This window comes from Nocardia sp. NPDC050413, from assembly GCF_040655475.1.
Taxonomy (GTDB): Bacteria; Actinomycetota; Actinomycetes; order Mycobacteriales; family Mycobacteriaceae; genus Nocardia; species Nocardia coubleae.
Genome location: NZ_JBFAJZ010000001.1, coordinates 508,023 through 565,693 on the forward strand (window position 1 = coordinate 508,023; position 57,671 = coordinate 565,693).

Below are 57,671 nucleotides of genomic sequence, written 5' to 3' on the forward strand. Positions count from 1 at the left end.
GACGGCGACCTGCGGGTCTCGGCCAGACCGTCGGACTCGGTGGCCATCGCGTTGCGCGTGGGATGCCCGATCTTCGCCGAGGAGCCGGTGCTCGCCGAGGCCGGGCTGGTGATGCCCGACGAGCGCGAGGACGAGGTCGAGAAGTTCAAGGAGTTCCTCGACTCGGTGTCTCCCGACGATTTCAAGGCGACCGACAGCTAGGGCCGGACTATTTTCTGACCCTGAAGTAGAGGTCGAGGGAATCGCCGCTCACGGTGCTTGGTCTGATGACCGTATGGGTCCGACAATGACAGGAGTAACCTCGAAAGTCGGGCAACATCCGTCGTGACTCCGGTACTCGAGAACGTCGGCAGAGCAAGGAGCGGTCAGTGGAAGAGCAAACGCAGGATGTAGTGCAGCCTGGCTTGTTCCCGGACGACTCGGTTCCGGATGATCTGGTCGGTTACCGGGTGCCGAGCGCGTGTCAGGTCGCGGGAATCACCTACCGTCAGCTCGACTACTGGGCGCGGACCGGGTTGGTCGTCCCGTCGATCCGGGGCGCGGCGGGATCGGGGAGCCAGCGGCTGTACTCGTTCAAGGACATCCTTGTCCTCAAGATCGTGAAGCGCCTGCTGGACGCGGGCATCTCTTTACAGAACATCCGGATCGCCGTCGATCACCTGCGCAGTCGTGGCGTGGGCGATCTGGCCGGGATCACCCTGTTCTCCGACGGCACCTCGGTGTACGAATGCACCTCACCCGAGGAAGTCGTCGATTTACTGCAGGGCGGGCAGGGCGTCTTCGGAATCGCGGTCAGCGGCGCCATGCGGGAACTGACCGGCGCCATCGCGGACTTCCCCGCCGAACGAGCCACCGCCATCACCGACCGCCCGGAGGACGAACTGTCCTACCGGCGCAAGGCCAGGGAAAACCGCAAGACGGGCTAGCTCGCGCTGCCCTGTCGGCGCCACGACGCCGAGCTCGTCATCTGGCCCGCCTACCGAATGTTCGACAGGCCGGCGGCCTGGTGTGCGGCCGCCAGTACGATTGTGCGGCCGCGACGACGAGAAAGGGGGCGCGAGATGGCACGTACCTTGGTCTCCGACCAAGCCGGCCGCGAGACTCGCACACGGATCCTGAAGGCAGCGCTCGAGCAGTTCTCCGAACGGGGCTATGCGGGAACCTCGATCACCGCTGTCGCGAAGGCGGCCGGACTGTCCGCACCCGGTGTCCTGCACCATTTTCCGGACAAGCAGACATTGCTGACCGCGGTGTTGGAAGACCGAGGAAGACTCGTAGCAGACGAGCAGGAGATCAGTTACGAGGATCTCAGCCTGGCCGACGCGCTCGAACTCATGGTGCACACCGTCGAGGAGAACGTGCACGATCGCGCGGTCATCCGTTTGGAGCACCTGTGCGCGCTCGCTCCCGGCGACGGTTCGGAGTTGGCGGCGAAATGGTCGCGCCTGCGACTGGATCGATTGCGTGCCGCTGCGGAGGTGGTGGCCGACCGCGCTCTGGGTGACGGTGAGGTGTCGGCCGTCGAGCGGGACGACATCACCGACATGGCTGATCTGATCATCGCCACCCTCGTCGGGTTGGAACATCTGTGGCTGCTGGACGACACCTTCGACATGGTCGCGGGAATGCGGACGTTCACCCGCATGCTCGCCAACCAATTCGGGATTTCGGTCCCGGGAGCCTGAACTACGAGCTTACTTAACGCTTTGTAAGCCAGCTTTGCTTTTCGATCACCGCCTGTGCCACACTCGTCCGATCTTGTTGTGAGCACGAGGCGGGAATGGCACGTGAAATTCGAGTGGATTCATTTTACGAGGGCGCTGACCGCGGTCGCGGTGTTGGCTTTGTCCGCTATGGCGGCCCCGGGAGTTGCGAACACTGCATCCGGCGACGTCAGCATCACCCCGGTGTGGTTCGACATCGCCACCGGTCCCGACGGCGCCGAAAAGTGCGTGATCGAGGGTGACCTGTACCGTCCGTCCAGCGCCTCGTCGGCACAGCCGGTCCCGGCCGTTCTTTCGACCAACGGCTTCGGACTGTCCAAGGAGGGCCTGTCGGGAACCGGCACGATGCTCGCCGAGCAAGGCTATGCCGCTCTGATGTATTCAGGTCTGGGATTCGGAGAGTCGACCTGTACGGTCGGTCTCGACAATCCCGAATGGGATGGCCGTGCCGCGCAGCAATTGGTGAGTTTCCTAGGCGGCGCGACGGGAATCGCGTATACCGATCCCGCATTGAAAAAGCCGGCAGCCGCTGTCGACTTCATCCGAACCGACCGGCAGAGCACCTCCGGTGAAACGCTCGCCCACGACCCACGGGTCGGAATGCTGGGCGGATCCTACGGTGGCGCAGTGCAATTCGCCGCCGCGGCGACCGACCCGCGCATCGACACCATCGTGCCGATGATCACCTGGAACGATCTGAGTTACTCCCTGTCGCCCGACGGTGCTGTCGGCCCCGCCGCCCGCGGCAAAGGAGGAACCGGCGCAACCAAATCCGCATGGGTGGTCGGCCTCGCGGCCATCGGGGTGTTGTCTCCCGGACTCGAGGGTTACCTCGCAGATCCGTCGCGGATACTCCCGTGCCCCAATTTCGCCGACCCGGTGTGCGCCGCACTGGGTGTCTCGCTCGCCCAGGGTTATGCCGGGGTCGAGGAAACCGAGTATTTGCAGTCGACCTCGGTCGCCCGGTACATCGACAAGGTGCGGGTGCCGGTGCTGCTGATGCAGGCACAACAGGATTCCTTGTTCGACCTGCAGGAGGCCACCGCCACTTACCGCGGGTTGAAGCAGCGCGGGGTCGAAGTGAACATGATCTGGCACTTCCGCGGACACGGCGCCGAGGCGATTCCCGGCGAGCTGGACGAACTGGCACCGAACCGCGACACCGACTACCTGGTTTCGCGCTACATGGATTGGTTCGACCGCCACCTCGAAGACGAGCAGTCGGCGCCGGCGCCGGAATTCTCCTGGTTCCGCGACTGGGTCTCCTACGAGGGCAACGCCGAACCGGCGTACGCCACCGCGCCCAGCCTCGATCAGGCGGCTGCTCTCACCGACCTTCCGCTCGGCGGCGGTGTTCTACCCCTCCGTTCGGGCCCGGGTGCCACCCCCGAGGCGGCGGCCTCCTGGACCAGTGAGCCGCTCACCGACACCCTCGTGCAGGTAGGGGCGCCGCGAGTGGCCCTGACGGTGTCCGGGGCCGCGTCGGCGACCGCTGCGGAGGCTCCGGTGCTGTTCGTGACCGTGTACGACCTCGCCCCCGACGGCACCGCGACACGCGTCGGCAACACCGTCCCCACGCGCGTCGGCACCGACGCCTCCGTCGAGGTCACGGTGCCCGCTGCCGTGCACCGTTTCGAGCCGGGTCACCGCGTCCGGGTCGAGGCGGCGGGGACGGCCCAGGGTTTCCGCCATGGACTCGCGCCACGCGATATCTCGGTCGCCGTCACCAGCCTCGGCCTGCCGCTCGCTGCGGGGGAATAGCGGCTGGTGACGTCGCCCACTGTCCGCGGCGCCGGTCGAGCAGTCAGAAGGTGCCGTGGGCGGGCGGCAGACTGTTGTGGAGGAGGGCGCGGCCGAGATGGTGGTACTTCCAGCGAACCGGGTCGTGCAGGGTATGGGTTCTGGCATTGCGCCAGAAATGGTGCAGGTTGAGATCCGCTGCGGCACTGCGGGTTCCGCTCACCTCGAACAGTGCGCTCGACACGTCCACGGCCGCGCGGTCGGCGACGATCTTGGCCGTCGCGACGGCGAGGGACGCCTGACCGGCCGCGGTCTGTTCGTCGGTGCCCGAGAGCGGTGCTCGGATCGCCGAATCGACGGCGGTCGCCGCAGCGGTCAGGGTCGCTTCGGCCGTCGCCACCGTCACCACCAACTCACCGAATCGCTGGATCAGCAACGGGTCGTCGATGGCACGGTCGACGCCGGCCTCGAACCACGGCCGAGCGTGTTCACGCACGAATTCCGTTGCGGCGGTGAGAGCTCCGCGTGCGATACCCGTATCTATCGCGGCGTGCAGGAGCTGGGCGTACGCGCCGTAGGCGGTGGGTCCGGCGAGGGCTTTCGCCCGGGGGACGAGCTGCTCGGCGCGCACCCGTACATCGTCCAATTCGACGGTGCCGCTGCCGGTGGTGCGCTGGCCGAGGCCGTTCCAGTCGTCCACGATCCGGACGCCCGGCGTTCGGGCCGGTAGGTAGGCGATGTATTCGCCCGCGGGCAGGCCGCTGCGCGCGTCCGGGTCGTCGAGCCGGGTCAGCACGGCGAGCAGATCCGCGAACAACGAGCCGGTGCAATAGTATTTCGTGCCGTCGATCCGGAATTCGTCGTCCACCGGACGCAGCGTGGTCGAGATATCGGTGATGGTCCGGCCACCGCGCTCGGACTGGGCATTGGCGATGCGCGTACCGTCGAGCACCGCTCGAAAGTATTCGCGTCGCTGTCCCTCCGTGCCGGCCAGTCGCAACAGATTCAGATAGACGAAATGACTGTGTGGGATCTGCGCGATGTTCGGATCGGCCACCGCCAACAGCCGCACCACTTCCGTGACCACGCTCGGCGCCAGATCGGCCCCACCGAATTCGGCGGGAACCGTGATCGCGAGCAGACCCGAGGACGCTAGCCGATCCAGCTGCGCGTAGGGCAACTCGCGGTCGCGATCACGGGCGGCGGCGCCGGGCGCGAACTCGCGGGCGAGTTCGGCCGCGACGGTCACGGCCTGGTCGGCGGAGGTGATGAGCTGGGCGGTGGCCGCGGTCATCAGCCGACCACCGTCGCGGGAACCCGGGCCGCCTCGAGTTCACGAACCAACGGCAGCACCTTCGCACCGAAGTACTCGATGTCCTCCTGGAAATGCAGGAATCCGCCGAGAATCAGGTCCACCCCGAGGTCGCGATAGGCGACGATCCGTTCGGCCACCTGCTCGGGTGTGCCGATCAGCTGCGTGCGGAATCCGTCGTTGTACTGCACGAGATCCTCGAACGACGAATCCGCCCACATACCCTTGCGGTCGCTGGTTGACGCACCCGCCTGCTGCACCGCGTCGCGGAAACCCTCGACCGCGGGCTTGTTCGCCTTCTCGATGATCTCGCGCAACGTATCGCGCGCTTCCTTCTCGGTGTCGCGGGCGATGATGAACCCGTTGAGCCCGAATTTCACCTCACGATCGTTCTCCCGGGCGACGGCTCGTAGGTCGTCGAGCTGTTCGGTGACGCCGTCGAAATCCTTGCCGTTGGAGAAATACCAGTCGGCATAGCGGCCGCCGTTGCGCCGGGCAGCCGTCGAATTACCGCCCTGGAACAGTTCGGGATTGGGCCGCTCCGGGGTGTTCAGCGGTTTCGGCTTCAAGGTGAAATCGCGAATGCGGTAGAAGTCGCCGCCGTAGTTCACCTCGTCCTCGGTCCAGATCTTGCGGATCACCTCGAGGAATTCGCCGCTGCGCCGGTACCGTTCGTCGTGCTCGAGCCACGGCTCGCCGAGCGCCTGGAATTCGCCCGCGAACCACCCTGACACCACATTGATCGCGAACCGGCCGTTCGAGAGGTGATCGGCGGTCGCGCCGAATTTCGCGAGCACCGCCGGATGCCACAGCCCGGGGTGAATGGCGGCGATCACCTTCAGCCGTTCGGTGGCCAGCAACAGTGCCAGGCTGAAGGAGGTGGATTCGTGCTGGAATTCGGCACCGTAGGAGGCGGTGTAGCGCACCTGCGAGAGGGCGTAGTCGAAGCCGTTGCGTTCGGCGGTCTGCGCGAGCTTCTTGTTGTACTCGTAATCCCAGCTGGTGCGCTGTTCGATATCGCTGGTGACGAGGCCACCGCTCACATTCGGCACCCAGTAGGCGAACTGGATCTGATCGGTGATCCGCTCGGTTGTCATAGCTGCTCCAGAGGTCGTGGGGAATGGGTCTATCCGACGGCGACCGGTGCGAACGTCGACCGTGCGAAGCGGCCCGCCGGTGCGAACTTCGCCAGCAACTCGCCCGCGTCCACACCGGTGACTTGGGTGATGTAGGCGGCGGCGTCCTCGGGGGTGTCGATGGCGAGGAACGGCTGCGGTCGGTGCAGCAGCCCGACCAGCGCCGAGGCGAAGCGCGGGTCGACGGCGGCGGTGGCGAAGAACTGACCGCCGATGTCGGCGAACTCGGGGTCGCTGAGGAACAGCCGGGTCACCTTGGCGGCGGCATCGCTGCGGGCGGCCAGGTACGCGGCGTACTGCTCGCCGATCCACTGTTCGTCGAAGGGCCCGTCGTGCACCGCGGCGGCCGCGACGAGGCGCTGTGCCTGGATCAGTCCGCTTTGCGCGCCCTGCCCGGCGACCGGGTCGTAGGCGACCGCGGTATCGCCGAGGGCGGCGACCGGGTGACCACCCTCCGTGCGTCCCACACCCGCCCGCACGACCGGACGCACCGCGCCTTTGAGCCAGGAGTGCGGGTCTTCGGCAATCACCTGGGTGGCCTCGACCTCCGGCAGATCCCAGTCGATGTAGTCGCGGTAGAGGTCCTTCACGATGCGCAACGCCGACTCGGCGGAATCGGCCGCGGCGAATCGGGTCTCCCAGTCGCTACCGGGACGCGCCCAACCGAGGAACGCCCAGCTCGGACCCACATCCTTGTGCAGGTACGGCCCCCACCACGCTTCGCCCTGCTCGGCCAGGATGGAGAACAGGCTGTGCGCACCACCGGCCGGGCCGCGGTGGGCGAACACGCCGGAGTCGTAGCCGAGACCGGTCACGGTGACAGTGAGCAGCGAGCGTTGCGGCTTGTCGTAGACGGTGCGGGTGGTGTCGATCGGGAAGAGGTCGGACAATCCGCCGCGACCGGTGGCGACCAGGGTGAGGTCGTTGGCGGCGGCGATCGCGTCCAGTGACTGCGGGGTGACGTTGTCGACGACGAACTCGCCGCCGCGCGCACGGAAGGCGGTGAGTCGTTCGTCGGCCTTGAGGCGGGTGTCGACCGCGACCCCGACGTACCCGTCGAAGGTGCCGTCGAACGCGATCAGTTCGGCGTTCTCCGGTCCCGCGATGCGGACACTGAGTCCGGTGTGGCGGGGTGCGCGGCCGGTGTAGCTGTCGAGCCCGAGCGCGGCTTCGGCCTGTTGGGTTTCGCCGAATTCGAGGGCGGTGCCGGTGGCGGGCACCTCGTCGCGCAGTGCGCGTTGATCTCGGTCGCTGTAGAGGGTGACGGTGAAACCGGCGTCGAGTAGTCCTAGCGCCGCAGTGACGCCGGTTTGGCCGGCGCCGATTACCGCGGCCGAACGAGTGGAGCGGGAAGCGGGAGTCTGCGATGTCATACCGGAATACTGCGCTGACCTGCACCCGATGAAGAGTGTTGCGATCAGCGCGAATTCATTTCTACGCGCCCGCCGGGGCGTTCACCGACCCCGGCCGTGACACCGCGTGCGGCAGCACGGTGGATCGCGGACCACCGACGCGATACCTGGCACCCCGATGGTGGGTGGGCAGCCGATCTCCGGCCCCGAAGAGGGCGTTGCGCAAGGTCCCCGGCTCGTATTCGGTGCGGTACACGCCGCGTTGGGTCAGCACCGGAACGACATGGTTCACGATGTCCTCGAACGTGCCGGGGGTGATGGCGTAGGCGAAGTTGAACCCGTCGAGATCGGTGTCGGCGACCCACTCCTGCAGCAGGTCGGCGACCGTTTCGCCGGAACCGGTGAACACCGGCCCCATGCCGCCGATACCCGCCCAGCGCCCGATGTCGCGCACGGTCCATTCGCGGCCGTCGTCGTCGAATTCCTGGAATGCCGCCACCGCGGACTGGATAGCGTTGCTGTGCACTTCGCCGATCGGGTCGTCCAGGTCGTATCGCGACAGGTCGATTCCCATCCAGCCGGACATGAACACCAGCCCGCCCTCGACGCTCGCGTAGGACAGGTATTCCTCGTGTATGGCCCGTGCAGCCTCGTCCGTCTCATCGGTGATGATGGTGGCCAGCGCGTAGATCCTGGCCTCGTACCGCCCACGTCCCGCCGCCTCCAACGCGTCGCGAACTCGCGAAACGGTCTGGGCCAGTACGCGTTTGGAGGGACCTGCGATGAAGATCGCCTCGGCGTTCTCGGCCGCGAACTGTACCCCGCGCGGTGAGGCGCCCGCCTGATAGATCACCGGTGTGCGCTGCGGTGACGGCTCCGACACGTGGATTCCGGGCACGGTGTAGTGCTTGCCGTAGTGACCGATGTGGTGCACCTTAGCCGGGTCGGTGTAGATGCCGCGATCGGCATCGCGGATCACCGCTTCGTCCTCCCACGAGCCCTCCCAGAGCTTGTAGAGCACCTCGAGGTACTCGTCGGCCCGGTCGTAGCGTTCGTCGTGATCGAGCTGATCGGCGTCACCGAAATTCCTTGCCGCCGAGGGCAGATAGCCCGTCACCACATTCCAGCCGAGGCGCCCGCGCGTGAGGTGGTCGAGGGTCGACATGCGGCGCGCGAACGGGAACGGATGCTCGAACCCGGTGCCGGTGGTGATGCCGAAGCCCAAATGCTCGGTCACCGCCGCCATCGCCGACACCAGCAGCAGCGGATCGGCGACCGGGGTCTGCGCACCCTGGCGCAGCGCGGCGGTGTCGTCGCCGCCGTACACGTCGTAGGTGCCGAGGACATCGGCGATGAAGATGCCGTCGAACCGCCCGCGTTCCAGGAGTTTCGCCAGCTCGGTCCAGTACCCGATATCGGTGTAGCGGTGGGACTGGTCCTGCGGATGACGCCACAGTCCCGGTGACTGGTGGGCCACGCAGTTCATGTCGAACGCGTTGAAGCGGATCGGCCTGCTCATCGCGTCACCTCCGTGCGGCGCTCGCCAGCGCTCCAACCGAACGGCAACTCGGTGCCGTTGAGCAGGTGGTCACCGACCGCGCGGGCTTTGAAGATCGCCGGATTGTGCACGGAGACGGTGCGCGCGTTGCGCCAGTGCCGGTCCAGGCGCAGTTGTTCGGACACGATGGACGCGCCACCGAGCTCGAACAGCTGGGTCGTGGCGGCCAGGACGATATCGATCACCCCGAGTTGTGCTTGCGCGGCGGCCAATTCGGCGGCGGCGAGGTCACCGTGATCCTTCGCCCCGGCGTCGAGGACCCGGTCGAGGATGTCCGCGACGGCCAGCACGGTCGCGCGCGCGGTAAACGCCGCCGCCGACAATTTGCCGATCACCTGCTGGACGAGGGGGTCCTCGCGCGGCAGATCCGCCGAGGCGTGCGTGTAGGTGCGGGTGCGCGCGCTCACCCATTCCCTCGCATCGCGCTCGGCGCGAGCGGCGATCCCGGCGAGCACCGCGAGCTGCACCAATTGCAGGTAGGCAGTGCCGTACGTGGGGCCCGCGACACCGTAGCCGGGCCCGAGGACGCGATCGGGTGCCACCTCGACATCGGTGAACTCGGTGGTGCCGCTGGCGGTGAGCCGCTGCCCGAAACCGTCCCAGTCGTCGTGCTGCACCACCCCCTCGGCGTTCGCGTCGACCAGCACACCGAGGCGCTCACCGTCACGATCGGCGGCGACCAGGATGTGATCGGCGAACAGCGAACCGGTGCTGTAGTACTTCAACCCGTTCAGGAGCAGCCGGTCGCCGTCCTCGGTCAGCCGGGTGCGATACCGGTCGACGGCGCCCACCCCGGGTTCGGTGATCGCGTTACCGACCAGCGTCCCTGCGGCCACCGCCCGCAACCATCGCTCCCGCTGCGGGCCGGGCTCGGCCAGCCGCTGATCCTCCACGAACGACCAGTGCACCCGCAGCGCCTGCGGCAGGTTCGACTCGGCGGCCGCAAGGTCGATGAGCAGCCGGAACAGCTGACGCACGCTCGCACCGTAGCCACCGAACTCGACCGGTACCCGCAGGGCACCGAACCGGGCCTCCTTCAGCCAGCCGACCTCGTCGAACGGCAATCGCCGGTCGATCTCTCTCGCCACCGCACCGGCGGCGATCCGGTCGAAGATCGGGGCGAAGACGGCATCGAGCTCGGAATCTGTGATCGCGGATGCGGTGGTGGAAGTCATGCCGACACGATCGCGCAGCGGGCCGCCGGATTCACCGGTTGCGCGCAGGGGGATCGAAACGTCTCCCCGATGGTGGGGGAGTGACGAGCACTACACCCCCGGCGGGCCCCTGGTGGCGCGACCGGGGGTTTGCTGCCTCTAGACTCGGAGGTGCGTCGCCGTCGTGCGGGAGAGTCCTGGGATCGCAAGAGTCCGGGCGCCGAAGGAGCAGCACCTCCCCGTCAATCTCTCAGGCAACAGGGACCGCGCGGTGATTCGACGCCTCTGGAAAGCGGTGGCATCCGGCTGCCCGCCCACGGGGAAAGGGGCACGGTTCCGACCGGCTACCGAATCTCTCAGGCGCACAGACAGAGGGGGAGGGCTGGTACCCGTCGGCCACGAGGCCGACCCGCCCGACCTGGAGCTGCCGTGACCCGTTCGTTCGCCGACCGCCACATCGGACCCGATTCCGACGAACTCGCCCGGATCCTCGCGACCATCGGTGTCGAGTCCGTCGACGCGCTCGCGACCACGGCGTTGCCCGCCACCATCCTCGACGAGTCCGGGCTCGCCGCGCTGCCCGCGCCCGCGAGCGAACACGAGGTACTCGCCGAGCTGGCCGGCCTGGCCCAGGCCAACACCGTCGCCACCTCGATGATCGGGCTCGGCTACTACGACACGCTCACCCCGCCCGTGCTGGTGCGCAACCTGCTCGAGAACCCCGCCTGGTACACCGCCTACACCCCGTACCAGCCCGAGATCAGCCAGGGCAGGCTCGAGGCGCTGCTCAACTTCCAGACCATGGTGTCGGACCTGACCGGCATGGACGTGGCCAACGCGTCGATGCTCGACGAGGCGACCGCCGCCGCCGAGGCGATGACGTTGCTGCGTCGCGCGGGCAAGTCCAAGTCGAACCGCCTGCTGCTCGACACCGACCTGTTCCCGCAGACCAAGACCATCATCGGCACCCGCGCCGAGCCGCTCGGCATCGAACTCGTCGAGGCCGACCTGTCCACCGGGGTGCTGCCCGAGGGCGACTTCTTCGGCGTGATCGTGCAGACCCCCGGCGCGTCGGGCCGCATCGTCGACTGGAGCGAGGTGTTCACCGCCGCCCACGAGCGTGGCGCGCTTGTCGCCGCCGGTGCCGACCTGCTGGCGATGACCCTGGTGACCCCGCCCGGCGAACAGGGCGCCGACGTGTGCTTCGGGACCACCCAGCGTTTCGGTGTCCCCATGGGCTTCGGTGGCCCGCACGCCGGGTACCTGGCCGTGCGCACCGCGTTCGCCCGTCAATTGCCGGGGCGCCTGGTCGGTGTGTCGGTCGACGCCGACGGCGCCCCGGCCTACCGCCTGGCGCTGCAGACCCGTGAGCAGCACATCCGCCGCGAGAAGGCCACCTCCAACATCTGTACCGCCCAGGTGCTGCTGGCCATCGTCGCCGCCATGTACGCGAGCTACCACGGTGCCAACGGACTGCGGGCCATCGCGCGCCGGGTGCACGAGCACGCCGCCGCCGTCGCGACCGGTCTCGGCGGTGCGGTGGTGCACGGCGCGTTCTTCGACACGGTGCTCGCGCACGTGCCCGGTGGTGCGGAAGCCGTTGTGGCCAAGGCGAAGTCGAAGGGGATCAACCTGCGACTGGTCGACGCCGACCACGTCTCCATCGCCTGTGACGAGGCGACCACCGAAGCCCATGTCGCCGCCGTCGTCGAATCCTTCGGCACCGCACTGACTCCCGAGTCCGGCGCGGGCGCGGAACCGGTCGGCATCGAGACCCGCACGTCCGAATACCTGACGCATCCGGCGTTCACCCGCCACCACACCGAGACCGCCATGCTGCGCTACCTGCGTTCGCTCTCGGACAAGGACATCGCCCTGGACCGCAGCATGATCCCGCTCGGTTCGTGCACCATGAAGCTCAACGCGACCGCCGAGATGGAGGCCATCACCTGGCCCGGTTTCGCCCGGCTGCACCCCTTCGCCCCCACCGAGGACTCGCCGGGCATCCGCAAGCTCGTCGCCGACCTCGAGCAGTGGCTGTGCGAGATCACCGGCTACGACGCGGTGAGCTTGCAGCCCAACGCCGGTAGCCAGGGTGAGTACGCGGGACTGCTCGCGATCCGCCGCTACCACCTCGACCGCGGCGACGACCACCGCGACACCTGCCTGATCCCGTCGAGCGCGCACGGCACCAACGCCGCCTCGGCGGCCATGGTCGGCATGCGGGTCGAGGTGGTGAAGTGCCGCGAGAACGGCGATATCGACCTCGACGACCTGCGCGCCAAGATCGCCGACCACGCCGAGCGGCTGGCCTGCATCATGATCACCTACCCGTCCACCCACGGCGTGTACGAGCACGAGGTCGCCGAGCTGTGCGCGCTGGTGCACGACGCGGGCGGTCAGGTGTACGTGGACGGTGCGAACCTGAATGCCCTTGTCGGACTTGCCCGTCCAGGGCGGTTCGGCGGCGACGTGAGCCACCTGAACCTGCACAAGACCTTCTGCATCCCGCACGGTGGTGGCGGTCCGGGCGTGGGCCCGGTGGCGGTGCGCTCGCACCTGGCGCAGTACCTGCCCGGTGATCCGCTCGAGAACGGTTCGCACGCGGTGTCGGCCGCCAACTACGGTTCGGCGTCGATTCTCCCGATCACCTGGGCCTACATCCGGATGATGGGTGCCGAGGGACTGCGCGCGGCCACGCTGACGGCCATCGCGTCGGCCAACTACATCGCGCGCCGCCTCGACGCCTACTTCCCGGTGCTCTACACCGGGGAGAACGGGATGGTCGCCCACGAGTGCATCCTGGATCTGCGCGAGATCACCAAGCAGACCGGTGTCACCGTCGACGATGTGGCCAAGCGCCTGGCGGACTACGGTTTCCACGCACCGACCATGAGTTTCCCAGTGGCGGGCACGCTCATGGTCGAGCCGACCGAGAGCGAGAACCTCGAGGAACTCGACGCCTTCATCGACGCCATGATCGCCATCCGCGGCGAGATCGACCAGGTCGCCGCCGGTGTCTGGCCCGTCACCGACAACCCGCTGCGCGGCGCACCGCACACCGCGGCCTGCCTCGTCGGCGAGTGGGACCACCCCTACAGCCGTGAAACCGCTGTCTACCCGCGCGGTGTGGGACATGCCCGGCCGAAGATCTGGCCTGCCGTGCGCCGCATCGATGGCGCGTTCGGCGACCGCAATCTCGTCTGCTCCTGCCCGCCGCTCGACGCGTACCAGGACTGATCCCCGCCGATCCGGGCCCCGCCGATGCTGTTCGGCGGGGCCCGGATTCGTTCACGGCCCGGAATTCGGGCACCCGGCGGGCTGCCCTGGGTGGCGGCGGTCGGTACGGTGGCGGATGGGGCGGCCATGTTCCCATGACCAGGAGGGGATCGAATCGTTGAGTATCGGCGAGATAGTGCGCGAGATCGAGGTAGCCGGAGCACCGTACGGGGTGACCATCGGACCGGACGGTGCGTTGTGGTTCACCTTGGTGACCCAGAGCGCCATCGGGCGGTATGCCGAGGGGCAGGTCGAGACCTTCGCCCTCGACCCGGTCGGCGGACAGCCCACGGTGATCGTGGCGGGGGACGATGACGCCTTGTGGTTCACCGAGTTCCACGGTGGCCGGCTGTGCCGGATCACCCTCGACGGCGCGGTGACCAGTCTGACGATGGACGGCCCCTACGGTGTCTGCGCGGGGCCCGGCGGGATGTGGTTCACCGAATTGCAGGCCGGTCGGGTCGGCCGGATCGCGGGCGACGGCGGGATCGAGGGGGTCGCGGTCGACGGAATGCCGTCGATGATCACCGCGGGCTCCGACGGTGCGGTCTGGTTCACGGTGAACCAGGGCAACGCGATCGGCCGCATCGACACCGACCTCACGGTGACCCTGCACCCCCTGCCCACCCCGTCGGCGGCCCCGGTCGGCATCGCCGCAGGCCCGGACGGTGCGGTGTGGTTCACCGAGATCGGCGTCGGCGCGATCGGGCGAATCGACAGCGCGGGTACGGTCACCGAATACGCTCTGCCGGACCGTGATTCACGCCCGCACGCAATCGTCACAGGACCCGACGGTGCGCTCTGGTTCACCGAATGGGCCAGCGGAAACCTCGGCCGGATCGACACCGACGGCAAGATCGACCACCTGACCCTCCCCGGCGCCGAACCGCACGGACTCACGGTGGATTCCACCGGCCACCTCTGGGTGGCCATGGAATCCGGTGCTCTGGTCGAGGTCGCACCATAGATGACGCGCGGGGACACTCGTTGTCACAGGACGCGGGGTGTCCCTGCGATCATCAATTCGTCGCGACCGTGGCGTCGGTGATTTCGACGAACTCCGAGTAGCGCCCGCCCGTTTCGATGAGTTCGGGGTGGGTGCCCTCCTCTACCACGCCACCCTTGTCGAGGAACAGGACGCGGTCGGCGGTTCGGACCGTGCGCAAGCGGTGGGCGACGACGATGACTGTTCGTCCGGCCATCAGGCGTTCGATGCCCCGGTGGACGGCTGCTTCGTTGGCGGGGTCAAGCGCCGAGGTGACTTCGTCGAGCAGGACGATGGGGGCGTCCTTCAGGAGGGCACGGGCGATCGAAACACGTTGGCGCTCACCGCCCGACAGCAGTGCGCCGCCCTCGCCGACGGCGGCGGACCAGCCACCGGGCAGACGGTCGACCACCTCGTCCAGTCCGGCAGCGGTCGCCGCCGCCCGCACCTCGGTGTCGGTGGCGTCGGGTCGGCCGAGGCGGATGTTGTCCTCGATCGTGCCGTCGAACAGGTACACATCCTGGAAGACGATGGCGATGGACGACATCAGGGTGGCGGTGTCGATGTCGCGCACGTCGACACCGCCGATGCGTACCGCGCCCGCGTCGACATCGTGGAAACGGGCGAGCAATTGAAGCACCGTGGATTTCCCGGCGCCGGAAGGCCCGACGATCGCGAACCGCTGACCCTGCGGCACCTGGAACGTCAGCCCGTCCAGCACGGTGTGCCCGTCGCGCGCGAAGCCCACGGCATCGAACTCGAGATCGTGGCGGAGCGGTCGGACCGGATCGCGTGGTTCGGGAAGCGGTTCGGTGCTGAGCAGGTCGTCCAGCCGGGTGAGCTGGGAGTGCGCGCTGCGCAGTTTGCCACCCAGATCGGCCAGTGACAGCAATGGTTCGGCGCAACGGGCGGCGAGCACCAGGATCGCCAGCAGTTCGGCCGCGCCGATTCGGCCGCCGAGGGCGAGGTAGGCGCCGAGCGCGAGCAGCACGGTGAACATGGTCTGGACGACGAGCGTGAGACCGACCATCCCCGGCAGCGCGGTGCGCACCGAGCGATGAGTGGCCCGCTGGAGCTCCCGCAGCGCATCGTCGAGCAGACCGAACCGCTCGGTGCTTCGGCCACCGGCGCGCAGCACCGGCTGGGCCCGCAGGTATTCGATGACGCGGCCCGCCGCCTCGTGGTCGCGGGCGTGGCGTTCGGCGTCGGTGGCCGCCAGCGCACGACTCGCCCGGATCTGCACCGCGGCCACCAGGGGGACGGCGACCAGCGCGGCCAGTCCGAGCCGCCAATCGAAGACCGCGATCACCACCACGATGGTCGCCGGCGTCAACGTCGCGGTGATGAACGGGCTGAGCAGGTGCGCGATCACGCCCATCGCCTCGAGCACGCCCCGGCTGGCCAGCACCGACACCTCACCCACCCGGTCCGGCCCGAACCAGCCGACCGGCAGCCGCGCGAGGTGGTCGCCGATGCGGTGGTAGGTGCCGCGCAGCAGCGTGGTTCCCGAGCGGAATCCCGACAGATCGCTGACATAGCGCAGCACGGCGTACACCGCGACCGCGCACCCGAACCCGATCAGCCACGGCCAGGCCCGCGCGGGTTCGCTACCGAACAGCTCACGCAACACGGGAACGAGCAGCAGGTAGGACAACCCTTCGAGCACGGCGGTGACACTCATCAACACCACGGTCCGGCGAACCGGACCCGCGTACTGATGACCGAGCACCCGTAACAGTGTGCGGATCATGACAAGTCGCTTCCTTGTTCGGCCCGCCAGAACGCGGCGAACGCGCCGCCCTCGGCCAGCAGTCGGGTGGGTGCGCCGCGCTCGACGATCACGCCGTCCCGCAGCAGGACGACGGTGTCGGCGTCGGCGATGGTTTCGTGTCGGTGGGCGATGACGAGTACCGTGCGGTCACCGCGCAGGTTCGCCATTGCACGGCGCAATGCCCGCTCGGTCTGTGGGTCGGCGAAGGCGGTCGCCTCGTCGAGTACCAGTACCGGGGTGTCGGCCAGCAGGGCACGGGCGAGCGAAAGCCGTTGTGCCTCACCGCCGGACAGCCCGGCCTGTTCGCCGAGAACGGTGTCGTACCCGTGCGGCAGGTCGAGGATCCGTTCGTGGATCCCGGCCAGCCGGGCGGCCTCGATCACTCGTTCGCGGTCGGCGTGCGGCACGGCGACCGCGATATTGTCGGCCACCGAGGCGCGCAGCAGTCGCACATCCTGGAAGACGAACGACACCGACCGGTAGAGCCCATCGCTGCCGATATCGCGCAGATCGGCACCACCGAGAACGACGCTGCCGTGACTCGGGTCGAAGAATCGCAGAAGTAGTTGCGCCAGTGTCGATTTGCCGCTGCCCGACGGTCCGACCAGCGCGGTGACGGTACCCGGCTCGAGGACCAGGTCGATACCGCGCAGCACCTCCCGGTCGTCGTAGCCGAAGCGCACGTCCCGTAGCTCGACCCGGTGCCCGCGCGGAGCCACGGGGCGCGTGGGTTCGGGCAGTGGCCGCACGGCGAGGACCTCGTTGATCCGGCCGATCGCGTGACCAGCCGCCTGCAGATCGTCGAAACCGTGTTGCAGCGCCGCGACCGGCGCGGTCAGACCGAGCCCGAGCAGCAGGAACGGCAGCAGATCGGCGGCGGCCAGCTCGCCACGGGTGAGCAGGAAGGTGCCGCCGCTCAGAATCACCAACAGCACGAACGGCGGCGACAACGCCAGCTGCATCCCGGCGGCCACGGGAGCGAGACCGCGAACGAAACGCAGGAACGTATCGGCGAATTCGTCTGCGGCCGTGCGGAATCGCCGATGCGCCCGATCGCCACCGCCGAAGGCCTTGACCACCGCGATGCCCTGCACGAACTCCACCACCGCATCGGCGATGCGACCCATCGCGGCGTCGAACTCCCGCTGTTCACGTTCCCTCGCCGGCAGCAGGAGCAGCGGCACGTGCAAGAGCGCGAGCAGGACCGGGACGAGCGTGATGAGCGTGAGCCGCCAGTCCACCGTGCACAGATACGCCAGCGATACCAGTGGCACCACGAACGCCGACACCAGCTCACCCGGCGCGTGTGCGAGGACCGGATGCACCGCGCTCACGTCGTCGCCGACCACCTTGGCCAGCTCACCGGTCCGGCGCCCCGAGAACCAGCCGATCGGCACGCGCCCCAACTGGGCGGCGAGCTGTCGCCGAAACGTCAGCTGCACCCGGCCGTCGAGAACATGGCCGAGTCCTGCCGCCGTACCGGTGAACACCAGCCGCACCAGCAGACCGATCGCACCGATCGCCACCGCGAGCCACACCCGGTCGTGGTCGACCGGCCCGGCCGACAACAGCACCCGGCCGACCTCGACCACCGCGAGCAGCGGCGCCAGCCCGGCCAGTGAGCCGATGACCTGCGCGATCATCACTACGGCGAAGCCGGGGACATGGGGTCGGACCGATGTCGCAAGAGTCGGCGGCGGGGAATGCGTCACCGACTCCGCCTCGGGACGTTCGATTGTCATCGTCATCGCACACTCGATTCAGAAAGTCACTGTCTCTAGACAGCGACTGTACGAGCGTCGATACAGACAGTCAATGTCTGAATGAGAGTGGCAGTCACCAGACAGTGACTTCCTGATAATCTGGCCGCATGGCTGGACTACGCGAACGCTGGCGGCTCAACGCCATGCACACCGTTCAGGAATGCGCCCTCGACCTGTTCGACGCGAAGGGCTTCGCCGCGGTCACCATCGAGGAGATCGCCGCCGCGGCCGAGGTCTCACCCTCGACGGTCTACCGGCTCTTCGGCACAAAGGAGGGCATCATCGTCGCCGACGAGTTCGACAACCTCAGCGACGAACAGCTGGCGAAGGTCGTCGACCCGCACGATCCGATCGGCAGCCTCATCCGCTCCGTCCGCGAGTACGACACGGGCACGAACGAATCGGGCTCCGAACCCGGCCCGTGGCGGCGCAGCCTGCGCTATCACTTCACCGAACCCTCGGTCCGGCGCGCGGCCTACGCCTCGGCCGACCGCACCAGCCAGCGGCTGTCACCGCTGCTCGCCTCGACCGGCCGTTTCACCGAGGCGCAGGCCAAGGTGGCGACCAACGCGCTCATCTTCGGCTACCTCGCCGCGCTCGAACAGTGGTTCCTCGACGGCGGCGACCGCCCCGTCGCCGCCTATGTGGACGAGGCGCTCGACCCTTTACGGGCCGTCTGGGGCGACTGACTACGGGGTGGTCAGTGCCTTGACCACGGCCGTTCCGAAGCCGATATCGTTGCTGGTCGGCATGCGGGTGTAGGTGCCGCCCGTCTGCGCGGACAACTCCTGCAGGGTCTGGGTGCCTTCGCCGCCGACCACGATGATGTCCACCCGCACCGGCTTACCCGACTGGTTGGCCGCCGCGATCTGGGCGAGCAGGTCGGCGCCGGTCAGCGAGGAATCGTCGTCCGGTCCGTCGGTGATGAGCAGAATCGAATTGGTGCGGCCGGGGGAGTAGTTTGCCACCGCCGCCCGGTAGGCGGCGAGCAGACTCGGATACGCCTGGTCGGTACCCACCGTGCTCGGCTTCAGTGAGGTGACCGCCGATCCCACGGCATTGCGCTGGGTGTCTGTGAGCAGACCGGTGGCCACGTTCACCTGGTAGGGATTGGTTCCGTCGAGGTTCTTGCCGAACGTCCAGAGGCCGAGCCCGAAGTCGGGCGGCATCACCTGCAGGGTCGAGGCGAGCGCGGCGCCCGACGTGGCGAGGCGGGTCATCGAGCCGTCGGTGGTGCCCATGGACGACGAGACATCGAGCAGCACAGTGGCATTCACGCCGAGCACCGGGTTGTCGATGGTGGCGCGCACCTTCTCGAGCGCTGCCTTCCCCGGATTCGCGGGCGCCGAACCGATGGCCGGGCCGAAACCGTCGGCGGCGAAAGCGGCCGCCTGCTCGGGTGCCCGCAGGAAGTCGATGAAGCGCGAGGCGATGAGGTTCTGGATCTTGTCGACCCACGGACCCGACAGCACCGCCGCCGGGTAATCCGTCAGCGGCGCGGTGCCCGCCGGACGGAACGCCGTGAGCCCACCGGTTCCCAGTTGCTGAGCGGTAGCGGCCACCGCGTGGATATCGTTCGCGGCGGGATCCGCGCTGATCGCGGCCATCGCCGTGGTCAGGTCGGCGGGTTTTTCGGCAGCGGCGGCCAGGCCGGAAATGGCGGCCACCACCTGCCCGGACGCGGCGGCCTGCTCGGTGAGCGGGTCGGTGCCCGACACCGCCGACCCGATCGCGGCGGCGGCCGCGGTGGTCGCGTCACCCGGGGGCAGCGCCATCCGCAGTCCACCCCAGCCGTTCAAGCCGATCTCGTCGAGCGAGCCCTGCTGCAATCGGGGCAGGTCGGCCCAGGTGATCTGGTGCTGCTCGAGTGCCTGCCGCAGCGGATCGGGCACCGCGAGCACGATAGGACTGGTCGCGATGGATGCCGGGGTGCCCTCGATCAGGCCGGGCACCCGGACCAGCTCGATCGAACGGCTCGAGTCGGCGATCCACAGACCGGGCTTCGGGCCGAGGCCGGGTTCCCAGGTGCTGGTGTCGGCCAGCGCGCCGACGAGCGCCGCCGACGGCCGGGCCGTCACCTCGACGCGCGCGCAGTGGTCACGCACGCGCGGCTTTGTCGCGTTGAACCGTTCCGCGGCCGCACGCACCGGACCGGCCACGGCCGGGTCGACGGTGACATCGAGGGCGGCGGGCCCCTCCACACATTCCGCCGCGGCGGCCACATCGGATTCGGCGGCACGATCGCGCAACTGGAACCAGGCGAACACAGCCACTAGTACGACCACGAGCACCGATGCCGCGATAACCGGACCTTTGCTGATACGTCGAGATCTGGTCCCGCTGCGATGTGTACCCACGCGGCAAGTTTAAGGACTCACCGACGGGGCGGCGCACCTCGCATCCCCCGGCGCATCGTCGCAGCTCACAGCCGAGGGTCGGGCGTCATGGTCGACGCCCGACCCTCGGTCGGTCATTCGCGGATCACGCGCCCGCGGTCGTATTCACGACCACCCCACACCCCGGACTGACCGGTGCGCGCCGCGTACTCGGTGCACCCCGCGAGCAACGGGCAACCGGCGCAGATGCGGCGGGCGTAGTCGAAATCCTGCGACGGGTACGGAAACCACGCCTCGTGGTTGGGGTCGCCCCGGCAGGCGGCGCGATGCCACCGACCGGAATCGGACAGGGTGAGCAGGTCGGTCAGTGCGGTGGTCACGGCGCGTACTCCTTCCAGATCCGGCGCTGTGTGCTGGCGAGCGGGTCGGGAGCCTTGGGCTCCCACAGCAACCGCATCCCCGCCTCTTCGGGGGTGCGGTCGGCCTTGGTCGTATTGCAGGGTGCGCAGCAGGCTACGAGGTTGCCCCAGGTATTGGGGCCGCCCCGGCTGCGCGGGCGAATGTGGTCGACGGTGGCCGCCCAGTTCGCGCAGTAGCCGCAGCGGTGCTTGTCGCGGCGCAGCACACCGGCCAGGGTGGCGCGGCTGTCCTCGCCGACCGGTCGCACATGCGCCAGGTACACGTAGCGCAGTAACCGGATCGTCTCCGGCAACGCCACCTCGAGCCGCTGCGAGCGGATCGGGAAACGCGGCACCCGGTCGATGACGGATTCGGCGGCACCGCTGAGCAGCAATGTCACCGCCCGATCGGCGGTGATCTCGTCGAGCGCCTCGTAACTGGCGTTGAGCACCAGCACGCGGCTGTGTATCCAGTTGTCGGCGGCGGGAGCCGTCGGGACGACGGCATGACGAATATCATCGGAATCACCATGTTTCGAAGAAGCGAGCGGAAGGGAGAGGTGGGGTGCGCTCAGTGCGCGATGGGGAGACGACCGGCTTCGCGCATCTCGGCGCTGCGATGTCCGGTGCTCTGGTATCCGGGCTTCGAATCATGCTGTCGTACAGCTGGTTTCACGGTCGTCTCCTCCTCTCTGCGTGCTCTGCCGGTCTCGTCTGGCGCGATGTCGGCCTCGTGTGAATCATGGTGACACACCGTGTCCGGAATGTCGGCTCATTTGTTGTCGGTGGGCGACAGCGCATCCCACCGGCGCCCAGGGTGATTCGGGCGTGGCCGTGACGCCGACGCGTGCGAGCTGGGCCGCCGCCCACACGGCGAACCCGGCCAGGGCGTAGAGCGCGCCGAACAGGCAGGACGCCCACCATCCCCACACGGTGAAAGCCCAGGTCGTGGTGACCGCGCCGAGCGCGGAGCCCAGTGAGTAGAAGGCCATGTAGGCACCGATGACACTGCCCGCGCGGTCGGGATGTGCGGTGGTCAGCACATGCTGACTGCTCACGTGCACAGCCTGGACAGCGAAATCGAGCAGAACGATGCCGACGACGAGCAGCACCGCTGTCCCGGTCCGCGCGATGAACAACCAGGACACGGCGAGCATCAGCAGGGCCGAGCCGGTGACCCGCTGCGCGTGACCGGCATCGGCCCACCGGCCGGCCCGGCCCGCGCCGAGGGCGCCCGCGAGACCGAACAACCCGAACAGCCCGATCTCGGTCGTGCCCAACGACCAGGGATGCGCGGCGAGGGGGAGCGCGAGGCCGCTCCACAGCGATCCGAAGGACGCGAAGACGAAGAAGGTGATCGAGCCCCGGCTCAGAAACAGCCGGTCCGTGGTCACCAGCCGTCCCGTGGACCGCAGCACCTGGATGTACCGATTATCGCGGGTTCTGACGTCCGGACTCAGAACCCTCCGGGTGAGGACGGCGAGCGTCGCGCAGAGCACCGCGAGCGCCGCATAGGCTGCCCGCCAGCCGAGCGTGTCACCCAGCAGACCCGCGACGACACGGACCCCGAGGATGCCGATCACCACCCCGGAGGTGACAGCGCCGATATTGCGGCCCCGTTCACCGGGCGCGGAAACTGCGGCGACGTATGCCACGGTCACCTGGACGACGACCGCGAACACCCCGGCGACCGCGAGCCCGGCGACCGCGACGACACCAGTGGGCGCGACGGCGGTGATCGCGGCCCCGACCGAGGTGAGCGCGAGCATGCCGCCGATGAGCCGACGGCGGTTCACCAGGTCACCGAGTGGGACCAGCAGAACCAGTCCGGCGAAATACCCGATCTGCCCGGCGGCGATCAGGACGCCGGACGACTGCGGCGACAGCCCCAGTTCCGCACCCGCCACGGTGAGAACCGGCTGGATCGCGTAGATCGTGGAGACCGCCGCGGCGCACACCACCGCCAGCGTCACCCGTTGTGCTCGCGTCAGTCGTGTACCCACCGGACCTCCAAAGAGTAGCAAAATGAAACCAAATCAAAGGTAAGCAATAATGGTTTCGAATTGCAACCTATTAGGAGGTGGCCCATGGCTCCGACGGTCCGTGTCGACCGCGAATGGACCGATGCCACCTGCCCGGTGGCGCGAACTGTCGACCTGGTGGGTGATCGGTGGAGTCTGCTCATCGTGCGCGACGCCATGGAAGGGCCGGCGTCGTTCACCGAGTTGCGGCAGCGGCTCGGGATCGCGCGCAACATCCTCGCCGACCGCCTGCGCCGACTCGTCGACGACGGCATCCTCGCCACCAGCGCGACCGCGAGCGGCAAACGGTACGTCTACGAGTTGACGCCGGCGGGGCGGGACCTGTTCACCGTCGTCGTCGCGCTGCGGCAGTGGGGGGAGAGTCATGCCTTCGCCGACGACGAGCCCCGCTCGGCGCTCGTGGACCGCGACGGCCGGCCACTCGCCGAACTACGTCCTCGCGATCGGGCAGGCGCGGTCGTCACCGCAGCCACCACCGAAGTGCGGCGAGTGGACTGCGGGTGAACTACTTTCGGCCGGCAGCCACCAGTTCTGCGCACCGTTCGCCGACCAGCATGACGGTGATGTTCGGATTCACCGTGGTGTGCGCCGGGAACACCGAGGCGTCGGCCACGCGCAGTCCATCGATGCCCTTGACCCGCAGTTCCGGGTCGAGCGGGCTCATCGGGTCGTCCGGTGCGCCCATCCGCACGGTGCCGACGGGGTGGTACACGGTGTTGTGGGTGCGCCGGATGTAGTCGGCCAGTTCGGCATCGGTCTCGGCCTGTGGACCCGGATACAGTTCCCGCTCGATCCACTCCGAAAGCGCTGCGGCGGAGGCGATTTCACGAGCCTTGCGCAGGCCCGCGATCATCACCCGCATGTCGTGGCCCTCGGCATCGGTGAAGTAGCGCGGGTCCACCCGAGGCTTGTCGCGGAAGTCGCGCGACCGCAACCGCACGGTGCCGCGCGAGCGGGCGTGGGTGACATTGGGGGTGAGGCAGAAGGTGTTCTCGGCCGTCGGGTAACCCTGGCGCAGCGTATGCATGTCGAAAGGGACACTGCCGTAATGCATCATCAGGTCGGGCCGGTCGAGCCCGTCGACGGTGGTGGTGAAGATGCCCGCCTCCCACCATTGTGTCGAGCTGCGCACCATCGGCTGTTTCGTCTCGAACCCGATCACCCCCTCGGGGTGGTCCTGCAGGTGCGCACCGACACCGGGAGAGTCGACCACGACGTCGATTCCGTTCTCCCGCAGGTGATCCGCCGGACCGATACCCGAGAGCATCAGCAGCTTCGGCGAGTCTATGGCCCCGGCCGAGACGATCACCTCCCGCTCGGCGGTGACCCGGGTGGCCCGGCCGAAGGCGTTGTCGGTGTACTCCACACCGACCGCGCGCCCGTCCTCGATGAGGATCCGCTTGGCCCACGCGCCCGTCCGGATGGTGAGATTCGGCCGATCCAGAATCGGGTGCAGGTAGCTCACCGACGACGAGGATCGGGTGCCGTCGGTGCGGCTGTTGATCTGGAAGAAGTTGGCGCCGTTGACAACCGTGCGATCGGCATTGAACTCCGCACGCGGAATCCCGACCTCCGCGCAGGCGTCGAGCACCGCCACGCCGCAGGGGTCGTTCGGCGGCACCGTCATGATGTTCACCGGCCCGCTGCGCCCGTGGTGCTCGCCGGGAGCATCGTTGGTTTCGATCCGGCTGTAGAGCCGGTACATCGAGTCCGAGCCCCAGCCGGTCGCGCCGTGCTCGCGTTCCCAGCTGTCCAGGTCTTCGCGCGGCGCCCAGAACGCGATGCAGCTGTTGTGCGACGAACAGCCGCCGAGCACCTTGGCCCTGGCATGGCGCATGAACGAATTGCCGTTCTCCTGCGGCTCGATCGGATAGTCCCAGTCGTAGCCGGATTCCAGCAGTTCCATCCAGCGATCCAGGCGAAGGATCGCCGGATCGTCCACATCGGACGGGCCCGCCTCGAGCAGACACACCGTCACCGACGGATCCTCCGAGAGGCGAGCGGCCACCGCAGCGCCCGCCGAACCGGCGCCGACGATCACGTAGTCGTAGGAATTCACCGCTGGTCCTCCCGCAGCTCGAACCAGCCGGTGACCCCCGGCCGGAGGTTCTCGTACACGTGCTTGGCCTCGCGATACTCGTGCAACCCGGACGGGCCGAGTTCACGGCCGACGCCGGACCGGCCGAACCCGCCCCACTCCGCCTGTGGCAGATAAGGCCCGAAGTCGTTGACCCACACCGTGCCCGCGCGCACTCGGGCCGCCACCCGCCGCGCCCGCGCCGAATCGCTGGACCACACCGCGCCCGCCAGGCCGTATTCGGTGTCGTTGGCGATGGAGATCGCCTCTTCCTCGGTCGTGAACGTCTCCACCGTGACCGTCGGGCCGAACGCCTCGTCGTGCACACAGGCCATCGTGCGGTTCGCCCGGTCGATGACGGTCGGCAGATAGAACCAGCCGTTGTCGAGATTGCCCGAGCCCTGATCGCCGACGGCGAAGGTACCGCCGGTGCGGATGTCGGCTCCGTCCGCGCGGGCCTGCTCCACATAGGCGTGCACCTTGTCGCGATGCGCCGACGAGATCAGCGGACCGGTCTCGGTGCCGTCGGCGAACGGCAGGCCGAGGCGGATCTGGCGGGCGCGGCGGACGAGTTCGTCGACGAACCGGTCGTGCGCCGACTCTTCGATCACCAGTCGCGCCCCAGCCGAGCACACCTGGCCGGAATGCAGGAACGCCGCGTTGAGGGCGTTGTCGACACAGGCGCTGAGGCGCTCGTCGGTGTCGCAGGCGTCGGCGAAGATGATGTTCGGGTTCTTGCCGCCCAGCTCGAGGGCCACTTTCTTCACCGTCGCCGCCGCCTCGCGGGCGATGACGCGGCCCGTGGACAATCCGCCGGTGAACGAGACGAGGTCCACATCGGGATGGGCCGACAGGGGAGCGCCCGCGGTCGGTCCGGCGCCGAGGACGAGATTGGCCACGCCAGGCGGCACCCCGAGGTCGTCGAGGACGGTCATCAGCAGGATCGCGGTGTGCGGGGTGAGTTCGGCGGGCTTGAGTACGAAGGTGTTGCCCGCGGCCAGCGCCGGTGCCACCTTCCAGGCGGCCTGCAGCAGCGGATAGTTCCACGGCGTGATGAGCCCGCACACCCCGACCGGTTCGTAGACGATGCGCGAATCGATGTCGGCGTTGCCCGCGTCGACCACCCGGCCCGCGTCCTCGGCGGCGAGCTTGCCGAAGTACCGGAAGCAGTTCTCGATATCGGTCATGTCGATCTCGGACTCGTAGGGCCGTTTGCCCGTGTCCAAGGTCTCGGCGCCCACGAACTGTTCGCGTCTGCCCTCGATCGCGTCGGCGATGTCGAGCAGCAGATCGCCACGTTCACCGGCGGTGGTGGTGCGCCACGGTCCGTCGTCGAAAGCGCGCCGAGCGGCGGCGATGGCGGCCTCGGTGTCCTCCGCGCCCGCCTCGGCGACGGTGCCGACCACGGAATCGTCCGCCGGACAGCGGATCTCGCGGGTCAGACCGGACGCGGCCGCGCGCCAGGTGCCATCGATATAGAGGGTCTGGCTCATGGTTGTCCCTTCACGATTCGTCGGTGTCGACGGCTTCGGGTTCGTGGTGATCGGTGGCGGAGCGGCGCAGGTAGAGATAACCGAGATGACGTTCGTACTGGTCGAGGATGTCGCCGATCACCTGCTCACGGCTGTACCCGTTGAGGGCGTACCCCTGCGAGCCCTCCGCCAGATACACCTCGCAGCGGAAATAGCGGTCACCGGAGCGCTGGGCCAGCACCGCGTACGAGGGTGCGGGCGCCGAGACCGGCCACACACCGTATTCGAAGCCGGTCTCGGTGCCCTGATCGACGATCAGCCGCGGATACGGCAGCCCCTCGTGGGTGCCCGATTCGTCGACGTGCGCGGTGAGTCCCATCCTGGCCAACTCCTCGGAAACCTCACGCATGGCTGGAATCACGGTGTTGTTCAAGAACTTCCGGGTCGAGGCCGGGCCGGGGTAGTGGACGGTGGCCAACAGCCTGCGCCGCCAGCTGCCGTGCTCGCTCGGTCCGCGCCCGGCCGCGATGGCATTGGGCAGCGCCGCCCGGTAGCTGTCGATCTTGAACGATTCGTTGCGCACCGCGCGCAGCATGGCGATCCCGATCAGAGCCAGCACGAACGAGAACGGCAAGCCCATGATGATCGTCGCGTTCTGCAGGGTGATGATCGATCCGCCGGTGCCCGCGAACAGCATCGACAGCGTGAGCAGGCCGATCGCGGCCGACCAGAAGATCCGGGTGCCACGCGCGCAATCCGCCATCGGGTCGGGCAGTTTCGAGGTGAAGTTGCCCATCACGAGCGAACCGGAATCGGCGCTCGTCACGTAGAACAGCAGCCCGGTGATAGTGGCTATGCCGAGCAGAAAGGTGGCCCCGGGGTACTGCTCGAGCAGGGAGTAGAAGCCCAATTCGGCTCGGGCCGCGGTCTGTTCGGCGAACTGCTGATCGTCACGCGCCACCTGCAACGCGCTGTTGCCGAACACCGAGATCCACAGCAGGGTGAAGCTGAACGGCACGACGAGCACTCCGAAGATGAACTGGCGCAGGGTGCGTCCGCGCGAAATGCGCGCGAGGAACAGCCCGACGAACGGCGCCCATGCCACCCACCACGCCCAGAAGAACAGTGTCCAGCTGTCGAGCCACGTCGAGGGCTGATTCGCCGTCTCCGGATTGCGTTCCCAGGCAAAGGTGTTCAGCGTGCGGTCCAGGAATGTCGACAGGTAGTCGCCCGCGTTCTGGGTGAGCCCGTTGAGCAGGAACGACGTGCGACCGGCCACCAGGATGTAGATCAGCAGGGCGATGGCCATGATGACGTTGAGTTCGGACAAGCGCCGGATGCCCTTGTCGACTCCGGTGGTCGCGGAGACGGTGGTGATGGCCACCGACAACGCGATCAAACCGATCTGGGCCGCCTTGCCCTGCGGAACGCCGAACAGTTCGTGCAGACCGTAGTTGAGCTGGACGATGCCGATGCCGAGCGAGGTGGCGATACCGAAGATGGTGCCGAGCACCGCGGCCACATCGATGGCGTCACCCCAGCGCCCGTGCACCCGCTTGCCGAAGATCGGATAGAGGGCGGCGCGAATCGTCAGCGGCAGATTGTGCCGGAACGCGAAGTACGCCAGTGCCCCGCCCATCAGCGCGTACATCGCCCACCCGGTGATGCCGTAATGGAAGATCGTCCAGGTGACAGCTTCGCGGGCGGTGTGATCGGTCTGGGCCGGTCCCTCCGGCGGGTGCAGGTAGTTGTAGACCGGTTCGGCGACGGAGAAGAACATCAGGTCGATGCCGATGCCCGCCGCGAACAGCATCGACGTCCAGGAGAACAGGCTGTACTCCGGGCGCGATTCCTCCGGGCCGAGGCGGTAGCGGCCGTAGCGGCCCGCACCGAGGAACACGACGAGCCCGAGGATCACGGTGGCGAGCACGAAGTACCACCAGCCGAACCAGGTGGAGATGAAGGTCTTCACCTCGCCGACGACGCTTTCGGCACTCTCCGGCGAGGCCAGCGCCCAGACCGCGAAGGCCAGCACGAGCCCCGCGGCGGTGAGGAACACGGGCTTGTTCACCGACCGCTTGTCGGCCACCGGGTGCAACGTCACCTGCGTCGCCCCGACAGGTGTGCTGTTGTCGCCGGGATTGCTGGGGGCGCCCATGCGACGAAGGCTAGTTCGTCCACCTCGTCCTTTCGTGGACATCCGGTGGTTGCTGTGCCCGTGTTCGAGCGTGCGCGGCGGCCGCGAGGCGGGAACCTACAATCGAGAGGTGGTTCGCCACGCCCAACCGTCGGCCCCCGACGATTCGGCGTGGCGGAATGCGTGACGCCCGCCGGGCGTTCCACCCACACGCGATGTCGCATGTACCCACGGGTAACATGACATCGACTTTTTCCAGCCGGTTTTCAACCGAAGTGAGGCAGTAGATGACAGAGCGGATTCAGGTCGGCGGGCTCCAGGTGGCGAGCGTTCTCCACGATTTCATCGAGAACGAGGCGCTTCCCGGTACCGGCGTAGATTCCGCCGCGTTCTGGGCAGGCGCCGAACAGGTCATCAACGACCTCGCCCCGCGCAACCGTGCCCTGCTGGCCGAACGCGACGAGATCCAGGGCAAGCTCGACGCCTGGCACCAGGAGAGCCCCGGCGCGAACTACGACAAGGGCGCCTACAAGCAGTTCCTCACCGAGATCGGGTACCTGCGCCCCGAGCCCGCGCCGTTCCAGATCGGCACCGGCAACGTCGACGCCGAGATCGCCACCACCGCAGGCCCGCAGCTGGTGGTTCCGGTGATGAACGCGCGTTTCGCGATCAACGCCGCCAACGCGCGCTGGGGTTCGCTCTACGACGCCCTCTACGGCACCGACGCCATCTCCGAGGCCAACGGCGCCGAGAAGGGCACCGGCTACAACCGCGTGCGTGGCGACAAGGTCATCGAGTGGGGCCGTAACTTCCTCGACGACGCCGTCACCCTCATCACCGGTTCGCACATCGGTTCGTCGTACTACAAGATCGTCGACGGCGAGCTCGAGGTCGGCCTGGAAGACGGCACCGACATCGGCCTGGCCGATCCCTCCCAGCTGGTCGGCTACCTCGGTGACCCCGAGGCCCCCACCTCGGTGCTGCTCAAGCACAACGGTCTGCACATCGAGATCCAGATCGATCCGAATTCGCCCATCGGCTCCACCGACTCCGCCGGCGTCAAGGACATCGTGCTCGAGTCGGCGCTCACCACGATCATGGACTTCGAGGACTCGGTCGCCGCGGTCGACGCCGACGACAAGGTCGTCTGCTACCGCAACTGGCTGGGCCTGATGAAGGGCACCCTCGCCGAGGAGGTCACCAAGAACGGCAAGACCTTCACCCGCACCATGAACCCCGACCGCGTGTTCACCGCGCTCGACGGTTCCGAGCTGGTGCTGCACGGTCGTTCGCTGCTGTTCGTGCGCAACGTCGGCCACCTGATGACCTCCGACGCCATCATCGACGCCGAGGGCAACGAGGTGCCCGAGGGCATCATGGACGGCCTGATCACCTCGCTGATCGCCGTGCACTCGCTCAACGGCACCGCCGAGCTGGCCAACACCCGCACCGGCTCGGTCTACATCGTGAAGCCGAAGATGCACGGCCCCGACGAGGCCGCGTTCACCAACGAGCTGTTCGGCCGCATCGAGGACGTCCTCGGCCTGACCCGCAACACCCTCAAGGTCGGCATCATGGACGAGGAGCGCCGCACCACGGTCAACCTCGCCGCGTCGATCGAGGCCGCCAAGGACCGCGTGGTGTTCATCAACACCGGCTTCCTGGACCGCACCGGCGACGAGATCCACACCTCCATGGAGGCCGGGCCGATGGTCCGCAAGGCCGAGATGAAGACCCAGACCTGGATCACCTCCTACGAGGACTGGAACGTCGACACCGGCCTGGCCAAGGGCCTGCCCGGCAAGGCCCAGATCGGCAAGGGCATGTGGGCCATGCCCGACCTGATGGCAGGCATGCTCGAGCAGAAGATCGGCCACCCCAAGGCAGGCGCCAACACCGCGTGGGTGCCCTCGCCGACCGCCGCCACCCTGCACGCCACCCACTACCACCAGGTGGACGTGTTCAAGCGCCAGTCCGAGATCGCCAAGGGCGGCCCCCGCGCCACCGTCGACCAGATCCTGGAAATCCCCCTGGCCCAGTCCACCGACTGGTCCGACGAGGAGAAGCGCCAGGAGCTCGACAACAACTCCCAGGGCATCCTGGGCTACGTCGTGCGCTGGATCGACCACGGCGTCGGCTGCTCCAAGGTGCCCGACATCAACGACATCGGCCTGATGGAAGACCGTGCCACCCTGCGCATCTCGAGCCAGCTGGTCGCCAACTGGCTGCGCCACGGCATCGTCTCCGAAGCAGACGTGATCGCCAGCCTCGAGCGCATGGCCCCCGTGGTCGACCGCCAGAACTCGGGCGACAAGAACTACCGCCCGATGGCGCCGAACTTCGACGACTCGATCGCTTTCCAGGCCGCCAAGGAACTGGTCCTGGAAGGCACCAAGCAGCCCAACGGCTACACCGAGCCGATCCTGCACCGGCGTCGTCGTGAGTTCAAGGCTGCGCAGAAGTAGTGATGACGAGTGGTGAAAAGTAGCTCGTAGCAGCACTTTCGCTTGAGGCCCCGCATCGGAGACATCCGATGCGGGGCCTCTGCCGTCACTGGAGATCATGCTGGATACCAGCTCGTCAGCCTCAAAATGGTCGCAAACGAAAGTGCCGCCATCGCCCTGAGAAGTGGTCTACCAGCGGATTCGCGTCCCGTAGGACGGAAACTTGCGCGATCCGGCGGTCTAGGTCGAAGATGTCTTGCCCCGTCGGACTGGCGCGATTTGAACCTGGGACTTCGTCACGACGGTTCACATCGTCCCGAAGCTTCTCAAAAGTACTCAAAAGTGCTGGTAGTCAGAAGGAGCGACGAACGTCGTGTCCTGGTCTCTGACCTCACGAGTTCACTCCCTCGGCGAATCGCGCTGAGGAAGGAAACGGAGAGCGCTGGGGCACTGTCGATTCCAGTTCGACTGACGGATTCTGCCCAATGTAGCTGGCTTGCTCGTGGTCTCGGCTCACTCGCGCGTACGCCCGGCACCTTCAACGGGAAGCTCGTGATTCGGATCGGTCGTGCGTGTACCCGCGCGTGCGATCGAGACCTGCGGCCGCAGATGCGATGACCGTACGGATGCGTCTATCGATACCGGTGTTCGAAACTGCACGAGGAGCGGGAACCGCACAGCTGGGCAGTTGGTACGTCTACGCTCCTCGGCGGCGTGGGGGACAGATGAAACGGCGAGTCACTCCGGGCAGCTGTGGTATTCCGTGTCGTTATAGCGCTTGGTTACGACGAAGTCTGTGTTGGCCAATTTCTCGCCGATCGGAGTTTGCGTCCAGGCCGCGAGCTGCGCCTGATTCGTGGCGAGCTTCAGCAGTGCGACTATATCGGTAATACTCGGCCGCTCGGCGATCGTGCAGTGGACTACCGGCTCGCCGTGTGAACCTGTTGGGTAGCCCTCCTCATCCCACACGTCTACCTCCCACCGATAGACCGCCACAGCCCAGTGCACACGGTTGTACTTGCCGCCAGGCAGGGGAGCCTCGACGTTGAGGAAATAGCCATCGGTATCGCCTGGTTCTGCGGTGATAGACAGGGGTTCCAGCTGGAGCTGGGCGTCTCCGATATCGATCTGCGCTTCGACGTCGAGTAGGGTCCGCAGGTCGATGATGGCTTCCTGGAGTTCTTCACCGCTGGCGTCTGCTTCGAGGCGGTCCATCAGGTCGCGGTCTCGTTGACCCAGGCCGACCAATCCGCCGTCGAAACAAACGAACGGGTCCCCGAAGTCCCAGTTGCGTCGATTTTCGCTTTCAGGAACCTCGAATCCCTCCGCGTATTCGGCAACCGCAGCGCGAAGCCAGCGAGTCTCGGTTTCCAGCTCCGAATCCACCGCGGTGCGAATCGGTGTCGGTACAGACGCTGTCGCGATATCAAGGTCCCTCAACGCCTCGTGAAGCAGCCACATCGCCTGCTCGTACCACAGGCTGTGCGTGCCTTCGAGCAGGTCAGCTCGCATATTGCGATCGGTGAGCGCAGCGAGGTGTTTCTGCGGGTAGTCGTTGAAGCCGCGACCACGCATGTCGTACACGCTCACCGGAACCGACGCGCTGGCCGAGATCCGGTTCAGGGCGTCAACGATCGGCGCCGCCGTCGCAGTGGACTCGACACTGGTCACGGTTGAAGACACCACGCCGCCTGGTGCGCGGTAGCTCGCCAAGATCTGAACCTTCCCACGTTGTGAATGCTGGGAGTAGATAGTCATCGCGAACTAGCCCTTCTCAGTCGGCGTGCCCGCTGGACTCGTCGGCCTGGGATAAGTAAACGGGAATACGGCGATGGCGCAGGCGCAATCCGGGCTCCATGCCGCAGCGAGTTGAAATCGGCGGTGGTTCAGGCGCAATCCCGAACTCCTTGCCTACGGAGGACGTTACCCGAATATCCGCGTTCTTTCTGTGGGTTGGGCGGTTGTTCATCCAGGGCTTCCTTCGGTATCGAAGGTGATCGGCCGCGCGGACTTCTGCGGCGATCCGGTTGTGCCAGCTATCTTGTGGACTGGTTGAACAGCAGTGTTGGTTCAGCGAGAATGTCTCGACCGCTTTCTGATTGGTAGATGGTGTCGACGCTGCCGAACTTCGCTTGTCTGTAGTCGAGGCCGAGGTCTGCTGCGGCGCGGCGAACCGAGGGCTCGTCGGATCCCTCGATTTCTAGGAAGGTGGGCAGGTCGGGCCAGGTATCCAGGTCGAAGACGATGTCGCCGAGGCGCCATTCTTCTCGATAGTTCTCTTGGTATCGGGTCTGTGTGAGTCCGATCGTGGTGAGGATCTCGGCCATCGCGTCCAGGTCGTCGACTACGGTCTCGATCTCGGTTGTGCCGTCGATGGTGGTGGAGTCGGTGACGCGTTTGAGCGTCAACGTCGTACGGGTGCCCTCGTGTCGCAGCCGCACCCAGGCTCCTTCCGGCAAGGCGTGTCCGTCGAAGATCCTGCGGGTCAACAAGGTTCGGGAAAATGACATGGTGGCGCCGAGTGCTGTGAGTCTTGCCCTGATCGCTTCGACGTCGACGGCCAGGAAGGTGGCTTCGTATTCGTGCTTCATCAGGCGCGGGTCCCTTGGTTGAGGTGTTCGGGCTTTGTGGCGAAAAGTACACCCATACGATGTGTGTGGTCGTGGGGTTGGCCCACGTGCGGCCGTTCGGTGAAAGGGTCAGTCCTCAGGGTGAGCAGCACTTCCCATGTGTCAGAGGGGAAGTGGCGGAACAGTTTGTCGGGGGTGGTGTAGTGCTCGATGAGGTGGTGGTGGTCCTCGACCGGCATCATGAATTCGGCGCCGAACAGGCCGCCTGGTTCGAGTAGGTCTTTCATCCGTCCGATGAATTCGCCGAGTGGACGGCGGTGGTTGGCGCTGTAGTGCCAGGAGCAGCTGGTCCATACGGCGTCGGCTTGTAGTTCTGACAGCTCGGCGTGGAAGAAGTCGTGTGGTTGGATCTGCACCCGGCTGGTGAGGCCGGCTGCGTGGATACGTTGGGTGAGGCTGGGGGCGTGGGCGAGGCCGGAGCCGGGTAGGAGAATCTCGCCGCCGTAGAGCGCTTGTGGGTCGTTCTCGACGGCGATGACTTCGTAGCCGGCCGCGGCGAGTGGCAGAACGAACTTGCCGTCGCTGGCGCCGACGACGGTCACGGTCGCGCCTGGCGCGTGTCGGTCGTTGAGTTCACGCAGGTACTGCGGGAAGAAGGTCAGGGTCTGTTCCCAGAGGCTAGTGGTTTGCATGGTCGGTCCTACTTGTGTTGAGGGACAGGATCGTTTCCACAACCTCGGCGGGGCTGCTGGTTGTGGTGTCGATGCGGTGGGTGGCCCAGTTGCCGATAGCGGCGGTGAGGCTGTCGGTATGTTGTTCGGCCAAGACGTCCCATCGGGTGAGGGGCTTGTCGCGATGTGCCAGGCGGCGCAGACGTTCGTGGTTCGAACAGGTCAGTTGGTAGGTCACTGGCTGGGGCAGGTCCGCGGGCAGGGTGATGCCGACTCGCGCGCCGAATTCGCGATGGGTGGTGAGGCAGCGGGCGAAATAGCTTTCGACGACGACGGGGCTTCCTGCTTCGAGGTGGTCGACGATCTGTTCTGTGGCGGTCAAGAGTGCGGACAGAAACAGGCACATGCGGGCGTCGGCGTTGGTCGAGTTGTCCAGCTCCCGCCGCAGCGGCTGGTAGTTCGCCGGGACTGTCGCGACCAACACCGCGCGGCGGGCCTCGGCCAGCAGCGGCGCCACCGTGGTTTTGCCGGTGCCCGCGAGTCCTTCGACGCTCTCGAACAGCGCGGGCTCAGACACGGCCGTACACCACGTCGGGGATGCCGAGTGCGATCTCGTCGTGCGCGGAGGGCCGGTACTCGATGTGGTCGCGGTCTTTGTCGTACCAGAAGGCGTGCGAGTCACGGCCAACGGCCTTGCAGGACATGGTGAGTGCTCCGCGGGGGTCTGCCTCGATCCGGTCGATCGTGTCGGTGCCGGTTGAGGGTGAGCATGCCGGTGCTTCGCTGAGGTCCTCGTCGAGGATTACCTCGATGTCAAGACGCGCCTGGCCGAGTTGATCTCGGAGGTCGGTGTAGGCGGCGCTATCGGTGATCAGCATGTCGGGATGCTGTGCGGCGTTGCCGACAGCTCGCAGTTGATGCAGTTTGAGTTGCGATACTCCGAGCGCTTGGAGGGTTTGCGCCAGTTCCACGACTTCGTCGATGTTGTATCGGTTCACGGTGAGAGTGGCGCCGGTCGCTACGCCCAGATCACTTGCGAGCTCGATGGATTCGATCGCGGCGCTGTAGCTTCCATCGCGCCGTATTCGATCGTTGGTGGCCCCGACACCTTCGAGTGAGATCCGCAGCAGGTCGATGCACGGCGCGATCTCTCGCAATCGGGGGCCGATGCGGTAACCGTTGGTGCAGATCTCGACGGTCAATCCCAGAGTGTGTTTGGCATAGCGGATCACCCGCGGCAACTCCTTGTACACGAATGGCTCGCCACCCAGGAGAACGACAGCTTCGGTGGCGTATTCACGGTGCATGCGGCCGAGGAGGTTGCAGGCCTGCGCGGCGGTGAAGGTGTCGGCGTGTTGGAGGCGTTCGCCGTGGAAGCAGTGTTTGCAGGTGAAGTTGCAGCGGTAGAGCAGCTGTAGGTAGAGCCTTCGGATGGTGTGGATGCTGGTGTGTTCGGTGATCATGTTGGCCGCCTTGGGTTTTGGTGAGGTCAACAGCGTGGCCGCCGGTGCTTGGACCGGGTAACCGCGTTTGGGACGTTGCCCAGGACGTCCCGGGACTTTTTCGTTACTGGGTTCGCGGGTGTGCTTGCTTGGACCGGTCGTGTCGGCTTCTATTGGTGGCGTGAATGTCCGGCTTCAGACTGTGCTTCATCAGCGGGGGATCGAGCCTGAGTCGTTGGCCGACGTCTGTGAGGTCGACCCGAAGACTGTCGGACGCTGGCTCGGCGGGCGGGTTCCGCACCCGCGCCACCGCCGACGGGTCGCGCATCACCTGCGGGTCGAGGAGGGATTCCTCTGGCCACCTGAGGTGGACGACAGAGCGTCAACGAACGTCGAACTGGTCGCCACCTATCACAATCGCGCCGAAGTGCCTCGCGAAACGTGGCTGACCCTGTTGGGCAACGCAACCGAGCAGATCGACGTGCTCGTATTCTCCGGGACGTTCTTCGCTCAATCCAACCCCCGTGTCGCTCAGACCCTGATCGAACGAGCGCGTGAGGGCGCCCGAGTTCGGTTGTGTTTCGGCGACCCCGGCTGCAAGGCGGTCCTCGAACGCGGGATCGAAGAGGGGCTCGGCCCCGACACGTTGGCCGCGAAGATCCGTGCCTCTCTCACCTACTACCGCTCGCTCGTTACCGCACAGCGGTGCGAGGTCCGGCTGCACGGCACGACCCTCTACAACTCGATGTTCCGCTACGACGACACCTTGCTGGTGAATCCGCATATCTGGGGACAGCCCGCGAGTGCGAACCCCGTTTTCCAGCTCAAGCGGGTCAACGAAGTCGGCTGGTTCGACAACTATGCCGAGAGTTTCGACGCGATCTGGGCTGACGCGCAGCCCTGGATTCCGGACTGAAAGGCCGACTATGGGCAGAATCGAGTACTACCACGATCCGAAGTCGCCTAAACCGAATTCGCTTGTGGTGGCCTGCAATCTCCTCGTCACCGACGAGTCCGGCGCAATTCTGCTCCAACGTCGTCGTGACACCGGCCAGTGGGCGCTGCCGGGTGGCGCGATGGACTTCGGCGAGACCGCGGCTGAATGCGCGATCCGAGAATGCCGCGAAGAAACAGGGATCACCGCCGAAATCACAGGTTTCCTAGGCGTCTACAGCAACCCTCACCACATCGTCGCTTACACCGATGGCGAAGTGCGCCAGCAGTACGAGAACACCTACCTCGGGCGACCGGTATCCGGGACACCGACGATCAACGACGAAGCAGACGGTGTCCAGTTCGTTGCGCCCGACGACCTGGACAAATTCGACATCCACCCCAGCATGCGCCAACAAATCGGAGACTACCTGTCGGGCAGCTACCCCTACCTCGGCTGATTCAGCATCGCCAGCTCGACCCTGGCTGATGCGGCCATGATCTCAGGCGTTGCCCGCTGAATGAACCTACCCACCAATGTATCCGGGCCATAGCGGCCGACAATTTCAGCGATCCGCGCGCGCGGAGTCGTCGGCTGCCCGTCCGGCGTTGTAGTCATGTCGGCGTAGATCAACGCATCGACGAGCAGTCGGTTGTCGGGCAAAGGGAACTCAGCCTCGAGCTCGCTGCGGAGTCCGCGCTCCTCTGCCTCCAGCAACGCGCAGCTATGGTTGGCCACCAACCGCGTCAACCGCTCATCAGCCCCGTGTTCGTCGCGCAGGAACCGGGCACCGTCCAGCGGATGAAACCCCGTTCGCGCCAGCTTGGGGGCGTAGCCGACGTCGTGGAGGACCTGACCTGACCCCAGGAGATCGGTCCAGCGACTGTGAGAGCCTTGCCGCCCACGTAGTGGGCAGGAAGGCTCGATGACCATGGCGACACGAAAGAGGCACACACCTGAACAGGTCGTGCGCAAGCTGAGCGAGGCCGACCGGCTGCTGGGCGAGGGCAAAGACATCGCCGAGGTGTGCCGTCACCTGCAGATCACCGAGGCTACCTACTACCGGTGGCGCAACCAGTTCGGCGGACTAAAAGCCGACGACGCCAAACGGTTGAAAGACCTCGAACGCGAAAACTCTACTCTGAAACGACTTCTCGCCGAGTCGGAGCTGGAGAAGGCGGCGTTGAAGGAGATCGCCAAGGGAAACTTCTAGACCCGGAACGCCGGCGGGCGGCCGTGGCGGCACCTGGTGCGGGTGCTCGCGGTCAGCGAACGGTTCGCCTGCCGGGTGACCGGGCAATATCGAAGTACACAACGGCGCCTTCGGGCCACCGAGACCACCGCTGATCCCGATGCGGCGTTGCGTGAATGGCTGCGTGGCTGGGCGAAAACCCATCCGCGGCAAGGATTCCGCCGCGCCTACCACGACGCCCGCGGCGAAGGCTGGACGGTCAATCACAAGAAGATCCAACGCCTTTGGCGTGACGAGGGACTACGGGTGCCGCAGCGGCGGCGCCGAAAACGCCTGGGTACCTCCACCACCACGACGGCGGAGGCAAGCGCACCCAACCGGGTCTGGGCAGTGGATTTCCAATTCGATGCCACCGATGACGGGCGCCCAGTCAAGATCGTCTCCATTGTCGATGAGCACACCCGCGAATGCTTGGGCGGGCTGGTGGAACGGTCGATCACCGCCGACAGGCTCATCGATGAACTGGACCGGATCGCCGTCGATCGCGGCTACCCCGCCGCGCTGCGTTGCGACAACGGGCCAGAATTCGCGTGCCAGGCGATGGCCGACTGGGCGAGCGAACGGGTCGGTTTGGCGTTCGTCCCACCCGGCCAACCCTGGCGCAACGGCTACATCGAATCGTTCAACGGCCGCCTGCGCGACGAATGCCTCAACATCAACAGCTTCTGGTCGTTGACCCAAGCCCGCGTTGTGATCAGCGACTGGAAGGACGAATACAACCACCGCCGAAGACATTCCGCCCTGGGCTACAACACCCCAGCCGGATACGCTGCAACCTGCATCCACCGATAACCGGCTCTCACACGCGGTGGACCGACTACCGGGGTCCCGTCAGACCGCCGCCGCCCGAAGCAGAACCTCATCGTCTCCCTGAAATCCACCACTGAGATCCGCGGCGGCTTTCTCAACCCCTTGGGAGTGCGCCCAACGACGTGGCAGAACCTGGCTCAACTCTGCCCGAGCGACGGACCTGGCCCACTCGATCTCGACAACACCACCCACACCCTGGAAGCTACCAAGACAACCGCCAGGACGAGAGCCCACGGGCCGCGCGGGAGCGGATTCCGACGGACAAATCGTGTTGCTACATCGGAAGGTTCAAGACCTCGACGAGCCGCGAGTCGACACAGCAGTCGCTCTCCTTGCGAATTGTCCCCGGATGGGTCCCGTAATGTACCGGACTGAGGTCGGAACTTCCCCAAGAGTTAGGTCGCTCCCAGTCCGGTTGACGGTTCGCCTCCGAAAGGTTCGATGTCAGCTGGTGGTGTGAGATTGCATGCCTAGGCGGGCGAGGTAGCGGTTGGCTTGGCGACGGCTGGTTAGTGTGACCAGCTCTAGGTGGTCGCCGTGTTCGGCGTTTCGACATTGCGGGCCGCGAAGCCTACGAGGTCGCGAACGAGGCCCTCGTCCAGAGTGTGGATCGGATGATCGCGGTCTGGGACGGCCGGGACGGGCAACGCGCGGGCACCGGGACCGTGGTCGAACTGGCGCGCCAACGCGGTATCCCGGTCGACGTCGTATGGCCTCAAGGCGCAGCGAGAGACTACGACGCAAACGCTGGCATCGGTGCGAATCTGCTGACGATGGGCAGAAAATCGTGGAGCGTTCGGTCCCTCGTGCCGCCGCCACACCGACTCGATCCGGCGGACCACCCGCTGTCAGAGGCAGGGGTTGTCGCAAGGGATCATGACGTCGCTTCGAGGTTCTGGCAGGCCCCGTAGCCGCCTATCGCGTGTCGACTGGCCGGATCTTAGCCAGGACCAGTGTCACTACGCGGTAAGCGAGAACCGCTGGGACGGCGATGATCAGCACGAGGCGCAGGGCTACCACGACAACGGCCAAGGTCACGAACCCTGCTCCGAGGCCATCGGGCGACCCATACCCGTGCCGAGCCGACGACGCCGCCAGAGCCGCATGCAGGGCGAGGTAGACCACCGACAGGACCAGCGGAACGCGGAACAGGCGCCACACGGTCGACACTGCGTTGGGGACCTTCATCGGGCCAGCTCCGGTCCCGACGACAGGAACGCGAGCATGAGCGCGTTGCCGATCACGCCGCCGGTCGCGAATCGTGTGCGGGTTCCGCTCTGTAGCGACAGTCCGAAGAGGTCGGCGGTGCGGAACAGGCGGGTGAAGGTGTCGCGGTGGCCGAAGGCGCGGGCGGGAGCGAGTGCGAAACCGGTGGCCGACACCGATATTCCAAGGATCAAGGGGCCACTGTCCATGTCACCGGGGCCGCTGTAGCCATCACCGTACTCATCGATCGCGCTGAATCCGAGGACCGTTCTTTCCTGACCGAACAGCCCTGCTGCCAATTCTTCGGCGAGTGACCGGTCCGCGAAGCCCGCGAAATAGGCCGCCAAACCGGTTCCCGATGCGCGGGGTGAGTCCTGGGCCCGGCCGTCGGTGCCCATGCGCTGGATCACCAGTCCGGTGTCGCGATCGATCTGAACCGCGCGCACCTGTCGCGCCCAATGCGCGATGACCGCCGTGTGATCGACTCCTGTCACCCTGCCGTGCACCGCGATCGCCGCCGCGACCGCGGCCACATCGGTGGGGTACGCCCTGCCGGGAAAGGTGTCGAGCAGCCCGGTCGGCGAAGCGAGTAGCCGCCGCTCGAGGGCGGTGATCAGAGCGTCGTACTGAACGGCGAGGTCGGCAGGGAAGGCTGGATCGATCCACCGGGCCATGCCGAGCGCGAGGGCCGGATAGGAGAGGTAGGCGTGACCGTCGGTGCTGTCGAGTTCGGCGAGTCCGTCGCGGCCGTGCCATGCCGACGTGAACTCCGAACGCATCTGGGGCAAAAGACTTTTGATTGCGGCGCGCGTGATGACCGGGGCGTACCGCTCCCGCCATTCGGGGTGTTCCAGACACGCTTGCGCCAAACCCTGTGCTGTCATCTGATGGCGAGCAGCCCCCACATACCGACGATCCCGTCTCCTCCGCCGGTGGCTCGCCGATGATCGTCGGCGGCTTGGAAGGGCGACCATCTCCTAGGCGAGTCCGCGCAGCAACGTCGGGTCACCTCGATACCACCCGTCGGCGTCCCGGCCGCACCACCATCTCGGTAGCACGCACACAACCGAAATCGCGACCACCATCGCGATCACCACCGTGAGCGGACCGCGTAACCTGCGCACCGCTCCGGCTGCACTCCCCATGTCCCGAAGGTACATGCGCGGCAAGAATGTTCACTTCGAATCGGGTTTCACCTACTTCCCGGGTCAGTTGCTCGCTGTCGGCATCCCTGCCGCGAGTCGTGTCGGCCGCACGCGGGTGATCGTGTCGTCCTCGTCGGAGCCGGAGCGCTCGGCTCGTTCGTCCTGGCGGGTTGCGTTATCTGGGTGACGTCTACATAGACGTAGCGCAGGCCCGCCTCGATCGCGCCGAACGACTCGGTGCCCACCGCTCCGTGATCGCACCCCCGCGCTGACACCCTGACGAGCACGGATTGTCGTCCAGCGCGTCGGTGCCGTCGGCGGAGACGAGGGCGGGGAAGGCGGCCAGGGCCGCCACCAGGTCGGGACGGGCGGCAGCGGTGCGTGCCGCTAGTAGGCCGCCGATGCGTAGCCGCAGACCGCGACCGGTCCAGCGAGCACTTCCGGCTGTGCGATGAGGAAGCGCAGGTAGGTGTCCACGTCGCGGCGGACTTGTTCGACGGTGTGGGCTTCGATCAGCGGCATGAGTCGGTCGACGATCGGGAGTCGCACGTCTTCGCCTATGTAGGAAGGCAATTCGATCACCGGTGCCGGGCCGTGCCGGTAGAAGAGGTTGGGAACCAGCACATAGTAGTCGTGGCGCGCGAGTTCGCGGCCAGGTCACGCAGCAGGATGGCGACGGAGGTGGGGCCCGTGCGGGGCGCGAGATTCTCGATGGAGCGAGGGGTTCGCACCGGCCCTATCCGGCGCTCAGCAGCGCCGGATAGCCGATCCGTATGTGGCGCAGGGCCGTCCCTGGAGTCATCGCGATCAAGAACAGCCCTCGCGCGATGAGCGTTGGTGGCTCGGTTCCAGTGCCACAACGGTGTACGGCGTAGCCGGTTGCGGTGTGGTGTCGTAGCGGGCGTTCGGTAGGTACAGGTGTCCGCCGAACTCCGCGACTGTGGTCGGCACGTCGAGGCGCGGGTCGGTGACGTGCCGCTCGACCGTGCCCGTCGTACCCGTGCGGTCGAGGGTGATCACGGCGATCGTGTCGAGCCGGTTCTGCACGACGAGCAGTGTGTTGGCGTGTAAAAGCAAACCGTCGCCGTGGGGCACCGTTTCGGTGCCGAGGTCCACCTTGCGGGTGTGTCCGGTCGCCGGGTCGACACGGAACAGGTGCCCGGTCACCGATTGCACGACGATCAGCCGGGTGCTGTCGGGTGTGCGGACGATGCCGTTGGCATTGAATGCCGCAGGCACGTAGGCGATGTCGCCGGTCAACGGCACACGGACCACCGCTTCGGGCAGTGGGAGCGTGCCGTCGGGACCGAACGGCAGGTGATAGAGGACCGGCGTGCGCGAATCCGTGAACCATGCGCCGGCGGGGGTGATCACCACGTCGTTGACGATGGTGTCCTCGGAGAGCGCCAGATGGTAGCTCGCCAGCATCCGGCCCGTCCGCGCGTCGAGCACGCGGGCGTCGCCGCTCGACCCGCCCGCGACGAACAGCCTGCCACGGTCGTCGAGCCGCAGCCCGAGCGACGGTGTTCCGGGGCCACGGCTCAGGATCTCCCCATGCCCGGTCACCAGGTCGGCACGATAGATCGATCCGTCCGCGGCCGAACCGACGTACATCACCGGACGCGCACCGATGGTGATGCCCTCGGGCCGGAAGCCGGCGGGCAGGTCGATCGTGGTGGGAAACAGCGCGGGGGCCACGTCGCGGCACTCTGCGTGGGCGCGACGGCGGCGAGGCAGCAGAGTACGGTCGCGACGGCGGCCCGCTTCACTTCGGACCTCGCAGCCAGTTCTCGAAGGTCAGCAGTTGCGGGAAGCGCCGTCGCAGCGCGTGGATGTCGGCCTCGTATCCGTGCTCGTCGAGCCAGCTGAACATGGCCGCCAGTTCCCCGGAGACACCGCGCAGCTCCTCGACCGGCTGCCGGGTGAATCGGGTCGGGATGCCGTCGAATTCGGTGAACATCCGTGCGATCTGCCGCGGGGTCAGCTGGTCGCCCGCGATGTCGAGTTGTTCGCCGATGAACTCGTCGACGTTGCCGAAGACCTCGACCGCGATCGCGCCGATATCTGCCAACGCGATCATCTGCAGGGTCGTTTCGGAGCCCAGCGCCAGCGAGCCGACTCGCTCGCCGCCCACCACCTCCGGCATCAGGTGACGCCAGTTCTCCATGAAGAATACGGGGCGCAGCACCGTCGCCGGCACACCGAGGGCCTCGATGTGTGCCTCGATTTCGGCTTTGGTTTCGAAATGGGCCACGCCGGACTTGTGCCGGGCGGCGCCGACGGAGCTGTAGACCAGGTGCGCGGCCCCCACGGCGGCGGCGGCATCGGCAACGTTCTTCCCTTGCCGCACTTCGGTTTCCGGCTGCGGTGCGGTCAGATCGGCGGGCTGCACGCTGAACACCCCGTGGGCGCCGTGTGCCGCCGCACGCAACGATGCCGGGTCGTCGAGGTCGCCGGTGACCAGTTCCGCACCCAGCGCCGTCAGCTCCCTGGCTGCCGGGGTGTGCGGATCGCGGACGAGGGCCCGCACCCGCCAACCGCCGCCGAGCAGACCGCGGGCCACGGCACCGCCCTGGCCGCCGGTCGCGCCGGTGACCAGGACAGTCTTGGGAGCCAAGGTGGTTGTCATCGAGATGTTCCTTCCTGGATGGGTGTGGAAGCGGCTGTGCGGGCCGGTGCAGGCAGCTGTCCGGCGACGATGGCCGCGAGAGAGAGCGCAAATCCCACTACTTGGACCGGACCGAGTGTCTGGCCGAGCAGAACGGCGCCGAGCGCGGCGGCGACCAGCGGTGAGAGCAAGACCAGAACGGCGATGGAGGTGACCGGCAGCGTGCCGATGCCGCGAAACCACAGGACGTAGGCGATCAGCCCGCCGACGAGACCGAGCCAGAGGTAGCCGAGGGCGGCGGGCCCGTCTATCGCAGGCGGAGCGCCTTCGACAAGCGCGGTGAGCGGCAACAGGAACAGACCGCCCGCAGCGAGCTGCCAGCCGGCGAACGTGACCGGGTCGGCCGTAGCGGGCCGTCCCCATCGTTTGGTGAGCGTAAGACCCAGGGCCATCGAGGCGGCGCTTCCGAGACCCGCCGCCACACCGACGAGGTCGAGTGCGGCGTCCGGCCCGATGACAACCAAGCCGACTCCGGCCATCCCGGCCACACCCCAGCCGACCCGCCACCCGGAGGCCCGCTCTCGCAGAACCCCGACGGCCAAGGCCGCGACGATCAGTGGCTGGGCTGCGGCGAGCGTCGCCGCGACCCCACCGGGCAGGCGTTCGGCGGAGACGAACAACAGTGCGTTGAGCAGGCCGATGTTCAGCACACCGAGTATCGACGCCTTCCACCACCACTGCCCGTTCGGCAGGATCCGGGTCGCGGCCAGCACGATCAGTCCCGCGGGCAGTGCGCGCAGGAGCCCGGCGAAGAATGGGTGCCCCGGTGGCAGCAATTCGGTCGTGACGACGTAGGTCGTACCCCATACCGCGGGGGCGAACGCCGCGAGGGCGACACCGGACAGGTTATTCCTGGTCGCGCCGCCGCCTGTACCGGTGGAACGTGGTTGGGCTGCTGGATTTTTCACACTTCTGATCTGACCGCAGCACGATCAATGAGTCCAATGCTTGTTTGTCACCGCATCAATCGCAATCCAAGATTGATCCATGGAGCTCCAACAGATGCGGTACGTCCTCGCCGTCGCTGAGACGAACAGTTTTACCCGCGCCGCGCAACGCTGCCATGTCGTTCAATCCGCGCTCAGCCACCAGATCGCCCGCCTGGAGCGCGAACTCGGCGCGAAGCTGTTCGAACGCACGAGCCGCCGGGTTCGCCTCACCCCTGCGGGCACGGCGTTTCTACCTGCCGCCCGGCAATGTCTCGAAGCGGCCGAACGGGCGGTCGGCGAGGTGGCGGCGGCAGTCGGCGAAATACGCGGACGACTTGCTGTGGGGTTGATTCCGACCGTCACCGCGGTCGATGTCCCGGGCGCGCTCGGGGTCTTCCGGCAGCGCTATCCGCACGTGCGCGTCAGTCTACGGGTGGGTGCCAGCGACGACCTCGGCGCACAGGTCGAACAAGGCACCCTTGACGTGGCGTTTCTCGGGTTGCCGACCAGCGCACGACCCGCCGGTGTGGCAGCACAGGAACTCGCTCGCGACCGGCTCGTCGCTGTGGTCGCACCGGATCATCCGCTGGTGGGGGAGCACATGGTGGATCTGCGCAGGCTTGCCGACGAAACGTTCGTCGACCTGCCTGCCGGGACGGCCGGGCGCAGCCAGACCGACGATGCTTTCACCGCCGCGGGCCTGGACCGCGACGTCGCCTTCGAGGTGACTACGGCCGATTACATCGCGCGGCTCGTCCGTCCAGGCCTGGCCGTCGCCATGCTCCCCGCCGCGTACGCGCCGGAACTCACCGGCGTCACCATCGTCGAGGTCGTCGATGCGCCGAGCCGTGTCGAGTACGCCATCTGGAACCACTTCGGCTGTACACCCGCCGCCACCGCCTTTCTCGAGATTCTCGACATCGGGCCACTCGTAGACGTCGGCTCCTATCGATTACGCTGATGCGCGATGTGACCGGCCCCGAGGGTGTCGAGCACCGCGTGTCGACAGCTCGGGCAGGTTGTCGCCCGGGCACAACGGGCGACTGAGCCGGTCGATCAGGCGAGCGACGGCGACGGCGTGCACAGCTACTCGAGAAGCCTTCGTAGCCCAGGCAGAGTCCTGGCCGGCGCGTTCTGCCGGACAGGACTCCGATTCGGCCTGGCTCAGCGCTTGAGCGTGAAGGTGAAGTCGCCGGAGAGTTTGCCGCTGAGCCGGACTGTTGAAACCAGGTTCCCCTCCATCAGGAGTCTGTCGACCTCGGCCCGCGAAAGACCGAAACCTTCAGCGATCAGGCGCACCGGCCGGACCGGGATCCAGGCCAGAAAACGGACCGTGACGTCAACCAGCTCGCAGTCCAGGTGGTCCGATTCGCCGACATCGAGGCGCCAGGCGTTATCCCAGTCGAGGGCTATGCGGTTGCGGCGCTGGAGGACTGGTTCCTGGAGCAGCTCAGTGGTCAAAACGAGGTCGTTGTCATGTAACCGGTCCAGCAGCTCAGGTCGTATCGAGCGCACGTTCACTCGCTCCAGGACCGTGAGCTTGGTGGTTTCCCCGCAACTGGTGCACAGCGCGAGTAGCCAAGCGTCGATGAGCTTGTGGTGTGCGTTGACGCGGAATTTTCCGCTTGCTCGGAAGCGCTCGGACGCGCACGAGCGGCAGCGTCGGAGAACGATGGGCAGGCGTGTGGGCACGACCACCCAGATTTTGAGCATAGAAGTACACCCGTTTCAGTGAGATGTTCGCAGCAAAGGGAGCGCGGCGCACATGCGCGACGCGCGACGGTTCAGCGCTGGTGAGGTCTCACTGGATGTACAGCGGAATGTCCTTAACTGGGCGACGTGGTTCGGCAGCATGGTACTGACACAGAGCACCGCTGTTCCAACGGTTTTCGGGGGCTCATTGCCAAGCTCTTTGTGCTGGGTCGATATCAAGCGGAAGAGGATTTCTGGCGGTCGTGCCGTCGAGCTCGCGAGTGGGCGGCAAACAGGCATCGGCGATTGTCGCGGTGTCCCAGTAGAAGGGGCGGATCTCGGTGATCCGCCCACCGGTGACTGTGATCGTCTGCAGGATAGGGAAATTCAGCTCTCGACCGCTCGCTCGGGACCGGGCGTGGACGTGCGTTAGGACGACGAGCGGATTGGAATCGGACAGGAACGTCTGTTCAGCCAGTTCGAATCGGTCCCAGGTCGCGCTCATCGTGAGGAAGAAGCGTTCAAGACCGTCGTGGCCGTGCCAGATTCCCCCGTAGGGCAGAGAGTCTGCCTGCCACAGCACGACGGCTGGCGCGAAGAACGGAGCAAGCGCGGCGAATGACGCTGCGCCGGGTCCGCCGGCGGCAAGATACTCGGCCTCGGCCTGGTACATGCGCTCGAGGAGGAGCCTGGGGGAGTCTTCGGAAGGTGTGGTCACGACTATCACTATCGGTGCGTGGTCCGCGGCTTGCTGGCGATAATCGGACGGCGCCCCCAATCGTCCCGCGACACAGGCTCATTGGCATGTCTGGAAATGCGGTCGGCATGAGCGGATGTGGGCGGGGGATCGCTCCCGTGTTTACGGAACCGATCCCCCGAAACGAAATACAGTTGCTCAGTCGCTTCGCGAGCTGGTTATCCGGCGTCTCTATCGGAGGGGCGGTGGGTCCACACCGCAAGTGCGGCGAGGGTCAGCAGTACACCGGCGAAGATCAGCATTGCGGGCAAGGAGACGGCGTCGACGACCAGTCCGCCGGCCAGCGCACCGAGCCCGATCGCCAGGTTGAACACCGCGACCCACAGCGCGGACGCGGCTTCGACCGCGGTGGGGGCTGCTTTGATCATCCATGTCTGCAGGCTCACCGACACTCCGCCGAAGACCAGCCCCCAGGCGATCAACAACAACACCGCGCCGATCGGGCCGCGACCGAGCAGCGGGTAGAGCAATACCAGCACGGCCAGTCCTGCGGCGATTCCGAAGACGGTCCGGTGCACGGACTGCCCGATGAGCGCGCCCGCGAGGAAGTTTCCGGCCACCCCCGCTACGCCGAATCCCAGCAACAGGGGGCCGACGAACTCCGGACTGATCCCGGATAGCTCCTTCAGGACCGGTCCGACGAAGGTGTAGGCGGCGAAATGTCCGGTCACGAGCAGGAATGTGGCCAGAATGCCCGCTCGCGCACCGGGGTTGCGGAATTGCTCGGCCAGCTGGGCGAGTCCGACTGGTTGGGTGGCGACCAACGGCGGCAGCACCGCGACCAAGACAACCAAGACGACCAGGGCCAGCACACTCAGCGCCGCAAAGGCCAGACGCCAGCCCGCGAATCCGCCAAGTGCTGTCCCGAGGGGGACGCCGAGCACGTTCGCGGCGCCGACACCGCCGAAGATGATGGCTGTGGCTTTCGGCACTGCAGTCTCGGTCACCAGCCGCACCGCCAGCCCTGCGGCCACGGCCCAGAACCCGCCGATCGCGATGCCGACCAGCACTCTGGAGGCCAGCATGACCCCCAAGTTCGGCGCCACCGTCGAGATCGTGTTGGCCGCGGTCATGAGCCCCATCAGGGCGATGAGCAATATCCGGCGGTCGAGCCGGCCGATGACCAGGGGGACCACCGGCGCAGCCAGCGCGGCCACGATACTGGCCCCGGTCACCATCAATCCGGCCGTGCCCTCGGAGATCCGCAATGTTCCCCCCACAGCGGACAGCAACCCGATCGGCAGTTGCTCGGCCGTCACAAGCAGAAATGTTCCGACTGCCACTGCGGCCACGGCCGGCCAGCGGTTTCTTTGCAGCACAGCGGGATTGGACGTGTGTTGTGTCGTGGTCAAAGCCGACTCCCCGATTTGGTAACGATCGTTCCCATATCGGGCACCTTAATACGGGAGCGATCGCTACACAACTGTGATAGATTGGCTTCGTGCCACGCCCGCGCGAGTTCGACGAGCAGGAGGTGGTCGCCAAGGCGACCGCCGTGTTCCGGCGCCGCGGCTACCACGCCACCTCCGTGCGTGACTTGGGCGAGGAACTGGCCCTCAGGCCCAGTAGTCTCTACCGGACATTCACCGACAAGCACACCCTGTTCCTGCGCGCACTCGACCACTACCGCGCACACGACTCGGCCGAGGCCGAACGCCGCCTCGAACAGGCGGCTTCATGCCGAGAAGCGTTGCGGGACTGGATGATCTGGATGATCAGCGGCGCACCGGGGGCGGAGGACGCCGACGGGTGCTTCGTGGTCAACACCGCCACCGAACTCGGCACCACCGACACCGCTGTGCAGCAGCGCATCGAAGGCGCCTTCGAAGTTACTCGCGACTCGCTCCGCAATGTGCTCCGTCGCGGCCGCTCTGCCGGGGAACTGCCCGCTGATCTCGACATCGACGCCGCAGTCGAATCCCTGTTCACCACCGTCCTGGGCCTGCGTGTCAGAGAACGTGCCGGCCACGACACAACTCGACTGATCACCGCGATAGATTTCGCCATCGGCTCGCTCGGCCCCGGCCCGGAACGCCGGTAATCTCGGCTTCCTGTGCGGCGAACGCCGACCTGGTAATCATTCGTGCGACAACGCCATCCCGTAGCGCAGTACGGCCGCAATCACGACGCTGATCAGGATTCCCGACGGCAGCGCGGCGATGGAGTGTGCCGAAGGCAGCCCGGTCCGTAGTTGTAAGTCGTTGTAGAGCTTTCGATGTATCGTGACGGGACTATTCACTGCGGGGCTTGTTCGGAGTGCTGTGACGACGCGGTAACACCTGGAGTAGCGAACGGTGCCGTGCCGGATCAGTTCCGGTCTCTTCGGTCGGATTCCCTGGTTCAACCCCTGTATGGGCGAGGCAGTGAGAGGAACCATGACGTCGTGGAGTGGGCTGCCGTTTGTTCGTGGAACGACGCCGCCGTATGTCGCCGCGATTCTCACCACGGCCTTGTCGGACGACCCTGTGGATTTGGCTGGGTACGAAGAGGCGGCGGCACGAATGGCCGACCTTGCCACGCAGATCGTTGTCAACAGTGATCGAGTGTCGCCTCCAAGAACTCGCGGGCGAGACGATTGAATTCCTCGGGCTGGTCGTAGGTGACGATATGCCCGGCGTCCGGGATGGTGACCAGGCGACCGTTCGGTGTTGCGGCAGCCGCCGCCGACATCTCGGCGGCGCCGACGAGCCGGTCGTTGCCACCTCGGATCCACAGCGTGGGTGTGGTCATGCCCGGAAGGGCCGGTAAATGGTTGAGGCGCATGGCGAATGGGCCGTACGCGCGGGTCATCCAGTCGTCGAGGACCGGTTCGTCGTGTTCGGCTTTCGCTACGGCTTCGGCGGTTGCCAGCTCCACGATCGTGTCGAAATCGGGGGTCTTCGCGCCCGCGGTGAGGGTGCTGATCATCGACTTGCGGATCGAAGCGGGATGTCGCGCCAGGTAGCGGCTGGTGAGCCGCAGGACGCCGGGGGTTCGGATGAGTAACCAGGTGAGGAATTGTGCTGTGCGTTCGGCGCCGATCCCGCCGGGGCCGATGGCGATCAGGGCGGTGACTCGTTCAGGATGGTCCAAGGCGTATCCGGTCGCGACGCCCGCGCCGAGTGAGATACCGATGATCGCCACTCGGGGCAGGTCGAGGGTGTCGAGCAGCTCGTGGAGGAACCGCCGATAGAAAGTGTCGTCGAGAACTCCTCGCCAGGGGCGGCTGTTGCCGTGGCGGGGGAGATCTATGGCGTAGACGCGGTGGTCGACGGCGAGGTCGGGCACGATCCGGCGCCATACACCCCGGGCGGTGTCAAGCATGCCGCCGTGCAGCAGGAGCAGCGGCGGGCCGGAATCGCCTGCGCGATAGAGCCGCACCGGGCCACCGGCAACGGTCACGTCGGTGTAGGTGTCGAAAATGTCGGTCATGGCGCCTCCTGCTGATCGAGTTGGGTTTCCAGTCGTCCGAGCAATTCGAGCTGCGCTGCACGCGCCGCTTCGGGATCGGTGGGGAGGCCGGTCGCGAGACCGCGCCCGACGAGATCAGCGAACAGACCCACTGCGGCAGAGAGAGTTTCCGCGCTGGTGGCACCGAGCGTTCCCGGCGCATGGATCAGACCGACGGTGAACACGCTGAGTACCTGAGTGATGGTGTCGGCGGGGATCGTCGCGTCGATGACGCCGATGTCTTGAAGGCGAGCGATATAGTCGCCGAGCCAGTCCTGGCGCTGCAGATAGCGGTCGTCTGTGACGGTGTGCACGTAGTCGCCGAGCACGTTCTGATCACCGGTGTACAGCGCGCACATCAGCGGATCCGCGAGAAGAGCCTCGACCCCGAACCGGTAGACCGCCGGCAGATCGACGAGGTCCGGGGTCTCGACGACCCGGGTATGCACCTGGGCACTCAACTGCCGCATCCGGTCGTGCAGGATCGCGGCGAGGATCGCGGGCTTGTCCGGGAATTCCAGGTAGACGGCACCTTTGCCGATACCCGCCCGAGCGGCGATCGCCGACACCGTCGTTGCGGGCCACCCTTTGTCCAGCAGCAGTTGCTGTGCCGCGGCAAGGATGCGCCCCCGGCGGTCGGGAAGTAGAGGTCGTGGCATGTGCGCTCCTAGGTAGTGACCCGATCCTGTCAGACGGTCACTACGCGAGGCAAGACCTCGGGCGGTAGAAGGATGGTTCTCCTACTGGACGCCCGGATGGGTCCGCGCCTGCGTCCAGCTGTCAAGCGGGAAGCGGTGAGGGAGGACCGCGTTGGCCAGCTCCCGGTGCCCCTAAAGCGAGGTTCGGGGTGCTCCCGCGCGAGCGGGGTGAGCCAGATCGAGCGGCCATGGTGATTTCGGGGCAGCGCGGTCATCGTCGTGGTGGGAATGGCGTCCCGTGTTCCGGTTCCTGGACGAACCAACCGTCCAGGAAGTCGGTGAGTGCGCTTATGCTTTGCCGAACGCAAGCGCGACGTTGTGTCCGCCGAATCCGAACGAGTTGTTGAGTGCGTAGTCGATTCGCTGTGGTCGTGGCGCGCCCGCGACGATGTCGAGATTGATCGCCGGGTCGGGATTTTCGAAATTCAAGGTGGCCGGGATGATCTGCTCACGCAGGCTCAGGATCGTGAGGACCGATTCGACCGCGCCGACCGCGCCGATCGAATGCCCTAGCGCTGATTTCGGTGCATACACCGACGCTTCAGGAGTAACGGCGGTGATAGCGGCTGCTTCGGAGGCGTCACCGATCGATGTCGACGTCGCGTGTGCGTTCACGTGGTCGATGTCGGAAGCCCGCAGTCCGGCAGCGTGAATCGCCTTGCGCATCGCCCGTGCGGCTCCGGTGCCGGCGGGGTCGGAGGCGACGATGTGGAAGGCGTCGGAGGTGAGGCCGGCACCGAGGACCCTGGCATGGATCTGCGCGCCCCGTGCTTTCGCATGCCGCTCGGATTCGAGCACGAGCAGCGCGCCCGCTTCGCCGAAGACGAAGCCGTCGCGGTCGCGGTCGAAGGGTCGGGAGGCACGCTCGGGTTCGTCGTTGCGGGTACTCATCGCCCGCATCATCGCGAAGCCCGCGATGGGGACAGGGTCGATGTGTCCTTCGACGCCACCGGTGACCACCACATCGGCCTCACCGGTACGGATCAGCCGCCATGCGTGCGCGATTGCTTCCGATCCCGACGAGCAGGCTGAGACCGGCGCGAAAACACCACCCTGCGCGGCGATTTCGAGCCCGACGATGGCAGCAGGGCCGTTGGGCATAACCATCGGCACGGCCAGCGGAGAGACCTTGCGGTAGCCGCCCGCCCGCATCGCGTCGACGGCATCGACCAGCGCGTCACCGCCGCCGAGGCCGGTGCCGATGGCGACAGCGAGGCGCTCGCGGTCGACGTCCGGCGCGCCCGCCGCCTGCCAGACCTGCCTTCCTAGGACGAGAGCCATACGTTCGACATAGGAATTCCTGCGCTGTTCGATCCTTGTCAGCTCGGTATCGGGCGAGGTGACCAGCGGTCCGCCGATCCGCACCGGCAGATCGTGCTCGGCGAGGAATTCCGCAGGCAGCGCACGGATTCCGCTCTCGCCGCGCAGCAGACGTGACCAGGTCTCGTCCATGGTGTCGGCGAGTGCGGTAGTCGCCGCGTACGCGGTCACCACCACGCCTTCCGCAGTTTCTGAAGCGATCGGTACATTCATGCCGTCATGAATACCTGTAGCAGTCGGTACAGTCAACCTATGGCTCGTCCTCTCGACCACCGCAAACGCGCTGAGCTGTTGGCCGGTGTCGTCGCGTATATCGCTTCGCACGGTTTGACCGAACTGTCCCTGCGCCCGCTGGCCGCCGCGCTCGGGACCAGCTCGCGGATGCTGATCTACTACTTCGACACCAAGGAAGAGTTGCTGGTCCAGGCCCTGGCAACACAGCGACCAGACCTGGCCGGCGTTTTCGCCGACGTGGTCGAACCCGCGCAGCTACGTGAGCGGCTCATCGGCTTCTTCGACCTGAATTCCGACGGCGCGGAAGCAAACAGCGTGCGGGTGCTGTTGCAGGTGCTCGGTGCCGCGTGTGCGCCGGAATCGCCGTACCAGGACTATGCGAATACCGCGATCGCAACCTTCGTCGACGAGCTCGCAGCGGCGCTGCGCAGGACCGGATTGGCCCAAGATCCTGAAGTGGTGTCGACGCTTCTGGTCTCGGGACTGCGGGGCATCATTCAAGACCGTGTGATCACGGGCGACCGAGAACGCACTGGCCGCGCAGCCCGCGCCCTGATCAACGCGGTCTTGCCGTCCGACCGATAGGTCGTAGGTTGCGGTGATTCGGAACCCGAACGGCGAGGCCCCGAGGCATCTGTCAGGGGATTTCGGCGCGAATCGCGGAAGCCATGACTGTCTGGATCGGCACCGGCGGGTTATCGGTGATCCGGGTAATTCCGGCGAGACCGACGCCGAGCATCAGCAGGCGAGCGGCGGCCGCTCGCGCCTCAGTCGCATCGCCGACGGCACGGGACAGCACGGCCGTGAGGACGTCGGTCAATTGCGTGAGGGTTTCGACATAGCTGCTCGCCACCGGGCCGCGTAGTTGGGCGTGCGCACCGGCCTCGGCCCAACGAGCCAGTGCGTGACCCTCGCCGTCGCCGACCAGGTCGGAGAAGAACAGTGCCAGCGCGGCGGCCGGCTCGAGGTCGAGGATCGCGCGCTGGTAGGCCGCTATCTCGCGGGCCGCGTACTGCCGCCACGCATCGGCGGCGAGTTCATCGGTCGAGGAGAAGTGATGGTGAATCTGTCCTTGTGAGCCGCCGAGTTCGCTCGCGACGGTGCGCGCCGTCACCGCGCTCAGTCCATCTCGTGCCACCACCGTGGCTGCCGCCTCGACGATCGATTGACGGCGCGCGGCGCGGGCCATATAGGCCATCGATCTCTCCATCGCACGTGTCGTTCGGCCTCGGACACCGAACGTCAGGGTGCGATCGTACGCCAGCGGGAAATAGACTGGACAGCCAATTTGTACATGGGTACAAATTGGCTATGCCCACTGCAATCCGCCCCTTGTCCACCCCAGACCTCGACCGTGCCGCGCAGGTGCTCGGCGAGGCCTTCGCCGACTACCCGTGGACGAATTGGTGCGTCGCGAAAGACGATCACCTACAACGCATCTCGTCGCTACAGCGCATCTATCTCGAGCACATGGCGCTTCCGTACGGGAGCGCCTACATCGACACCACCGGCCATGGCGTGATCGCTTTCCTGCCGCCCGACACCCCAGCGCCGAGCGCGGCGGTGTCGGCCGAAATCGCGGACCTGCACGGCGACCGATTGGATCACCTGCTGGTGGCCGAGGAACGAATGTCGACGCTGCCGGTGCCGGACGGCGCGTGGCTGTTGGCCACCATCGGTACCACACCACAATCCCGGGGAGCCGGCCTCGGCACGGCTCTGATGAAACATGGTCTGGCCGAACTCGATCGAGGCGGACGTGCCTGTTGGCTGGATACCTCGACCGAACGAAACCTCCCGCTGTATCAACGATTCGGGTTCTCGGTGGTAGACCACATCACGCTCGACGGTGGCCTGTCCGTGTGGCGAATGCACCGTCGCGAAGCCTAGCGAGCCGTGGCAGGCGAGGCCGATGTCGCAGTACGGGTCGCACGATCACCCAACAGCCGCGACCTTGCTCGTTCCGGAGCTGTGTGTTGTCAGGGCAGCGGGCGTAGGCCGATGGCTGTTTGTGCGCTGACGTAGACGAGGCGGTCGTCGGGCTGGGACAGTGGCGTGCCGTTCGCGGTGAGGGCGTAGGGGTCTGAGTGGATGGCGCGGAAGGGGATGTCCCAGAGTGGGTCGCCGGTGGTGGGGTCGAGGGCGGTCAGGCCGCTGGGGTGGGTGATGACGATCGAGTCGGTGATGGTGGCGACGGTTTCGATGGGGGCGGAGTGAGGGCGTTGCCAGCGGCGGTGGCCGGTGCGCATGTCGAGGGCTGTCAGGGTTTGGGCTTCCGGGTCGGCCAGGAGGGCAGTGTCGTCGACGACGGCCACCAGCGTCGAGGTGGAAGTGGCCTCCAGGTCGGGGGAGGTCCACACGGTGGCGCCGGTGCGGCGGTCGTAGGCGTGGTTGCCGAGGACGACGGGGATCGTGTCGTCGGCGGGGTGATCGAGCAGGGTGCGGCCGGGGGTTTCGGTCGTCGGCAGTGGCTTGCCGCTGCGGTCGAGGATGTCGGTGCCGGTGTCGCAGGAGACGCGCCGCACCAGCGCACCCGCGAGGGCGCTCGACCAGCCGCAGCCCGTGCGGGTGGTGGTCCAGGTGGGCGCACCGGTGTCGAGGGCGAAGCCTGCCAGGTCGCTGCTGAGCGCGAGCACGCCCTGGCCGTGCGTGACGTCGATGATGATGTCCATCAACACGTCCTCCCAGGCGCCGCCCAGCGCGAATTGGGTGGTCCAGAACTGATCCGGGTCCTGCAGCGTGCCCGCTCGCACCCGCACGTCATCGTCTTCCGCATTGCCCTCCACCAGATACACCCGGTCCTCGGTGGCCGCGATCGCGAACGGAGACCAGTCGATCGGGGTGCGTGTCGATTGTCCCGTGGACAGGTCGTAGCCGACAACGGCCGTACCGTCGGCGCTGAACCCCGTGAAGCACACCAGGTGCCCGTCGACGGGCACGTCGGCGCAACCACCGAGATCGTCGGCGGGCGCACGCCAGCGGATGCTCCCGTCGTATGCATCGATGCCGTACAGGATCGAGGCGTCCCCGGTGCCGACCACGGTCACCAGGATGTCGTCGGTCGCGACGAAACCGGAACTACCGGAATCGAATTCGGTGCCGAATACCGGCGAGCGGAAGACCGCATCTGCTGACCCGGACAACTCGGCCGCGCTCACCGACCAAGCCAGACCCGGTGCGGCACTGTTGGTTCCGGTGATCTTGCGAGTGGTATCGACGGGTTGCGACAGCACCACCACCGCTCCGACGCCGGTGACGAGCGCGGCGACAGCGGCGACGATCAGCCCACGTAGGCCCGGCGTCGTCACGGCGACACCGAACCTGGTGCAAGAGCGATCTTTTCGAGTTGCTCGAACGGCATCGGTGACGACGGCATTTCCGCTCTACAGGTGACGTCGATACGCGTGCCGTCGGGTTTGGTGAGAACGACGGTCCGCACGAATTCTTCGGCGGTGCGCCCGGATTGATCGGCGGAGGTGAAGTATTCCTCGCTGGTTTCGATCACGGTGCCGTCGGCGCTGGTCCGTGCGGAACCGCCATGCTTCGGTTGAGTTTTCGGCATCGGCTGACCTGCGGCGATCGACACGGTCAGCGTGGACGGATGCCCAGGCGTCGTGACCCGAACCGCCTGACACAGGCCCAGACCGAAATCGTCGGGTCGTACGTCGCCGAGCGGGCGGTCGGTGCTCACCCCGTCGAGCGCGCCGGCCAGCGCCGCGTTCACCCGCGTTGCCACCGATTCGCCGAGTGTCGGCGAATCGTCCACGCGCACATGACAAGGCGGCGGCGGTTCGATGGTGCCCGGCGGAATCGGATCGCCGACACCGAGCCCGTCGGCGAGTGCGATCGCGATCATCTCGTCTCTGGTGAGGGGCACGGTTCCGGTCGGCATCGACACCGACGGAGCATCGGTGGAGCGGACCACTATCCGGCTGCCATCGGGGCGATAGGCCATGACGCTGCGTGACAATGTGCGAAAACCGTCGAGCTCCTCCCAGGTGTCGTGCAGGTCGACGGTCGAACCGTCCGGCATGGTCCGGCGCTCGTCGAGCCAACCCGCCGTGCACGCCGGGACCGGTTCTGCGGACTGTTCGACGGTCACCGACAGCGTCCCGGCGCCCGCGCCGCGCCGCAGGTCCGCTCCCGCGTCAGTGAATCCACCGAACGGGCTGTCGGGTTCCCCGAGAATCGGTGCGAACAGCAGTGATCGGTCGGGTGACCCGAATTCGAGCGTCACATCGGTCGGTAGCGCGGCACGCAGCGCCGTCGACATCGCGACGGCCTTCCTTCCGGAGAACCACGGATAGGCCGGGTTGTCGTATTCGCCGGGACCGAAGACTGCGCCATACGTCTCGTCGGACGACGGTGCTTCGACACTCGAACAGCCGGGAATCTGCGTCGGGAACGTCACGGACGGACGAACCCGGACCGGCGTCGGCGGTTCGGCCTCGGGCGTGACGGAAACAGTGGTGGTGGGCGGCGCGGTGGTGAGCTCGGGTTCCGGCTCGTGCAGAAGCCCTCCGACGATCACCCCACCGGCTACCGCCGTGAAGCTCCACAGGGCAACGGTCCACCCCGTTATCGCGCGTGTAGGCGTCTTGTCCGGCATCCGGCCTCCTCGGGAACGGCTCGGACAATACGCGGGCGCTGGCCGGATGGCTCAGAGCGTAGAAGATTCCGGTTCGCCCTGTCCCGGCCCGAGGAGCTCAGGTATCCGGGATCGGGTGGGCCGACCAGATGGTCGTGGACGTCACTAGCCTGGTTGGGTGGGAGCAATGGAGTTCGGTGGCACCGGATGGGATTTCGCAAGGCCGTCCGAGGGTGGGCGTGTGGGAGCAGCGATCCTCGGCTTCCGCATCGGGCAGGGCTTGGACCTGCGCGTCGCGGCGGCGCCCGCGGTCACCGTGGTGATCCACTTCGGAGATACCGAGCTCGTGGTCGACGACGGCGTCGGGCGGCAGAGGTTGACCGGACTCGTCGCCGGACCCGCGCTCGCGGCGATGCGCGTTCGTTGCGCGCGAGCCGAGTGTATCGAGATCCGCATGTCGCCGGTGCGCGCCTATTCGCTCTTGGGCGTCAGCCCGCGTGATCTGGGTTCAGGCGTGGTCGGGGCAGAGGAGCTGTGGGGTGGGCCTGCTCGCCGTCTGCGGGCCGCATTGGCCGCTGCCGCGGACTGGGATGAGCGGTTCGCTCTGACGAAATCGTTTCTGACACAAAGTGATCTGCGCCGCGTG

At 66.7% G+C, this 57,671-nt stretch carries 48 protein-coding genes, 3 pseudogenes and 1 riboswitch (2 of these 52 cut by a window edge); of the genes and pseudogenes, 17 read left to right on the forward strand and 34 right to left on the reverse strand.

The annotated features are described in order from the left end of the window. The 4 genes and pseudogenes from AB0I19_RS02470 to AB0I19_RS02485 form a co-directional block, all read left to right on the forward strand. Positions 1-201, forward strand: the 3' end of a protein-coding gene (locus AB0I19_RS02470; protein WP_067488679.1) for a bifunctional nuclease family protein. 273 nt of this gene lie to the left of the window's left edge; the window shows 201 of its 474 coding nt (coding positions 274-474); its start codon lies beyond the left edge, outside the window; it ends in the stop codon at positions 199-201. Between the two features lie 191 nt (positions 202-392). Next, a pseudogene (locus tag AB0I19_RS02475) lies at positions 393-926 on the forward strand (MerR family transcriptional regulator); the annotation flags it as partial. A 135-nt stretch (positions 927-1,061) separates the two neighbouring features. Then, positions 1,062-1,685, forward strand: a complete 624-nt coding sequence (locus AB0I19_RS02480; protein ID WP_357143573.1) for a helix-turn-helix domain-containing protein — start codon at positions 1,062-1,064, stop codon at positions 1,683-1,685. Positions 1,686-1,907: 222 nt separating this feature from the next. Then, complete coding sequence (locus AB0I19_RS02485; RefSeq protein WP_357143575.1) at positions 1,908-3,485, forward strand: CocE/NonD family hydrolase; 1,578 nt, start codon at positions 1,908-1,910, stop codon at positions 3,483-3,485. A 43-nt stretch (positions 3,486-3,528) separates the two neighbouring features. Here AB0I19_RS02485 and AB0I19_RS02490 read toward each other — a convergent pair whose 3' ends face one another. The 5 genes from AB0I19_RS02490 to AB0I19_RS02510 all read right to left on the reverse strand — a co-directional run bounded on the left by AB0I19_RS02490 (position 3,529) and on the right by AB0I19_RS02510 (position 9,997). Beyond that, positions 3,529-4,758 carry an SfnB family sulfur acquisition oxidoreductase gene (locus AB0I19_RS02490; protein WP_357143577.1) on the reverse strand — a complete coding sequence of 410 codons (1,230 nt, stop codon included), beginning with the start codon at positions 4,756-4,758 and terminating at the stop codon, positions 3,529-3,531. Then, positions 4,758-5,873 carry a dimethylsulfone monooxygenase SfnG gene (gene sfnG / locus AB0I19_RS02495; protein WP_181698871.1) on the reverse strand — a complete coding sequence of 372 codons (1,116 nt, stop codon included), beginning with the start codon at positions 5,871-5,873 and terminating at the stop codon, positions 4,758-4,760. Before sfnG ends, AB0I19_RS02490 begins: the two co-directional genes overlap by 1 nt. Before the next feature lie 29 nt (positions 5,874-5,902). Then, complete coding sequence (locus tag AB0I19_RS02500; protein WP_357143579.1) at positions 5,903-7,285, reverse strand: styrene monooxygenase/indole monooxygenase family protein; 1,383 nt, start codon at positions 7,283-7,285, stop codon at positions 5,903-5,905. A gap of 61 nt (positions 7,286-7,346) precedes the next feature. Continuing rightward, positions 7,347-8,783, reverse strand: a complete 1,437-nt coding sequence (locus AB0I19_RS02505; RefSeq protein WP_357143581.1) for an LLM class flavin-dependent oxidoreductase — start codon at positions 8,781-8,783, stop codon at positions 7,347-7,349. Further along, the gene (locus tag AB0I19_RS02510) at positions 8,780-9,997 is read right to left on the reverse strand and encodes an acyl-CoA dehydrogenase family protein (protein ID WP_357143582.1); all 1,218 of its coding nucleotides are present in this window, start codon (positions 9,995-9,997) and stop codon (positions 8,780-8,782) included. Before AB0I19_RS02510 ends, AB0I19_RS02505 begins: the two co-directional genes overlap by 4 nt. Before the next feature lie 156 nt (positions 9,998-10,153). Then, a riboswitch (glycine riboswitch) is annotated at positions 10,154-10,253 on the forward strand. Between the two features lie 152 nt (positions 10,254-10,405). Here AB0I19_RS02510 and gcvP point away from each other — a divergent pair. Together gcvP and AB0I19_RS02520 are read left to right on the forward strand one after the other, a co-directional pair. Then, a complete protein-coding gene (gcvP, locus tag AB0I19_RS02515) occupies positions 10,406-13,216 on the forward strand; it encodes an aminomethyl-transferring glycine dehydrogenase (protein ID WP_357143584.1) in 2,811 nt (936 codons plus the stop codon). Between the two features lie 157 nt (positions 13,217-13,373). After that, positions 13,374-14,222 carry a virginiamycin B lyase gene (locus AB0I19_RS02520; RefSeq protein ID WP_357143586.1) on the forward strand — a complete coding sequence of 283 codons (849 nt, stop codon included), beginning with the start codon at positions 13,374-13,376 and terminating at the stop codon, positions 14,220-14,222. Positions 14,223-14,274: 52 nt separating this feature from the next. Here the strand turns inward: AB0I19_RS02520 and AB0I19_RS02525 are convergent, their stop codons facing one another. Next, entirely contained in the window at positions 14,275-15,990 is a 1,716-nt protein-coding gene (locus AB0I19_RS02525; RefSeq protein WP_357143588.1) for an ABC transporter ATP-binding protein, read from the reverse strand. After that, positions 15,987-17,759 carry an ABC transporter ATP-binding protein gene (locus AB0I19_RS02530; protein ID WP_357143590.1) on the reverse strand — a complete coding sequence of 591 codons (1,773 nt, stop codon included), beginning with the start codon at positions 17,757-17,759 and terminating at the stop codon, positions 15,987-15,989. Before AB0I19_RS02530 ends, AB0I19_RS02525 begins: the two co-directional genes overlap by 4 nt. A gap of 122 nt (positions 17,760-17,881) precedes the next feature. Here AB0I19_RS02530 and AB0I19_RS02535 point away from each other — a divergent pair, with 122 nt between their 5' ends. Continuing rightward, positions 17,882-18,463: a helix-turn-helix domain-containing protein gene (locus tag AB0I19_RS02535; RefSeq protein WP_357143592.1), complete on the forward strand. Its 582-nt coding sequence runs from the start codon at positions 17,882-17,884 to the stop codon at positions 18,461-18,463. On the opposite strand, the gene AB0I19_RS02540 is transcribed toward AB0I19_RS02535, so the two are convergent. The 4 genes from AB0I19_RS02540 to AB0I19_RS02555 all read right to left on the reverse strand — a co-directional run bounded on the left by AB0I19_RS02540 (position 18,464) and on the right by AB0I19_RS02555 (position 22,511). After that, on the reverse strand, positions 18,464-20,131 hold the full coding sequence (locus AB0I19_RS02540; protein ID WP_357143594.1) for a substrate-binding domain-containing protein: 1,668 nt from the start codon (positions 20,129-20,131) through the stop codon (positions 18,464-18,466). A gap of 113 nt (positions 20,132-20,244) precedes the next feature. Next, entirely contained in the window at positions 20,245-20,490 is a 246-nt protein-coding gene (locus tag AB0I19_RS02545; RefSeq protein WP_067488664.1) for a WhiB family transcriptional regulator, read from the reverse strand. Next, the gene (locus tag AB0I19_RS02550) at positions 20,487-20,966 is read right to left on the reverse strand and encodes an HNH endonuclease (protein WP_357143595.1); all 480 of its coding nucleotides are present in this window, start codon (positions 20,964-20,966) and stop codon (positions 20,487-20,489) included. Before AB0I19_RS02550 ends, AB0I19_RS02545 begins: the two co-directional genes overlap by 4 nt. A 282-nt stretch (positions 20,967-21,248) precedes the next feature. After that, positions 21,249-22,511: an MFS transporter gene (locus AB0I19_RS02555; RefSeq protein ID WP_357143597.1), complete on the reverse strand. Its 1,263-nt coding sequence runs from the start codon at positions 22,509-22,511 to the stop codon at positions 21,249-21,251. 84 nt (positions 22,512-22,595) lie between these two features. Here AB0I19_RS02555 and AB0I19_RS02560 point away from each other — a divergent pair, with 84 nt between their 5' ends. Further along, positions 22,596-23,054 carry a helix-turn-helix domain-containing protein gene (locus tag AB0I19_RS02560; RefSeq protein WP_357143599.1) on the forward strand — a complete coding sequence of 153 codons (459 nt, stop codon included), beginning with the start codon at positions 22,596-22,598 and terminating at the stop codon, positions 23,052-23,054. Position 23,055: 1 nt separating this feature from the next. Here AB0I19_RS02560 and AB0I19_RS02565 read toward each other — a convergent pair whose 3' ends face one another. The 3 genes from AB0I19_RS02565 to betT are packed head-to-tail and all read right to left on the reverse strand — an operon-like array spanning position 23,056 to position 28,257. Then, positions 23,056-24,609 (reverse strand): GMC family oxidoreductase N-terminal domain-containing protein, encoded by a 1,554-nt coding sequence (locus AB0I19_RS02565; protein ID WP_357143601.1) that lies wholly within the window; start codon positions 24,607-24,609, stop codon positions 23,056-23,058. Continuing rightward, a complete protein-coding gene (locus tag AB0I19_RS02570) occupies positions 24,606-26,120 on the reverse strand; it encodes an aldehyde dehydrogenase family protein (protein ID WP_357143603.1) in 1,515 nt (504 codons plus the stop codon). Before AB0I19_RS02570 ends, AB0I19_RS02565 begins: the two co-directional genes overlap by 4 nt. 10 nt (positions 26,121-26,130) lie before the next feature. Then, positions 26,131-28,257, reverse strand: a complete 2,127-nt coding sequence (gene betT / locus AB0I19_RS02575) for a choline BCCT transporter BetT (protein ID WP_357143605.1) — start codon at positions 28,255-28,257, stop codon at positions 26,131-26,133. A 266-nt stretch (positions 28,258-28,523) separates the two neighbouring features. On the opposite strand from betT, the gene AB0I19_RS02580 reads away from it, so the two are divergent. After that, positions 28,524-30,701 (forward strand): malate synthase G, encoded by a 2,178-nt coding sequence (locus AB0I19_RS02580; protein ID WP_357143607.1) that lies wholly within the window; start codon positions 28,524-28,526, stop codon positions 30,699-30,701. A 717-nt stretch (positions 30,702-31,418) separates the two neighbouring features. On the opposite strand, the gene AB0I19_RS02585 is transcribed toward AB0I19_RS02580, so the two are convergent. From AB0I19_RS02585 to AB0I19_RS02605, 5 genes are all read right to left on the reverse strand, one after another. Then, positions 31,419-32,351, reverse strand: a complete 933-nt coding sequence (locus AB0I19_RS02585; RefSeq protein ID WP_357143609.1) for a hypothetical protein — start codon at positions 32,349-32,351, stop codon at positions 31,419-31,421. A gap of 365 nt (positions 32,352-32,716) precedes the next feature. Continuing rightward, on the reverse strand, positions 32,717-33,271 hold the full coding sequence (locus tag AB0I19_RS02590; RefSeq protein ID WP_357143611.1) for a class IV adenylate cyclase: 555 nt from the start codon (positions 33,269-33,271) through the stop codon (positions 32,717-32,719). Continuing rightward, positions 33,271-33,942, reverse strand: coding sequence for a class I SAM-dependent methyltransferase (locus tag AB0I19_RS02595; protein WP_357143612.1), 672 nt, complete (start codon positions 33,940-33,942; stop codon positions 33,271-33,273). The genes AB0I19_RS02590 and AB0I19_RS02595 overlap by 1 nt, the downstream gene beginning before the upstream one ends. Then, positions 33,929-34,498 (reverse strand): AAA family ATPase, encoded by a 570-nt coding sequence (locus tag AB0I19_RS02600; RefSeq protein ID WP_357143614.1) that lies wholly within the window; start codon positions 34,496-34,498, stop codon positions 33,929-33,931. The genes AB0I19_RS02595 and AB0I19_RS02600 overlap by 14 nt, the downstream gene beginning before the upstream one ends. After that, a complete protein-coding gene (locus AB0I19_RS02605; protein WP_357143616.1) occupies positions 34,491-35,384 on the reverse strand; it encodes a radical SAM protein in 894 nt (297 codons plus the stop codon). The genes AB0I19_RS02600 and AB0I19_RS02605 overlap by 8 nt, the downstream gene beginning before the upstream one ends. A gap of 124 nt (positions 35,385-35,508) precedes the next feature. Here AB0I19_RS02605 and AB0I19_RS02610 point away from each other — a divergent pair, with 124 nt between their 5' ends. Beyond that, a complete protein-coding gene (locus tag AB0I19_RS02610) occupies positions 35,509-36,279 on the forward strand; it encodes an XRE family transcriptional regulator (RefSeq protein WP_357143618.1) in 771 nt (256 codons plus the stop codon). Between the two features lie 10 nt (positions 36,280-36,289). Next, the gene (locus AB0I19_RS02615) at positions 36,290-36,757 is read left to right on the forward strand and encodes an NUDIX domain-containing protein (protein ID WP_357143619.1); all 468 of its coding nucleotides are present in this window, start codon (positions 36,290-36,292) and stop codon (positions 36,755-36,757) included. Here the strand turns inward: AB0I19_RS02615 and AB0I19_RS02620 are convergent. Beyond that, on the reverse strand, positions 36,745-37,230 hold the full coding sequence (locus AB0I19_RS02620; RefSeq protein WP_357143621.1) for a metal-dependent phosphohydrolase: 486 nt from the start codon (positions 37,228-37,230) through the stop codon (positions 36,745-36,747). The genes AB0I19_RS02615 and AB0I19_RS02620 overlap by 13 nt on opposite strands. Here AB0I19_RS02620 and AB0I19_RS02625 point away from each other — a divergent pair. After that, positions 37,229-38,341 (forward strand): annotated as a pseudogene (locus AB0I19_RS02625) (IS3 family transposase). The gene AB0I19_RS02620 and the pseudogene AB0I19_RS02625 overlap by 2 nt on opposite strands. 1,202 nt (positions 38,342-39,543) lie before the next feature. Here AB0I19_RS02625 and AB0I19_RS02630 read toward each other — a convergent pair. The 5 genes and pseudogenes from AB0I19_RS02630 to AB0I19_RS02650 form a co-directional block, all read right to left on the reverse strand. Further along, the gene (locus tag AB0I19_RS02630; RefSeq protein WP_357143623.1) at positions 39,544-40,344 is read right to left on the reverse strand and encodes a hypothetical protein; all 801 of its coding nucleotides are present in this window, start codon (positions 40,342-40,344) and stop codon (positions 39,544-39,546) included. 753 nt (positions 40,345-41,097) lie between these two features. Beyond that, positions 41,098-41,349: pseudogene (locus AB0I19_RS02635) on the reverse strand (dienelactone hydrolase family protein); the annotation flags it as partial. 168 nt (positions 41,350-41,517) lie between these two features. Further along, positions 41,518-42,408 (reverse strand): superoxide dismutase, encoded by an 891-nt coding sequence (locus tag AB0I19_RS02640; RefSeq protein WP_357143625.1) that lies wholly within the window; start codon positions 42,406-42,408, stop codon positions 41,518-41,520. A gap of 67 nt (positions 42,409-42,475) precedes the next feature. Beyond that, positions 42,476-43,339 carry an NmrA/HSCARG family protein gene (locus AB0I19_RS02645; protein ID WP_357143627.1) on the reverse strand — a complete coding sequence of 288 codons (864 nt, stop codon included), beginning with the start codon at positions 43,337-43,339 and terminating at the stop codon, positions 42,476-42,478. Continuing rightward, entirely contained in the window at positions 43,336-44,286 is a 951-nt protein-coding gene (locus AB0I19_RS02650) for an EamA family transporter (RefSeq protein WP_357143629.1), read from the reverse strand. Before AB0I19_RS02650 ends, AB0I19_RS02645 begins: the two co-directional genes overlap by 4 nt. A gap of 79 nt (positions 44,287-44,365) precedes the next feature. On the opposite strand from AB0I19_RS02650, the gene AB0I19_RS02655 reads away from it, so the two are divergent. After that, positions 44,366-45,268 (forward strand): LysR family transcriptional regulator, encoded by a 903-nt coding sequence (locus tag AB0I19_RS02655; RefSeq protein WP_357143631.1) that lies wholly within the window; start codon positions 44,366-44,368, stop codon positions 45,266-45,268. 203 nt (positions 45,269-45,471) lie between these two features. Here the strand turns inward: AB0I19_RS02655 and AB0I19_RS02660 are convergent, their stop codons facing one another. The 3 genes from AB0I19_RS02660 to AB0I19_RS02670 all read right to left on the reverse strand — a co-directional run bounded on the left by AB0I19_RS02660 (position 45,472) and on the right by AB0I19_RS02670 (position 48,075). Further along, complete coding sequence (locus AB0I19_RS02660) at positions 45,472-46,020, reverse strand: DUF1062 domain-containing protein (protein WP_357143633.1); 549 nt, start codon at positions 46,018-46,020, stop codon at positions 45,472-45,474. Between the two features lie 184 nt (positions 46,021-46,204). After that, positions 46,205-46,717, reverse strand: coding sequence for a nuclear transport factor 2 family protein (locus AB0I19_RS02665; protein ID WP_357143634.1), 513 nt, complete (start codon positions 46,715-46,717; stop codon positions 46,205-46,207). 197 nt (positions 46,718-46,914) lie between these two features. Further along, positions 46,915-48,075, reverse strand: coding sequence for an MFS transporter (locus tag AB0I19_RS02670; protein ID WP_357143636.1), 1,161 nt, complete (start codon positions 48,073-48,075; stop codon positions 46,915-46,917). 122 nt (positions 48,076-48,197) lie between these two features. Between AB0I19_RS02670 and AB0I19_RS02675 the strand changes: the two genes are divergently transcribed. Continuing rightward, positions 48,198-48,797: a TetR/AcrR family transcriptional regulator gene (locus tag AB0I19_RS02675; protein WP_357143638.1), complete on the forward strand. Its 600-nt coding sequence runs from the start codon at positions 48,198-48,200 to the stop codon at positions 48,795-48,797. Positions 48,798-49,285: 488 nt separating this feature from the next. On the opposite strand, the gene AB0I19_RS02680 is transcribed toward AB0I19_RS02675, so the two are convergent. The 3 genes from AB0I19_RS02680 to AB0I19_RS02690 form a co-directional block, all read right to left on the reverse strand. Next, positions 49,286-50,167: an alpha/beta hydrolase gene (locus AB0I19_RS02680; RefSeq protein WP_357143640.1), complete on the reverse strand. Its 882-nt coding sequence runs from the start codon at positions 50,165-50,167 to the stop codon at positions 49,286-49,288. Next, entirely contained in the window at positions 50,164-50,844 is a 681-nt protein-coding gene (locus tag AB0I19_RS02685; RefSeq protein WP_357143642.1) for a helix-turn-helix domain-containing protein, read from the reverse strand. Before AB0I19_RS02685 ends, AB0I19_RS02680 begins: the two co-directional genes overlap by 4 nt. A 327-nt stretch (positions 50,845-51,171) precedes the next feature. Then, positions 51,172-52,416, reverse strand: coding sequence for a KasA/KasB family beta-ketoacyl-ACP synthase (locus AB0I19_RS02690; protein WP_357143644.1), 1,245 nt, complete (start codon positions 52,414-52,416; stop codon positions 51,172-51,174). Positions 52,417-52,494: 78 nt separating this feature from the next. Here AB0I19_RS02690 and AB0I19_RS02695 point away from each other — a divergent pair, with 78 nt between their 5' ends. Continuing rightward, positions 52,495-53,022, forward strand: coding sequence for a TetR/AcrR family transcriptional regulator (locus AB0I19_RS02695; RefSeq protein ID WP_357143646.1), 528 nt, complete (start codon positions 52,495-52,497; stop codon positions 53,020-53,022). Between the two features lie 52 nt (positions 53,023-53,074). Here AB0I19_RS02695 and AB0I19_RS02700 read toward each other — a convergent pair whose 3' ends face one another. After that, positions 53,075-53,647: a TetR family transcriptional regulator gene (locus AB0I19_RS02700; RefSeq protein ID WP_357143648.1), complete on the reverse strand. Its 573-nt coding sequence runs from the start codon at positions 53,645-53,647 to the stop codon at positions 53,075-53,077. A 101-nt stretch (positions 53,648-53,748) separates the two neighbouring features. Here AB0I19_RS02700 and AB0I19_RS02705 point away from each other — a divergent pair, with 101 nt between their 5' ends. Further along, on the forward strand, positions 53,749-54,327 hold the full coding sequence (locus AB0I19_RS02705) for a GNAT family N-acetyltransferase (protein ID WP_357143650.1): 579 nt from the start codon (positions 53,749-53,751) through the stop codon (positions 54,325-54,327). Between the two features lie 89 nt (positions 54,328-54,416). On the opposite strand, the gene AB0I19_RS02710 is transcribed toward AB0I19_RS02705, so the two are convergent. Further along, entirely contained in the window at positions 54,417-55,745 is a 1,329-nt protein-coding gene (locus tag AB0I19_RS02710) for a PQQ-binding-like beta-propeller repeat protein (RefSeq protein WP_357143652.1), read from the reverse strand. Next, on the reverse strand, positions 55,742-57,046 hold the full coding sequence (locus tag AB0I19_RS02715; RefSeq protein ID WP_357143654.1) for a hypothetical protein: 1,305 nt from the start codon (positions 57,044-57,046) through the stop codon (positions 55,742-55,744). Before AB0I19_RS02715 ends, AB0I19_RS02710 begins: the two co-directional genes overlap by 4 nt. Before the next feature lie 259 nt (positions 57,047-57,305). Here AB0I19_RS02715 and AB0I19_RS02720 point away from each other — a divergent pair, with 259 nt between their 5' ends. Beyond that, on the forward strand, positions 57,306-57,671 hold the 5' end (the start) of the coding sequence (locus AB0I19_RS02720; protein ID WP_357143656.1) for a helix-turn-helix domain-containing protein. It continues 387 nt past the right edge of the window; the window shows 366 of its 753 coding nt (coding positions 1-366); its start codon is at positions 57,306-57,308; its stop codon lies beyond the right edge, outside the window.

What these genes read in the sequence shown, in the direction of transcription:
- AB0I19_RS02700 (WP_357143648.1), bottom strand. Translation starts at nt 53,647, where the DNA reads ATGGAGAGATCGATGGCCTATATGGCCCGCGCCGCGCGCCGTCAATCG.
- AB0I19_RS02680 (WP_357143640.1), bottom strand. Translation starts at nt 50,167, where the DNA reads ATGACCGACATTTTCGACACCTACACCGACGTGACCGTTGCCGGTGGC.
- AB0I19_RS02480 (WP_357143573.1), top strand. Translation starts at nt 1,062, where the DNA reads ATGGCACGTACCTTGGTCTCCGACCAAGCCGGCCGCGAGACTCGCACA.
- AB0I19_RS02490 (WP_357143577.1), bottom strand. Translation starts at nt 4,758, where the DNA reads ATGACCGCGGCCACCGCCCAGCTCATCACCTCCGCCGACCAGGCCGTG.
- AB0I19_RS02690 (WP_357143644.1), bottom strand. Translation starts at nt 52,416, where the DNA reads ATGAATGTACCGATCGCTTCAGAAACTGCGGAAGGCGTGGTGGTGACC.
- AB0I19_RS02615 (WP_357143619.1), top strand. Translation starts at nt 36,290, where the DNA reads ATGGGCAGAATCGAGTACTACCACGATCCGAAGTCGCCTAAACCGAAT.
- AB0I19_RS02580 (WP_357143607.1), top strand. Translation starts at nt 28,524, where the DNA reads ATGACAGAGCGGATTCAGGTCGGCGGGCTCCAGGTGGCGAGCGTTCTC.
- AB0I19_RS02505 (WP_357143581.1), bottom strand. Translation starts at nt 8,783, where the DNA reads ATGAGCAGGCCGATCCGCTTCAACGCGTTCGACATGAACTGCGTGGCC.
- betT (WP_357143605.1), bottom strand. Translation starts at nt 28,257, where the DNA reads ATGGGCGCCCCCAGCAATCCCGGCGACAACAGCACACCTGTCGGGGCG.
- AB0I19_RS02570 (WP_357143603.1), bottom strand. Translation starts at nt 26,120, where the DNA reads ATGAGCCAGACCCTCTATATCGATGGCACCTGGCGCGCGGCCGCGTCC.
- AB0I19_RS02715 (WP_357143654.1), bottom strand. Translation starts at nt 57,046, where the DNA reads ATGCCGGACAAGACGCCTACACGCGCGATAACGGGGTGGACCGTTGCC.
- AB0I19_RS02525 (WP_357143588.1), bottom strand. Translation starts at nt 15,990, where the DNA reads ATGATCCGCACACTGTTACGGGTGCTCGGTCATCAGTACGCGGGTCCG.
- AB0I19_RS02530 (WP_357143590.1), bottom strand. Translation starts at nt 17,759, where the DNA reads ATGACGATGACAATCGAACGTCCCGAGGCGGAGTCGGTGACGCATTCC.
- sfnG (WP_181698871.1), bottom strand. Translation starts at nt 5,873, where the DNA reads ATGACAACCGAGCGGATCACCGATCAGATCCAGTTCGCCTACTGGGTG.
- AB0I19_RS02645 (WP_357143627.1), bottom strand. Translation starts at nt 43,339, where the DNA reads ATGACAACCACCTTGGCTCCCAAGACTGTCCTGGTCACCGGCGCGACC.
- AB0I19_RS02535 (WP_357143592.1), top strand. Translation starts at nt 17,882, where the DNA reads ATGGCTGGACTACGCGAACGCTGGCGGCTCAACGCCATGCACACCGTT.
- AB0I19_RS02620 (WP_357143621.1), bottom strand. Translation starts at nt 37,230, where the DNA reads ATGGTCATCGAGCCTTCCTGCCCACTACGTGGGCGGCAAGGCTCTCAC.
- AB0I19_RS02630 (WP_357143623.1), bottom strand. Translation starts at nt 40,344, where the DNA reads ATGCGTTCGGAGTTCACGTCGGCATGGCACGGCCGCGACGGACTCGCC.
- AB0I19_RS02595 (WP_357143612.1), bottom strand. Translation starts at nt 33,942, where the DNA reads ATGCAAACCACTAGCCTCTGGGAACAGACCCTGACCTTCTTCCCGCAG.
- AB0I19_RS02685 (WP_357143642.1), bottom strand. Translation starts at nt 50,844, where the DNA reads ATGCCACGACCTCTACTTCCCGACCGCCGGGGGCGCATCCTTGCCGCG.
- AB0I19_RS02660 (WP_357143633.1), bottom strand. Translation starts at nt 46,020, where the DNA reads ATGCTCAAAATCTGGGTGGTCGTGCCCACACGCCTGCCCATCGTTCTC.
- AB0I19_RS02590 (WP_357143611.1), bottom strand. Translation starts at nt 33,271, where the DNA reads ATGAAGCACGAATACGAAGCCACCTTCCTGGCCGTCGACGTCGAAGCG.
- AB0I19_RS02655 (WP_357143631.1), top strand. Translation starts at nt 44,366, where the DNA reads ATGGAGCTCCAACAGATGCGGTACGTCCTCGCCGTCGCTGAGACGAAC.
- AB0I19_RS02705 (WP_357143650.1), top strand. Translation starts at nt 53,749, where the DNA reads ATGCCCACTGCAATCCGCCCCTTGTCCACCCCAGACCTCGACCGTGCC.
- AB0I19_RS02605 (WP_357143616.1), bottom strand. Translation starts at nt 35,384, where the DNA reads ATGATCACCGAACACACCAGCATCCACACCATCCGAAGGCTCTACCTA.
- AB0I19_RS02560 (WP_357143599.1), top strand. Translation starts at nt 22,596, where the DNA reads ATGGCTCCGACGGTCCGTGTCGACCGCGAATGGACCGATGCCACCTGC.
- AB0I19_RS02510 (WP_357143582.1), bottom strand. Translation starts at nt 9,997, where the DNA reads ATGACTTCCACCACCGCATCCGCGATCACAGATTCCGAGCTCGATGCC.
- AB0I19_RS02500 (WP_357143579.1), bottom strand. Translation starts at nt 7,285, where the DNA reads ATGACATCGCAGACTCCCGCTTCCCGCTCCACTCGTTCGGCCGCGGTA.